Here is a 46,525-nt window from a genome sequence, read left to right as displayed (position 1 = left end):
ACACAAAAAGCAACGCGGCTATTTTGACGATACTTGGCAGCTTCATTTCTAACTTCATATAGTGCGTCTATGAATGGTTTTAGTTGTGAACGACGCAGTCTTGTTGTTTTACGCTTTACATTATTCCAGCTTCGTTTTTCAGAAAGTGCATCTACAGGATTTTCTGGAAATAATGAACGACCTTCTGAAGATTTGTATTCAGCTTTAGCAAAGTTAAATAAAGCACGCATTAGGCGCATGGTATAATTTGCCTGAGCAGGGCTTCTTAAGGTTATTTCTCGTTGGCGCTTTAAAATCATTGTTTGATTAATATCGGCTAGACGTTTGTTATGCCAATCAGGTAGGTAGCAATCTATTTTTTGTTGATACCCCCTTTCAGTTATAGGCTTAAGATCTCTAGATTCGATGTATGAATCAAAAGCTTCTTTCAAGGTAACTGAAGCCGCTCTAAATTGGCGCTTAAGGTCGTTAGGGTTAATACCCTCAGCAATATCTGCCATTACTTTACGAGCCATTCGCCTTGCATCATCGAGTGTAATTGATGGAAAGTACCCAAGGGTGACATTAATAGGAGTGTCTCGCCCTGGTATCTTTTTATAGACTCTAAATGATTTTCTACCAGCTACGCCCACATCTAAAATGAGTCCTGACAATAGACTGTCATAATAGCGAGTGCGTTTACCGTTTGATTCTATCTTTTCAAGCGACAATTCTGTGAAGCGAAATTTTGTGTCTGACATATGGTGCTACCTCTGTGCTACTTTGAACGTAAAATTTAACGTTCTGAAATACATAATGATTTATGCATCAGAGGTAGGTTTTATTCAATAACCCCATGATATGGCTATAAAAATTAGTAAATAGTTATATCAAAAAGTAACTCGTAGTAAGTCTTTGTTTTGCAACTCATAATCGTTAGGTCCCCAGTTCGAGTCTGGGAGGGGCCACCACTTTTTAAAATATCATTTAACTCTAAAACTTATCATATTCTATAAATATTTATTGAACGATTAGTTACGCTTTTTGTTACTTTTTGGGTATAAAAAAGCACGATAAAATATCGTGCCCTTATAAAGTCTTTAGCTATTTAATTTGCTGCTTATTTATACCCATTTGGGTTGTTGCTTTGCCAGCGCCAAGCATCTTGCATCATGGTTTCAAGGCCACGAGTTGCTTGCCAATCAAGCTCTGCCAGTGCTTTTTCAGGGGCGGCGTAACAAGCGGCAATATCGCCTGGACGACGAGGTGATAGTTGATAAGGCACTTCTTTTTCGCAAGCATTACTAAATGCCGTAACCATTTGTAGTACCGAGTAGCCATTGCCGGTGCCAAGGTTATAAATATGGGCGCCGTTGTCTTTAGTTATTTTATTTAGCGCTTTTAAATGACCTAAAGCTAAGTCAACAACATGAATATAATCACGTACGCCTGTGCCATCAATGGTGTCGTAGTCATCACCAAAGACGCCCAGCTTATCTAGCTTACCAACAGCAACTTGTGAAATATAAGGCAGTAGGTTATTTGGAATACCATTTGGATCTTCACCAATTTGGCCTGACTCGTGGGCACCTACAGGGTTAAAGTAGCGAAGTATCGCAAAAGCAAAACGTTCGTCTGATTTAGCAATATCTTCTAGCATCATCTCAACCATTAGCTTTGATGTACCGTATGGATTTGTAGTGCCACCCACTGGGAAGTCTTCACGAATAGGTAAACTTGCAGGGTCGCCATAAACCGTCGCAGATGAGCTAAATACGAGCTTGAAGACACCCGCGTCACGCATGGCGTCGACCAAGGTCAATGTGCCCTGTACATTCGTTTGATAATATTCTATCGGTTTTACTACTGACTCACCAACGGCTTTTAAACCAGCAAAATGAATCACATTATTAATGACGTGCTTATTAAATACAGTGTCTAAAAAGGCTTTATCAAGAATATCGCCTTGGTAAAAAGTAATCTCTTTTCCTGTAATTTTTTTGACCCGAGCGAGTGACTCTTCAGATGAATTGGCGAGGTTGTCGATAACCACCACATCAGTGCCTTGCAGTAACAGTTCTAAAACGGTATGCGAACCTATATAACCCGCACCACCTGTGACTAAAGTGGTCATTCAACCTCCATATAAAATATTGAGTGTAAGCTAAGTTAATTCCACCACAAAAAGGAACATATTACATGTTTTATTTTTGTTTTTTTGCTTCTTACTTTTTGATTACATGTTCAGTATAAATGATAACAACACATAAAAACTGGATTAAGCTATAGTTAATCTGTAAGTGATAAAATTTTACACAGGTTAGGTATGCCTATTATTGGAGAAAGTTATGAACACCTTTAAAAAAGTCGCAATGGCAATTATTATTGCATTACCTTCTTTCGTTCATGCTGGTGAAGCTGTTGTAAAATGGCACGACTTTAACGATTATAGCGATGTGCGCCCATCTAACGAGCCGCGAGGCTCGTATCATAAGCATGTAGCAAAAAGCTTTGAAAAACATTTTACCAAACTTGCTGCAGAATTACCTGAAGGGTATAAATTTAACGTTGAAGTGACCGATTTAGATTTGGCCGGCGATGTACGTTTTGGCGGTATGAACGATTTACGTATTGTTAAACCAATCTATTTTCCACGTATCGATTTTAGCTACTCAGTAACCGATAAAGGCGGCCAATTGGTTAGCGAAAGTGATAGCGTACAGCTTAAAGATATGGGATTTATGGAGCGTATTAAAATGGGTCGTGATGGAGCCTTTTACCACGATAAACGTTTGATAACTGATTGGTTTGAAGAAGAATTACTACCAAAAATTACTAAGTAACAGTTAAACTGATTATGCAAAAGCGCTGTCTACGCAAACAGCGCTTTTTAATGGTTATTTAAAAGAAGCCAGTAAGGTGAGCAATTGCTGCAGTTTAGTTACTGTGGTTTTTAGTTTTTGTTCATTAAAGCCTTTATTATTTAGACTCTCAACGTCTGCGGCTACATCAAGCACATACGGTTTAAAGCGCTTGGCTTCAAAATCAAAACCAGCATCAGCGGGGAATAATGACTTAAACTTGCCATGACCTTGTTGATGAAGTTCATCTAATTTTTTATCTGCATCAAGTGCTTGACGATAAACAATTTTTAAGTTTGCATTGAGCTGCTCAATGATTGATTCCATTTTTTTCCTAAAGCTTTAGACTGCAATGTCGATATAATACGTGGATTGCAACAAAATGTCAGGTATTGGACTATGAATATATCCAGTGGAAATTTAATCGCGTTGCGAGTTGAGTAACCTTGTGGCCTAAGTAAAAACCGAGTGAAGCTACCGGGTCTTGCTAACGCTTAAATTAGTTTTAGGTCAATAGGAGTCTTGCTTGGTTGACCGCCAATTTCACGTGCCAGTTTAGGTACTAAAAATCCTGGCAATGCGCTGAGCATTTCGGCCATGATTTCGCGCGCCTGTTGTTCATCTATATCAAAGTGGCTCGCACCTGCTACTTTATCAAGTAAAAACAGGTAATAAGGCAGTATATCAGCATCAAATAAGGCTTCGCTTAGTGCTATTTGTGCATCACTTGAGTCATTCACATCTTTTAAAATAACCGCTTGATTGAGTAAAGTAACGCCTGCTTGCTTTAGTTTTTGCATGGCGGCCTTAAAGTCGTTATCAATTTCATTAGCGTGGTTGATGTGGTTGGTAAACACAATTTTAAGCGGCGATTTTGCAAAGCGCGCGCACAATTCATCGGTAATACGTGCGGGTATCACTACCGGTAAGCGACTATGAATACGCATACGTTTAATTTGTGGTAACTGTTCTAACTCATCCATAAACCAACTAACGGCATCATCTTTGGCCATTAGTGGATCGCCACCACTTAAAATCACTTCGTTGATGTTGCTATCGGATTTTATATACTCAAGGGCATCGAGAAGGCTGCGCTTATTTAGCTGGTTTTCTTGATACGGGAAGTGCCGGCGAAAACAATAACGACAATTAACCGCACATCCGGTTTTAAACATCACTAAAACCCGAGATTTATACTTGTGTAATAAACCAGGTTGGTTGTTGCTTTGCTCTTCAAGCGGATCTTTATTAAAGCCGTGCTTTTCAATAAATTCTTGATGACGTGGCATAACTTGTAGTAAAAGCGGATCATTAGCATCGCCATAGCGCATTTTTTTTATAAAAGGCACTGGCACGCGAACCGGGAATAAGCTACGAGCTTTTATGTCGTTTTCATGCACTTGGCTCGATAAACCGACCATTTCCAATAAGATTTTTGGGCAAGTGATCACATTAGATAATTCTTTTTGCCAGTTTTTATGCAAATTTGCTTCATTTCTTTGTATCATTGGTACGTAGATTACTCGAAAAATTATTAAACAGAGGAAACGATGGCGAATTATAGCACTAATGAGTTCAAGGGCGGCCTAAAAATTATGATGGACGGCGAACCTTGCAGTATTTTAGAAAATGAAATGGTAAAGCCAGGTAAAGGGCAAGCGTTTAACCGTGTTCGTATCCGTAAGCTTATCTCTGGTAAAGTGCTTGAAAAAACCTTTAAATCAGGTGAGTCAGTAGAGGGTGCAGATGTAATGGATACTGATCTTGCGTATCTTTATACTGACGGTGAATTTTGGCATTTTATGAACAACGAAACATTTGAACAAATTGCAGCGGATGAAAAAGCGCTTGGCGACACTGTTAAATGGTTAGTGGAAAATGACGTTTGTACAATTACCTTGTGGAACGGCAGCCCAATAGCGGTTGCAGCGCCTAACTTTGTTGAGCTTGAGATCACTGAAACTGATCCGGGTTTAAAGGGGGATACAGCGGGTACTGGTGGTAAACCAGCAACATTAAGCACCGGTGCAGTGGTTCGTGTTCCTTTATTCGTACAAGTTGGCGAAATGATTAAAGTAGATACCCGTAGTGGTGAATACGTAAGCCGCGTTAAGTAAGCCTAACGATGATATAGATAAATCCCAGCTTATGGCTGGGATTTTTTTTGGAGAAAATATGTCAGCAGATCTTTGGAAGCCCAGCGCAGAGATAAAGACTTTGCAGCAGCGTGCGGCAATTTTACGCACTATTCGTGAGTTTTTTTGTGATCGCGATGTGATGGAAGTTGAAACCCCAAGCTTAAGTGCAGCAAGCGTGACGGATGTCCATTTAGCTAGTTTTAATACCACCTTTGTAGGCCCAGGACATGCTGGCGGATTGCCGCTTTATTTACAAACATCCCCTGAATTTGCTATGAAGCGTTTATTAGCTGCAGGCTCTGGCGCCATTTTTCAGCTTTGTAAGGCATTTAGAAACGAAGAGGCTGGCAAACACCATAATCCTGAGTTCACTATGCTTGAGTGGTATCGCCCGGGGTTTAATGAATTTACTTTAATGGATGAAGTTGATGAGCTGATGCAGCTTATTTTGGCAGTACAACCGGCAGAACGTTTAACCTATCAGCAAGCTTTTCAGCAAGCTTTAGGTATTGATCCATTAACAGCTTCTTTAGAGAGTCTGCAACAGCTGGCTATTCAGCAAGGTTTTGCTGATATTGCAGAATATGAAACACATCGTGATACGTTATTGCAGTTATTATTTTGCATGAAAGTTGAGCCAAAAATAGGTCAAAACAAACCGTGTTTTGTGTATCACTTTCCGGCATCTCAGGCTGCACTTGCCAGTATTTGTGAACACGATCAACGCGTAGCGGGGCGTTTTGAGCTTTATTATCAAAATATGGAACTGGCGAATGGCTTTAATGAGCTTACCAATGCACAGGAGCAAGCTAAACGCTTTACTGAGGATAACGTATACCGCGATGCTAATAACTTGCCACAAGTGCCTATGGACACGCGTTTAATCGCAGCGCTTGAGCACGGATTACCGCAATGTGCAGGAGTGGCGTTAGGGATTGATAGGTTAGTGATGTTAGCAACCAAAAAACATACGATAAAAGAAGTGATCGCGTTTGATGTAGGTAGGGCTTAATTGAAGAGCCAGGTACTAGGTAATTAGGTGCTAGGAAATCCTAGTACCTAATCACCTAGCACCTATTAATTATAACTCGTAAATAAAGGTGACACCAGCGACCATAGGTTCGCCAAGCTGGGTGTAGGTATGCGTTGCATAACCATCAGCTGGGTTGTTACCAAACTCAAAACCACGAGTGGGTACATCTTCGTCAAACACGTTACGTGCCCAGGCGCGGATTGACCACTGCTCTGCTTCATAGCCCGCACTGAAGTTAACTAGATTAACGCTCGGTGCTTGTGAGTTATGACTATCCGAGAAGTAATAATCGTCTTTGCCTTCAATACCCACTGTAGCATATAGCTCATTAGTGAAGTTGTAACGCGCTGTAAACGCGTATTGGTATTTAGGGGCTTGTGATTGTTCACGACCATCTTGATCTAATGGAGGTGAGTAAAGGCTTGTTCTAGCTACATAATCGTTTATCTTAGTATCTAAGTAACCAGCACTACCGGTAAAAAATAAGTTATCGGTTAATTGGTAGCTACCTTCAATTTCAAGGCCGTAGTTTTCACCTGAGCCTGCATTGTCAAAATAACTAGTAAAGTTTTTACCTTCTATTAACCAAGACTTTAATTGCATGTCTTCACGGTACATATAAAATGCCGCTAAACGCAGCACAAATTTGTCATCCAGTGAGCTGCCTTTCACCCCGAACTCACCATTCCATAAGTATTCAGGTTCAAAGGTTGTGTGTTGTTTGAAAAAGTCTGCATCGAGCGCGAATTCTTGCGCTTTTGCGAGCGCTTCAGAGTTAATACCACCGGCTTTATAACCACGGGTTAAACTAGTATAGATCATGGTACGGTCAATCACTTGGTATTCAAGTGCTAGTTTACCACCGACCATGACATCGTCAGTATCAACAATAAATCCATTGCTATCAGTGTAATCACCTTGGTATTGCTCAACTCGCAAGCCAGTGATCAAAGTGGTTTTCGAGTTGATTGGGGTTGCGAGTTGACCGTACATAGCGACATTGTTCACTTCATACGTTGAGTCAAAGGTTTCTAGTTCAGAAAACTTTCTACGCTCGCGGTCCAGATCTACATCTCTTCCTTGATAATAAATACCTGCAACCCAATCGCGTGACTTACCATTGAATTGTAATTCAGCAGTTTTATCTTCGCGGTCACGATAATAATAATCTTCGTAGCTATAACCATCAGGGTGTAGCCCGGCAGCGCATAACTGTGGCTGGTTAATATCATTACACACCCAATCTTCATCAAAGCTGTAAACTAACTCACTATCAATACCTGATAGGTTAAGATTGACATCAAACCAATCAAAGCCGGTGTATATATTGGCAAGGCCTACGGCAATGCTTTCTTGGTTATCTTGGCCTGGTTCATCTGCTACGCTATTACGACTGTTATCAAGGGTAAAGGCATCATAGCCGTTGTTGATATCAATATAGTGAACGCTTAATTCAGAGCGTAAGTGATCGGTTAGTTGGCTATGTAGTTTAAAGCGGCTGACCATTTCATCTTGCTGCTGAGTGGGTTTGTTTAAATAGAGGTTATCTACGTAGCCATCTGATTTACGTTGATAAATACTGCCTCGGACCGCAGTACTATCGGTAATGCCTATACCAGCGGCAACGCCTGCTTCGTGGCTATTGTAAGTACCAGCGCCAAGTTGGAATTTTAAGCTTGGATCGAGTGTTGGGTCGGCTGATTCCATTTGGATCATGCCAGCTAGGCCATCTGCACCAAATCGCGTGCCTTGTGGGCCTCGGTAGATTTCAATTTGGTTTACATCAAATAATAATGAACTGCCGCCAAGGCCTGAATAGTTAATACCGTCGATAACTAGGCCAACAGATGGATTAATTGGGTCAACAAACTGAGAGCGTAAACCAACACCACGAATTTGCACATAACGACCGCGGGATGCGCCTGAGGTAAAATTAACATTAGCTGCACTGGCAAGCATTTGGTCAAGAAAGTTAGCGCCACGGTCATTAATTTCATGTTCGCTAAATAAGCTTGCGCTGGCACTAAGGGTTTGAATACTTTCTTTTTGAAAGTCCCCAGTGACCACTATTTTTTCAAGATCGGTATCTTCAGCAAACGCTGGGGCGCTTAAAATAGGTAATAGCGCGGCAGTAATTAAGGACAGGCGTAGTTTCATTCGATTACTTAACTCCATTTCAGGGACTTTCATGATAGCAACTATTCTCATTAAAGTCGCCATTCAACTTTTAGCTGTTTATATGCTATAAACGCGAACAGTATACATAATTAGGATTACGAATATGACCTTTAAAGTAGACTTTAAAGTACGCGACTATGAATGCGATTTACAGGGTATTGTAAATAATAGTGTTTACTTTAACTATCTTGAACATGCTCGCCATGAATTTCTACACGCCAATGGCGTTGACTTCGCACAGCTTACACGGGACAAAATAAATCTTGTAGTCATGCGCAGTGAAATGGATTACAAACAATCACTCGTACCAGGTGATGAATTTTACGTGGCGGTAACGCCTGAGCGTATCAGTCGCTTAAAGTTTGGTTTTAGGCAAACTATAATTCGAAAACGTGACGAAAAAGTAATGCTTAAGGCGCTGGTTATTGGTACATCGCTTAACGAACAAGGCCGACCATTTTTACCTCAGCAGGTTGAACGCTTGTTTAAAGAAGAGTAATTACTGATGTGAACGTTTTTTACTACCTTAGAACAATTTTTTACATTAAAAACATGCATTATTAACGGCACGAGCGAATAAATATTGTTATTATTGACGGATTGAATATTAGGTTAATAATTACATGAAACTAGCAGCAATACCGATGATTATAATCGGCTTATGTATCGGCTGCTCATCGACAGGGACAGTCACTAATGAGCAATTGAAATACACCAAGTGGCAATTATCACGTGTGGATGGTCTTGTTATCCCTGCGTCATATTCGGCTTCACTAAGCTTTATTGAAGCACTGCAAGTGAATGGCTTTGCCGGATGTAATAAGTTTTTTGGCGAAGGCTCGCTTGATGAAAGTCATTTAACAGTAAATAAGTTAGGGATGACCCGAAAATCATGTGGTGAATCGCTGGATGAGTTTGAACAGCAGCTACTTGATACTTTAAAGCAAGGCGCGCCTTTACAAATTCAAGGCCAGCAATTAGTTTTAAATGGTAAGCAAACTTTTGAGTTTATTCCAGCTGGTTGATTACAAGTTAAGCTCTTGCAGCAAGTGTATATCTAACGTACACTCATTCAGAAATTAGAACAGAATTTTTACTTGTCGGAGTGCCTTAAGTATTTACTTAATGGCTGAGATCGCGAAAGCGGGATCCGTGAACCTGATCAGGCTAACACCTGCGTAGGGAACAAGCTGCCTTAAAATAGGTTCTTGTGCGCCATTTTGGGCATAAGCATTTTGGCTGCCAAGATTGGTAGTACTTTTTGTAATATCCATCTTCGATCTATAGCATTTGCTACTCTCTATTACGCTGCTTTTTCGCGACGTAATATCTGACAAGACAACCCTTTTTTAGCAATGAGGTAAGTCATGTCAAACACATCAGAAAAACCGTCTCGCCGCGAAATCCGTGCGGCCGCATCAGATTATATTTATAACCTAACGGGGCAGCCATTTCCAAGCTCGCATAAAGTGTATGTACAAGGTACACAAGAAAATGTGCGTGTGGGCATGCGTGAAATCACTCTAAGTGACACCTTTATCGGTGGTACTGATGAAAACCCTATTTATGAGTCAAATACACCACTGCGAGTTTATGATACATCGGGCCCATATACTGACCCTGAACTTAGCATCGATGTGCGTAAAGGCTTGGATAAATACCGCGAACAGTGGATTGAAAGTCGTGGCGATACTGAAATTTTAGAGTCCGTCACCTCGCAGTTTTCACAGCAACGTATGGCTGATGAAGGACTCGATCATATCCGCTTTGAGCATTTACCTAAAATTCGCCGTGGTAAAGCTGGTAAAAACGTTACACAAATGCATTATGCTCGCCAAGGTATTATCACCCCTGAAATGGAATATGTTGCAATGCGTGAAAATATGGGGCGCTCAGAACTACGAAAAGAGCTACTTGCTGAGCAGCATAAAGGTGAATCGTTCGGCGCGAGTATACCTGAATTTATTACTCCTGAATTTGTGCGTGACGAAATTGCCCGTGGTCGCGCTATTTTACCCAATAATATTAACCATCCAGAAACCGAGCCGATGATTGTTGGTCGTAATTTTTTAGTGAAAGTTAATGCCAATATAGGTAATTCATCGGTGAGTTCATCTATTGAAGAAGAAGTTGAAAAAATGGTTTGGTCAACTCGTTGGGGCGCAGACACAGTGATGGATTTATCGACCGGGCGTTATATTCACGAAACTCGCGAGTGGGTAGTACGTAACTCACCAGTCCCTATAGGTACCGTGCCTATTTACCAGGCGCTAGAAAAAGTAAATGGTGTAGCCGAAGATTTAACTTGGGAAATTTTCCGCGATACATTAATAGAGCAAGCCGAGCAGGGGGTCGATTACTTTACTATCCATGCTGGCGTACTGCTTCGATATGTGCCGATGACAGCAAAGCGTGTTACGGGAATTGTGTCGCGCGGCGGTTCAATTATGGCGAAATGGTGTTTAGCTCACCATAAAGAAAGCTTCCTTTACACACACTTTGAGGATATTTGTGAAATATTAAAACAATACGATGTGTGTTTTTCTCTTGGTGATGGTTTGCGTCCTGGCTCTATTGCTGATGCCAACGACGAAGCACAATTTAGTGAGCTACGTACTTTAGGTGAGTTGACTAAAATAGCTTGGAAGCACGACGTTCAAGTGTTTATTGAAGGCCCCGGGCATGTGCCAATGCATATGATCAAAGATAATATGGAGGAGCAGCTTAAGCATTGTGATGAAGCCCCCTTTTATACTCTTGGTCCTCTGACAACCGATATTGCTCCTGGGTACGATCATATCACCTCAGGTATTGGGGCAGCGCAGATTGCGTGGTATGGCTGCGCCATGCTGTGTTACGTAACACCCAAAGAGCATTTAGGTTTGCCAAATAAAGAAGATGTAAAAGAAGGTTTGATCACCTATAAAATTGCCGCGCACGCCGCAGATTTAGCAAAAGGCCACCCAGGTGCACAAGAGCGTGATAATGCGTTGTCTAAAGCGCGCTTTGAGTTTCGCTGGAATGATCAATTTAATATTGGTTTAGACCCTATTCGTGCTCGTGAATATCACGATGAAACTCTGCCACAAGAATCAGGTAAAGTCGCGCATTTTTGCTCTATGTGTGGACCTAAGTTTTGCTCAATGAAAATCACTCAAGAAGTTCGTGAATACGCTAAAGACTTAGAAACACGAGGTATTGACCCGAACAACGTTGGCGATGCTATTGAAGTTAAAATGGTTGATGTAGAAGCTGAGATGAAAACTAAATCAGATGAGTTTAAAAAAACTGGTTCAGAGATTTATCATAAAGCGATATAGAGAATTAGTGAGTTAGAAAGTTGGCGAGTGATGAGCTCGCTAACTAAATTAAGGGTTCTTATGTCTTACAACATTGCGGTGGTGGGATTTGGCTTGGCGGGGCGCTTGGCGGCGCTTGAATTGAGTTTGCATCATAAGGTAACGGTGTTTGAAGCGGGTGATGAGCATGCATTAGATAGCGCAGGACGTGTGGCGGCGGCAATGCTTGCACCACTGGCTGAGTCGGTATTGTGCGAGCAGGACTTGGCGTTAATGGGGCTTGATTCAATTGCCCGTTGGCCGGATATTTTAGCAAGCCTTGATGAAGAGGTGTTTTTTCAACAGCAAGGCACACTGGTGGTTGCACATCAACAAGATAAAGGTGATTTAGAAAGTTTTGAAAATCGCCTGAAGCCATTGGCTGAGCATCAAGTGCAGCAACTTAATAGTTCCCATATTACTGAACTTGAACCTGAATTAGTTGGGCGCTTTAACCAAGGACTTTATTTACCTTGTGAAGGTCAAATAGATAACCAAGCATTTTACAAAGCAAGTTTTAACAGTCTTAAAGCGCGGGGTGTTAAATTTAAATTTGGTCAGCATGTTGATATTGAAAGTTCAAAACTGAAGTCATCGTATGACTACATCATCGATTGTCGCGGCTTAGGTGCTAAAAGTGCAACGTGTAAATTGCGAGGAGTGCGCGGTGAAGTAGCTCGTTTATATGCACCAGAGGTGCTACTTACTCGCCCGATACGTTTAATGCACCCGCGTTACCCGATTTATATTGCCCCTAAACCGAATCATGAATATGTGATTGGCGCGACAGAAATTGAATCGCAAGATAACGGCCCTGCAACAGTACGTTCAACTCTTGAATTACTCTCGGCGGCGTACACGGTACACAGTGGATTTGCTGAAGGAAGAATACTTAATATTCAAACGGGTCTTCGCCCGGCATTTAAAGATAATCGCCCGGCGGTTACTCAGCATGAAAACGTGATCAGCATAAATGGCTTGTATCGGCACGGTTATATGCTTGCGCCGAGTTTAGTTGCAAAGGCGGTTGAATTAATAAAATAACCTTCACTTGGTTAAGAGGTTAAAAATGAAGATAACAATTAATGGTCAGTCATTTGAAACGGCTGAACACACTATATTGGCAGAAATATTATCAGAATTTGGTGCAAAAAAACCTTATGCGGTTGCTTTAAATAAGCAATTTATACCTCATCATTCATGCGCCGAAACAGTAGTTTCACAAGGCGATAGCATAGAATTACTTTCGCCAATCCAAGGGGGGTAAGATGAGCAGTGATACAAATGATAACTTTAGTATTTATGGCGAACAAATAAATAGCCGGCTATTGATTGGCTCTGCACTTTATCCGTCTCCTGCGATTATGACCGACTCTATTGTAGCCTCAGGCGCTGAGGTGGTTACTGTATCGTTGCGCCGCCAGCAAAGTGCTGCAGCGGGAGGGGATTTTTGGCAGCTAATTAAAGACACTGGTTTAAAAATACTTCCCAATACTGCAGGGTGTCATAGCGTAAAAGAGGCGGTCACACTTGCACAAATGTGCAGAGAAGTATTTGCTACAGACTGGATCAAACTAGAGCTAATTGGTGATGAATACAATTTACAGCCAGATCCATTTGCTTTGCTAGAGACGACAAAAATTTTAATTGATGATGGCTTTAAAGTATTACCTTATTGTACTGACGATTTAGTACTGTGTCAGCGATTAGCTGATGTTGGCTGTGAGGTTTTAATGCCATGGGGAGCCCCGATTGGCACAGGAAAGGGGTTGTTGAATCAATACAATTTAAAAACTATTCGTGAGCGGCTTCCAGAAATGACATTAATCGTTGATGCAGGGCTTGGTTTGCCATCTCATGCCTGCCAAGCACTTGAATTGGGTTATGATGGCGTGTTATTAAATTCGGCTATTGCAGGGGCGGGTTGCCCTGTTACCATGAGCCATGCATTTAGAGCCGCAGTTGATGCTGGGCGCTGCGCTTATAAAGCGAAAGCTATGCCTGAAAAAGAAATGGCTGCGCCATCAACGCCTACAATGGGTATGCCTTTTTGGCATCAGACATAAAAAATTAGGGAATAAGTAAATATGAATCACGTTGTTTGGACAATTGCAGGCTCTGATTCTGGCGGTGGTGCAGGTATTCAGGCAGATATTAAAGCCATGCAAAGTTTTGGTGTACATGGTTGTACTGCAATTACTGCACTTACTGCGCAAAATAGCTTAGGCGTAGAAGCGATTAATCCTATTTCAACCGATATAATAGAGTCGCAGTTATTAGCCCTTGAAAGTGATATGAAAGCCGCCGTAATTAAAATTGGCATGTTAGCGAACGTTCAGCAAATTCAACTTGTTAGTGAACATATAAAGCATTATCAAGCAACATGGCCAATACCGCCACGAGTTATATATGATCCCGTAGCGATTGCTAGTAGTGGTGACTTACTTACCGAAGAAGATACCGTTAGTGCAATTAAAGAGTGCTTATTGCCGCTGGTGGATGTGATCACCCCAAACACTCACGAAACGCAATTATTAACTGGGGTGTATTTAATTGGCCCAAGTGCAGTAAAGGAATCAGCTGCAAAGCTGCAAAGTTGGGGGGCAAAAGCGGTGGTGATCAAAGGTGGGCATTGGGATTACCCAGCTGGTTATTGCGTTGATTACTGTACTGATGGTGCAAGCGAGTATTGGCTTGGCAACGAAAAAATAACGACACCGCACAGTCATGGTACAGGTTGCAGTATGGCCTCTGTAATTGCTGCGTGTTTAACAAAAGAATACCCACTTAAAGATGCTTTTATTTTAGCTAAAGCCTATATCAACCAAGGTTTAAAAGCGGCAGTACGTTATGGTGAAGGTCTTGGCCCTGTAGCACAAACATGCTTCCCCGAAAATATTAATGATTATCCACAAGTGATAGAAGCAGGTAGTTGGCTTGCCGATGAACTAGACTTCGACGGTGCTGATGAATTTACTATGGCTGCCAATTTTGCTCCGTGTGAAAGTAAACAACTCGGTTTATATGCAGTAGTTGATACACTTGATTGGCTAGAGAAGTGTTTAGCGCAAGGTATTAAAACCGTACAGCTAAGAATAAAAAATGGCACAGAAAACGAGCTTGATGAGGTGATTGCATCAGCAGTTACACTAGGGAAAAAGTACGATGGTAACGTGTATATTAACGATTACTGGCAATTGGCAATTAAACACGGCGCTTATGGTGTACATTTAGGCCAAGAAGATTTGCTTAAAGCTAACTTAGCCCTGATAAAAGAGTCGGGGCTGCGTTTAGGACTTTCGACTCATGGTTTTTATGAAATGCTTCGCGCGCACAATTATCGTCCTAGTTATATGGCATTTGGAGCTATTTACCCAACCACCACCAAAGATATGACGGGTCAAATCCAAGGGCTTGAAAAGCTAAAACATTTTGTGCCATTAATGCAAAGTTACCCAACAGTCGCTATCGGGGGGATTGATTTAGCGCGTACTTTAGAAGTGGCTGCCACAGGTGTTGGCAGTGTTGCTGTAGTAAGGGCTATTACTGAAGCTGATGATTATCAACAAGCAATTGTAGATTTACAAGGTGCTATTAAAGAGAGTTATAAGGATGGCTTTGAAAAATAATGACAGACTTACCTGAGAAAGAATTATCTGACAAAGAGCAGCTACGTTATAGTCGCCACTTAATGCTTAAAGAAGTTGGCCTTGATGGTCAGCTAAAACTAAAAGCAGCACACGTTGTTGTGATTGGTGCGGGCGGTTTAGGTAGCCCTGCGCTTTTGTATTTAGCGGCTTCGGGTGTTGGTGAGCTTACGTTACTTGATGACGATAAAGTCGAACTTTCTAATTTGCAGCGACAGGTGCTCTATAAAGTGAACCACTTAGGGCAAGCTAAAGCGAGCGCTGCAGGTAAAGTGCTAACGAGCTTAAATAACCAAATTACTGTTAACACTGTTAGTCAGCAATTAACTGAAGAAAATGCTGAGCAAATATTTAAAGCTGCAACACTGGTACTGGATTGCAGTGATAACTTTGCTACACGTTATACAGTTAATCGTTTTTGTTTAAAAGCGGGTATACCACTTATATCAGCCGCGGCTATTGCTAGCGAAGGACAGTTGATGTGCTTTGATTTTCGTGTGCCACAAAGTCCCTGTTATGGCTGTCTGTTTCCAGAGCAGCCAGAGCAACAAGCACTGAATTGTGATAATGCAGGTGTGCTGAGTCCGCTTCTAGGTGTGATGGGATCAATGCAGGCATTACTCGGGATTAATTTAATCCTAGGGCACCACCAAGGTAGCCAGTTTATCTGTTTTGATGGTTTAACTCTCGCACAGCAAAAATTCACTCTTACGAAATCTACCGATTGCTCTGAGTGTTATAGCCCAGTATAAAATACTTACAAATGACCATGAAGTGTTTATCTATTGTTGCAATACTAGGAATAAATTACCGAGTAGCTTGTAAAAAAATTACAACGGTTAAATGTTTTTTTGTATCTTATTGATTATTAATAGTTATAAAGTTGGCGCGATGTTCGCATATTAAATAGCGTAACTAATCAAAAGGAAACAGATTATGAAAACATTTAACAAAACAATGATTGCAGCTTTAGTTCTTGGTACAACAGCAATGGGTGCTCAAGCCAATAGCTGGGAAAGTGAAAGTAAAGATGCATGGGTTGATGGTAAGGCTGAAACCGTACTGTTAATGAATAGCAATCTGAATAATTTTGACATTAATACCGATGTTAAAAATGGTAAGGTAACATTAACTGGTAAAGTGAAAAGTGATCTTGATAAAGAGCTTGCTGAAGAACTTGTGTTAAGCATTGATGATGTCATGGACGTAGATAACCAGTTAACTGTTATTCAAGATAAAAAGTCAGCCATGATGAAAAGTAAAGACATGGACAGCGATGATAGCGCTGATAGTGACTTAACAGATGCTAAAATTACCACTGTTATCACAACGCGTTATTTGTTCAATTCTGAAGTAAGCGGTACTAATATCGACGTTGATACAGATAAAGGTGTAGTCACGTTGAACGGTACAGTTGAATCTGACGCTGAAAAGCAGTTAGCTGTTAAAATTGCCTCAAATGCAGAAGATGTAAGAGATGTTAAAGACAATCTTACTATCGTTAAAAAGTAATATTTGTCACTTTATAAAGCCCAGTCTTTTGGGCTTTAAGTTTGAGATTTAGTTTTTTATAGTAAGGAGCGCAAGATGGATTTAATACGTATTATATTTTCAGTGCTCATTCCACCTTTAGGTGTTTTTTTACAGGTAGGTTTGGGTGCACAATTTTGGATTAACATCTTGTTAACATTGCTGGGTTATATTCCTGGTTTGATCCATGCGATTTATATCATCGCTAGACGTTAATAAGCCGTATTCATTAATACTTACAAGGAAGAACAGGCGCAAGTCTGCAAGGAGGAATGTTATGGAGTATAATCATACAAAAGAAAGTCATTTTAAAGAAACGGATGTACAAAGTGTGTCGCTATGGACGGCGCAGCAATGGAAGAAAATTATGGATACTACTTCACCGAGCAAGTAAGTAATGGATTATAGAAGGCTTGGATAAATAAGGATAATGGAAGTTAAGGTGGAATTACGAGAATGGCTATGGATAGCTGTAAGCACACGAAAAGTAAGGGTGGTTAGCTAGGATGGCAGCAATATTAGAAGTGTTAAGTAGTAAAAACCATAAGTGCATGTTACTAAATGCCGCCCTTAGTGAGTATGTAGAGTTGAGCTAATTCAAGCAACTTTTCTTACACTAACTCAATTAAATCAGTAACCAAGTTGCAGTGCCTAAAAAGGCGAAAATACCTATTATATCAGTCACTGTAGTTAATAACACACTACCTGCAAGGGCTGGATCTATATTCATCTTTTTCAAAATTAGTGGAATACTAGCACCGGCTATACCTGCTGCTACTAAGTTCATAAACATAGCAAAAGCAAGCACGGCTCCCAACTTAAAGTCCCACTGCCAAATAGCGACCACGCCTGCTATTAAAATTGACCATACCACGCCATTAATCGCGCCGATAGCCAGTTCTTTCATCAGCAAAAAGCGTTGGTTGGTTTGATTTATATGGCCAACTGCAATACCGCGGATAACCAGAGTGAGTGTTTGACTACCTGCAACACCCCCCATCGACGGCACAATACCGTTAAGTACGGCTAGAATAGGTAAAACAGCGAGAGTGTTTTCAAAAAAGCTGGCGACAAAAGCAGCTGTTAACGCCGTCAATAAATTCACACCAAGCCAAATAGAGCGCTTTTGGGAGCTTTTTAATACGGGAGCAAAGGTATCCTCTTCGTCATCAAGGCCGGCTAAGCTCAATAAGCTATGTTCAGCATCTTCACGAATAACATCAACGATATCATCGATAGTAATACGACCAAGTAATTGTGCGTTATCATCAACAACAGGGGCTGAAATCCAGTTATGGCGTTCAAACAGCTGCGCAACGTCACTCTCATCCATAGAGATGGCAATTGACTCACAGTCTTCATCCATCAAATCACGAATGACTTTATCCGGAGAGTTAGTTAATAGTACGCTTAGCGGCATTGCGCCCAAAAAACAGTTATGCTTATCAACTACGTATAAATCGTCGGTGCCTTCAGGTAGCTCGCCGCGTAAGCGCAGATAGCGAAGGACTACATCAATAGTAACATCAGGGCGAATAGTCACCGTATCGGTGTTCATTAATGCCCCGGCTGAGCGCTCTTGATAAGAAAGTGCTTGGGTAGCACGTTCTCTATCTTGGCTGTCCATGGCGCCAACCACATTTTGATAAACTGTATCGGGCAGGCTACGTAATACTTCGCCGAAGTCATCATCGCTCATGTCTTCAGTGGCAGCAGCTATATGCTCAGGTTCCATTTGCGCAATAATACCCAAGCGCACATCTTCAGAAAGCTCTTCGAGTACATCACCTTGCACATCAGGGTCGACCAGTTGCCATAGTAAACTACGGATTTTATGCGGAGATGACTCTAGTAATAGCGCGGTATCGCACGGGGCCGTTTTTGCTAACATACGCCTGACTTGAACAAACTGCCCACTATTGAGTGACTGAGTCACCTGTTTTAGTTGTTGTAGTGGATAATCCTGTTCAAAAGTATCGGGCATTGGCGTCCTTATAAAAATAAACTATTACGAAGATAGAAAAATTCAGATAATTAACAATGTTTTGGCTAAAAACTGTATTTAGTTTACCGCAATTTAAAGACAGACACCAAGCGCAAGCTTATTCTTGCTCGTTAAAACGCTCTGCTATTAACTGTCCGATGGCTGCAAGCGCGGATTTTGCATCAGGGCCTTTACAAATAACTTTTACTTCTTTGCCTTTACTGCTTTCTAACAGCATCAGTGCTAAGACACTGTCGCCAGCCGCTTGTTTTTCATCTTGAAATAGCGTTATGGTGGCATCAAATTGCACTGCTAATTGTGCAAGAACGCTAGCAGCACGAGCATGTAGGCCTAACTTGTTTTTAATTAAAAAAGTATCTTCTGCATACATTAATTGTGGCTACCTTGGTATTTATATTTCTTGTTCACGGTGGCGAATTTTCACATTTGAGTGAGACATTGCAAAACTTTCACCAATGGTTTGCGCTAAATAGACTGAACGATGCTGGCCACCTGTGCAACCAATAGCAATAGTTAAATAGCTACGATTATTACGCTCTAAATGAGGCAGCCATGTTTGTACAAAGGTTTGAATTTGCCAGGTGAACTTTTGCACTATACTGTGACTTGCTAAATAATCCTTTACTGGTTGATCAAGTCCTGTCAGTGGCTTTAACTCAAGTTCCCAATGTGGGTTTGGTAAAAATCGTGCGTCAAATACGTAATCAGCTTGTTTAGGAATTCCATGTTTAAAGCCAAATGATTCAAAAGTTATGATTAATTTTTTGTCTTTTTTGCCGAGAATTTTTTCACGAATTGATTCAGCCAGCTGGTGGACACTTAAATCGGTGGTATCAATAATAAAATCAGCATGAGTGATCAGTACATCCAGCAATATTTTTTCTTGTTTTATCGCTAAATCAAGCGGTAAAGAGTCAATCGATAATGGATGCAGGCGACGAGTCTCAGAAAAACGTTTTATCAGTGTTTGCTCGTCGCTGTCTAAATAAAATAAAGTTGGTTTTGCAAATCCAGGTAGGTATTCGAGTATATCGTTAAATTCTTTTTGTTCTTTAGGCAGGTTTCTAACGTCGATGCTAACAGCTATTTTGTCGTAATTGTCTGATACACTTCGTACTAGAGACGGTAATAGGTTAACTGGAATATTATCTACGCAGTAATAGCCTAAGTCTTCTAATACTCGTAGCGCAACGGACTTCCCTGAGCCTGAGCGGCCGCTGACGATAATTAACTCCATTACTAGTCTCCTTTATTGTGCATCAATTACATTAAATAAATCTTGGTCCGTTTTTGCGCTACGTAATTGTTTGCAAAACTCTTTATTGTTTAGTTTATCAGCAATGGCGGCTAGCGTCTTTAAGTGCAGCTCACTATCACCGTCAGGGACGATGAGTGCGACAAATATATCAACAGGGCGATTATCGATAGCATCAAAATTAATGGGTGATTTACTCACTAGCACAAGCGCTAAAGGACTATCAATACCATTCATTCGGCCATGAGGAATAGCAATACCTTTACCTATACCTGTACTCCCCAACTTTTCGCGAGTCAACAGCGCATTAAGTATATCTTGCTGGACTAAATGCGGTAACTGCTCGTGGGCTAGCTGGCTTATGAATTCAATAATGCGTTTTTTGCTATTAAAAAGGACCGCAGCTTTACTGCAGTCCTGACAAGTAAGTGAGCTTAATTTCATAGGATTAATGTCGAGCAATCTTCTCTTTGTGTTTGATTACTTGGCGGTCTAGTTTATTTATAAGTCCGTCAATCGCGGCGTACATGTCTTGGTGCTGTGTCGAAGCGAACAACTCCGCGCCACTGACATGTAAAGTGGCTTCTGCTTTTTGCTTTAGTTTTACTACATCAAGAATGACATGCACATTGTTTATATGATCAAAGTGCCTTTCTAGCTTCGCAAATTTACTATTTACATAGTCTCTTAATGAATCAGTAATATCTACATGGCGACCCGTTAAATTTAATTGCATAAGCATTTTCCTTCTGTGTGTTAACGCCTTAAATCAAACTTTTTCTTTGGTTCGATGGTGGAATAGCAAGCGACTCGCGGTATTTTGCAATGGTGCGTCTAGCCACTTTTATTCCTTGCTCTGCCAATATATCTGCTATTTTGCTATCACTCAACGGTTTCGCTGAGTTTTCTGCGCTGACTAGCTTTTTGATCAGAGCACGAATAGCTGTTGATGAGCATTCCCCCCCATTTTCGGTGCTTACATGACTTGAAAAAAAGTATTTCAACTCAAAAATACCGCGTGGAGTATGCATATATTTTTGCGTAGTTACTCGCGAAATTGTTGACTCATGCATTTCCACCATTTCAGCTACATCATTTAAAACCATTGGGCGCATAGCTTCGGGTCCATGTTCAAAAAAACCTTGTTGTTGCTGCACAATGCAGTTAGTTACTTTTAATAAAGTATCGTTACGGCTTTCTAAGCTTTTAATAAACCATTTGGCTTCTTGCAGATGAGAGCGAATGAACTGGCTGTCACTGCTTGATTTAACAGAGCGAGACATTGCCGCATACTGGCTGTTTACACGAATTTTTGGCATGCTGTCGGGGTTAAGCTCAACTATCCAGCGGCCTTTTATTTTCTTCACTGACACATCAGGAATAACGTACTCAGATTCTTCACGCACAATGGTATCAGCCGGCTTGGGATTGAGACTGTGAATGAGCGTCATAACCTCTTTAAGCTCGTCTTCTTTAAGCTTAGTCTTTTTCATTAAAGTACGGTAATCACGACTGGCTAATAAATCGATATGATCAGTTAGAACCTTTTTTGTCTCGCTAATCCAAGGGGTTGCGGGATCAAATTGATTTAGTTGAATACATAGGCATTCAGGTAAGCTGCGTGCGCCGATGCCGATTGGGTCAAAAAGTTGAATTCTCTTTAACACAGCTTGTATTTCATCAAGTTCTATTTCTTCTTCGCCGCCTTGATTCAAGCTTTCTAATAAGTCTTCACAACTAACGGTTAAAATACCTGATTCATCGATGCCTTCAACAATAGCTAAAGCGATCGCCTCATCAGTGGGACTAAATGGCGTTAACTGTAGTTGCCACATTAAATATTCGTGCAGTGTTTCTGTTGATGCACCTTGATAAATAGATTCATCTTCAGGCATTGGCCCTGATGACGTATTAGGGGCTGCACTCATGTACTCATCCCACGTAACGTCCATTGCCATTTCGTCACTCACGGTTTCTTTAGTTAATGCTTCTGAGCTTTCTTGTTCGTATTCGCTTGAGGTTTCGTCTGGCGAAGCGCTAACCGTGACATCATCTGTATCTTGCTTTTGTTCATTTTTACCAGCATCTTCGTCACTAAAATTTTGTTCTTCAACCTCAAGTAATGGGTTGCTATCTAACGCTTCTTGTATTTCTTGCTGGAGATCCAATGTACTAAGTTGCAGCAGGCGTATCGCTTGTTGCAGCTGTGGTGTCATTGTAAGTTGCTGGCCCATGCGCAGCTGTAATGATTGCCTCATGTATCTCTAACAATCCTTTTTAAAATGTTGTCATAATTAATACTAGCAGATGCTAGTCGATTTAGAGTCTAAACTGTTCACCTAGGTAAACATCGCGCACTGTTTTATTATTTAATACGTTTTCAGGAGTGCCAGATGCAATTAGCTCCCCATGAGAAACAATGTAGGCTTTTTCACAAACATCAAGGGTTTCTCGTACATTGTGATCAGTAATAAGTACGCCTATACCTCGGTTTTTAAGGTGTTCAATAATCTTCTTTATATCTAACACTGAAATAGGGTCAACACCAGCAAAAGGCTCATCTAAAAGAATAAATTTAGGATTGGCTGCTAATGCGCGAGCTATTTCTACCCGGCGGCGTTCACCACCAGACAATGCCATGCCTTGGCTATCACGAATGTGTTGAATACTTAGTTCGTCAAGTAATTCATTTAGTACCTCTTCGCGTTCAGTCTTTTTTAGTTCTTTACGAGTTTCTAAAATTGCCATTAAATTTTGGTAAACGGTGAGTTTACGAAAAATTGATGATTCTTGTGGTAAATAGCCAATTCCTAAGCGTGCGCGGCTGTGCATTGGTAGTAGCGTTATGTCTTGCTCATCAATAGTAATACGCCCTTTATCACTTGGAACTAAACCAACAATCATATAAAAAGTGGTGGTTTTACCCGCACCATTTGGGCCAAGTAAGCCAACAATACTACCTGCACTGACTTCAAGACCGACATTTTTTACGACTTCGCGGCCTTTATAGCTTTTTGCTAAAAATTCTGCTTTTAAAGTGCTCATGGTTGGCCTTTTTCGTTATCTTTTTTGCTGTTTATAGGCACTAAAATGGTGTGTACTCGGTCGTCAGAGTTTTCATCTTTTTCGGCGCTAATAAGCTGTTGCTGCATATCGTAGGTGATGCTTTTAGCATTAATTTCTTGTCCTGCCTGAGTCACTTTAGCATCACCAACTAGGGTCAAAAAGCGTTTTGCTACGTCGTAACGTACTTCATTGGCGCTGGCGCTCATTACAGTGCCATCGGTTTGCTTTTCTTCAAAGTAGGCAGGCTTGCCTGTTGCGATTAACAATTGTTTATTTTCGCCTAAATCGCCGCGTTTATGAACCTCAAGGCGATCGGCTGTAATATGACGATTACCATGAATTACTTCGACATTTTTTTCAAAAATCCCCACATTTTCTTTAAGTTGTGCTTGCTGCTTATCGGCACTAATTGATACTTGATCTGCAGGCGGCGTGGCTGCGATTGTTGAAAAAGCGATGAATAGGCTTGGTAATAGTATTTTAGTTAGTTTATTGGTCATAATATATGGTTCGCGTATGGTTGATAAGTTCTATCACTTCGGCTTTTAAATCGGCTTCGAGGCCGCGGCCAGTGATCTTTAAATTCGGACCGATTAATTCTACCGGCTGCGCTGAACGCATGGTTTGTGCTTCGATATTTACTTCAATGTTGTCGGCGTTAATATTTTCAATCATAGCATTACTAGTTAAATTTTTAGCCACAACATCACCGTCTAAAATAAGGGTGTTGTTTTCGTATAACGTGGCTTCTTTAGCGTTTATTCGCCAAGTCTGTTGTTCGTTATATATTGTAAATATAGGCTGTTCAAAGTAAGTAAAGCCAAGCTTTCGGTAAAGCTCCATTTTTGTCGCTGTGACTTTATGGCTTATTTTGCCTTGTTCATCATAAGCTGTTTGCTTAAGGGCAACTGCTACATAATCAGGCTTAGCGATGATTTTTTCTTGTTTATTTTGATTGTCTAGAGGTTGATTAAAGTACGGATACCATAACCAAACCATAGTCGCTACAAATAAAATAGATAGAATTATACGCGCGCTATTCATGAGCTTGTGCCTGTGTTTGTTAACTGTTTATTATTAACTAACATCAGTAAGTCGGTTAATTCACGCACTGCACCAAACCCACCCGGTAGCATAGTTGTATAATGAGCAAGGCGCTTTATAAGTGGGTGCGCATCATTTACCGCTACCGCAAAGCCAACTTGTTCCATTACAGGCAAGTCAGGGCCATCGTCGCCGATATAAGCGATTTGGTCATCGTTGAGCTTTAATTTATTTTTAAGCTCTTGATAGCTTAGTAACTTATCCTCTTGGCCTTGGTAAATATGTTGTACGGTTAGGCTAGTCATGCGCTGCTGAACTATCTGTGAATGACGCCCGGTGATCACCGCAACTTCAAAGCCACTATTAATAAGCGCTTTAATGCCAAAACCATCTTTGGTGTTAAATGCTTTTAACTCTTCGCCTTGGTTACCTAAATAGATGCGACCATCTGAAAATACGCCATCAATATCACAAATCAGCATTTTGATTTTTTTTGCGCGTTGCTCTACGTCGTGGCTTAGAGGCTGGTATAAATCAGAAAATTGCATTATAAAACTCCAGCTTTAAGTAAATCTTGCATGTTTAACGCGCCAATAGGGCGGTTGTTATCATCAACCACAATTAAACCGTTGATGCGTTGACGTTCCATTATATTTAGTGCTTCAGCAGCTAGCAATTGTGCTTTGGCGGTTGTACACGAACGGGTCATTACTTCAATGATTGGGGTGCCATGAATATCAATACGTTGCTCTAAAATACGGCGTAAATCACCATCAGTAAATAACCCTGCTAATAAGCCTTGGTTATCGACAATGGCTGTCATGCCAAGGCCTTTTGCCGACATTTCAATTAATGCGTCTTTAATGGTTTGCTTATCAGTGATAATAGGCACTAGCTCATTGGCATGCATCACATCGTTTAAGCACAGTAGTAAGCGCTTACCTAGGCTTCCGCCAGGGTGTGAAAGTGCAAAATCATCAGCGGTAAAACCACGAGCTTCAAGCAGTGCAACTGCCATGGCATCGCCCATGGCAAGTGTGGCGGTGGTGCTGGCAGTTGGGGCTAACCCCAGTGGACAGGCTTCCTCAGTGACTTTAATGCACACATGTGCATTAGCGAGGGTAGCCATAGTTGACTGCGGGTTTCCTGTCATGCTTATTACTTTTGCGCCAATACGTTTTAGTACCGGTATAATATTAAGTACTTCGCTGGTTTCACCTGAATTTGAAATGAGCATAACAACATCATTTGGGGTGATCATGCCTAAATCGCCATGACTGGCTTCACCAGGATGAACAAAAAAAGCTGGGGTCCCGGTACTGGCGAGTGTTGCAGCAATTTTATTGCCAATATGACCAGATTTACCCATGCCAATTACAATAACGCGGCCATCACATTGATACATTAACTGGCAAGCCTGATTGAAGTTATCATTCAAATATTGGCTTATATCTACAAGCGCTTGGCGTTCTATTTCAAGTACTCGCTTACCTTGCTCTATAAAATTTAGCTGCGTCATTGTGCTACTCGTATGATGAATGGCTGTTAGCCAACTTGGCTGAAAATATAGCCTTGATAGGCAATAAATGCGACTAGTAATAAACCGCCTTCTACTCTATTAATGCGGTGTGTGCCTCTAAAACTCAAGGACATGACGATAAGTGCAATTGTTGCGCCTATCATTATCAGTACATCTCGGTTGGCTGCTGATGGGTCGATAATTGACGGATTAATAATACCTGCCAATGGTAAAACAGCTAGAATATTAAAAATATTAGAGCCGACAATATTACCTAGAGCTAAATCGTCCTCTTTTTTTAATACCCCAGCAACGCTAGCAGCAAGTTCGGGTAAGCTGGTGCCAATGGCAATGATGGTTAAACCAATAACTAAATCGCTTAAGCCAAAATATTTTGCAATATCGACCGCAGAGCCGACTAAAAAGTGCGAGCTAATAGGGAGTAATATTATACCCACTGCTAACCAAAATACGGCTGACTTAGTTGGTACATTATTAGGCACGTCTTCGCAGGCCTCGCTGACAAATGGGTCATCAGCTTGAGTTTGTTTTTTGGCTTTAATTGATATAGTAATAAGGCCAGCAATAAATACGATAAACGCAACCAGTAGCGCAATACCTTCAGTGAATGAAAAGTAGTTATCTGAAAATACGTACCAAGTAGCCACTGAAATCAGTAATACTAATGGCATTTCACGTTTTAATGTTGATGAAGAAACTGATAAGGGCCGTAATAGTGCTGTGATACCCAACACTAGAAAAATATTAGTGATATTTGAACCTATCGCATTACCTACCGCAGTGTCTGTTTTACCAGCAAGCGCTGCTGATGCTGAAACCATCATTTCGGGAGCTGAAGAGCCCATTGCAACCACCGTTAATCCGATGATTAAAGTAGGTATCCCCATGTTTTTTGCCAGAGCTGCAGCGCCATAAACAAAGCGGTCTGCACTCCAAACTAGTGCCGCAAAACCTAAAATTAAAATGACAAATGATGTCAGCATGCCTGTACGCCAATTTTTTTAAACGAGATGACTATAAATAGTATCAAAAGCCAACATGAAAGTATAAATAAAAGAATCCGGTCAATTTGCTAGGATTGTGTACTAAGTCTCTTTAAAATGCGGGGCTGTATATACGTACGTAAATAAAATATTTAAGGGTAGGTTAAGCCAATAAAGGTGAGGATTAGATGGTTATGTAATAGAATATTACAAAATTTTACGATTTGTTTTTTCCATCTTGCTGCAAAAAGCCTTAAAATAGGGGAACTAGTGAAAATAGTTATGGAGAGCGACTTGTCGCAACCAATAGTAGAGATCAAGGATGTAACCTTTTTGCGAGGTGAACGCATCATATATAAAAATATGAGCTTCAATGTCCCAAAAGGAAAAATCACCGCGATTATGGGGCCCAGTGGTATTGGTAAAACCACCTTGTTACGTCTAGTGGGTGGGCAATTAAAACCCGACTGTGGTGAAATTCTGTTTGAAGGCAGCAATATTCCGAGTATGTCGCGTAAAGCACTATATGCTGCGCGTACTAAAATGAGTATGCTATTTCAAAGCGGCGCCTTATTTACCGATATGTCAGTGTTTGACAACATTGCGTTTCCTCTACGCGAACATACTAGCCTAAGTGAAGATTTAATTCGTCTAGTAGTCATTTTAAAGCTGCAAGCCGTAGGGCTTCGTGGCGCGCAAGATTTAATGCCATCAGAGTTATCAGGTGGTATGGCAAGGCGTGCAGCCCTTGCACGCGCTATTGCTTTAGACCCTGAATTAATCATGTACGATGAACCTTTTGCAGGACAAGACCCTATTTCCATGGGAGTACTAGTTAAGCTGATTAAGTCCCTTAATGAAGTGTTGGGATTATCATCGTTAATTGTTACTCATGATGTTACAGAGGTAATGAGCATTGCCGATCATGTTATTATCATTGCAGAACAAGGTGTTATTGGTGAAGGTTCTCCTGAACAAATGCGTAATCATGAATCGCCTTTAGTACAACAGTTTTTAAAAGGTCTATCAGACGGCCCTGTGCCATTTCACTTCCCAGCAACGCCTTATCAAGACGAATTACTTGGAGGGCAACAATAATGCTCGATTTACTACAACGCTTAGGGCATAAAACCTTGGGCCGTTTTGCGGCGCTGGGTCGTTCATCACAAATGTTGGTGGGTGCACTAGCTAATGTGCCGAATATTAAAAAAGGTACACCGTTACTGATCCGCCAATTATATATGGTTGGCTCTCAGTCGTTATTAATTATCATGGTGTCGGGTCTATTTATTGGTATGGTGTTGGCTTTACAAGGCTATACTGTCCTTGTTGGTTATGGCGCTGAAGATAGTTTAGGCCCTCTGGTTGCCTTGAGCTTACTAAGAGAGCTTGGACCTGTGGTTACTGCATTACTGTTTGCTGGGCGTGCAGGCAGTGCGTTAACGGCCGAAATTGGCTTGATGAAAGCAACAGAGCAGTTGTCGAGCTTGGAAATGATGGCAATTGATCCGCTTAAGCGTATTATTGCACCGCGTTTTTGGGCCGGCTTTATAAGTATGCCATTGTTGGCACTGATTTTTTCAGCAGTCGCTATTATTGGAGCACACCTTGTTGGGGTTGACTGGTTGGGGGTTGATTCGGGGAGTTTTTGGTCAATCATGCAATCGCAAGTATCTTTTCAACAAGATATTTTGAACGGTATGATCAAAAGCTTCGTATTTGCTTTAGTAGTGACATGGATTGCACTTTATAAAGGTTATGATTGTGTACCAACCTCAGAAGGGATCAGCAGAGCAACTACCGAAACGGTAGTGCATTCTTCTCTTGCTGTATTAGGTTTTGACTTTATTTTGACAGCGGTAATGTTTACCAGCTAATAGGGTATTAATAATGAATTCACGGAAATTAGAAATTTTAGTTGGTTTTTTTGTGGCTCTCGGTATTGCCGCACTTGCTATGTTAGCGCTTAAAGTGGCTAATGCAGGTATTGGCGGTGGAGTTGAAACTTATCAATTAAAAGCCAAGTTTGACAATATTGGGTCCTTAAAAACCCGCGCACCGATTAAGGTGGGTGGTGTGGTTATTGGTCGAGTAGAATCAATTAAGGTTCATCCACAAGAGTTTGTCCCTGTGGTTGATATGACTATTGACGCGCAGTATCAGTGCCGGTTTTCTAACACTAGCTCAATTTCGATTTTGACTTCAGGTATTTTAGGTGAGCAATACTTAGGAATTAACCCTGTTATTGCGCCAAAATCAGCTGAACAACGTTGTATGGGTGTTGAGGTAACGAGCAACGATGGAGATGTTGGCTTAGATGAGCTGTTTGGTGTGCAAAGTAAAGCGCTAAATGATGGTGACTTTATTACTGATACTAAATCAGCGATAGTGCTTGAAGAATTAATCGGGCAGTTTTTATTCAACCAAGGTAGCGAGTAATTATTATGTTTAAGAAAATTTTATGTGTTGTTGGGCTCGTTTTTATGAGCGGTGCTACTCAGGCACAAGATGTTGATTTAAAAGACCCTTATAAAATGGTTCGCCAAGTAGCTGATAATACTTTTCAGCGTATTACTAAAGAACAGTCAATCATTAAAAAAGATAAAGAGCGTTTACGCGTTATTGTTAGTGAAGAGTTAATGCCTTATGTGGATTATAAGTATGCGGCTTTGCGTGTATTGGGTAGTCATGTTTCAAAAGTCAGAGCGATTAAAGATCCCGCTGAGCAAAAAAAGGCTATTGATGAAATTAAGCGCTTTATTGATGTATTTCAAGAGTATTTAGTCGCTACATACGCTGGTGTATTTACCCAATATAGCAATCAGAGCGTAGAGTTTTCTCCAGCAAAAGCGTTTGCAGGACAAGATGTAGTGCTAGTAAAAACAAAAATTGTTGAGTCAGGCAAACCTGATATTAAAATTGACTTCAAAGTACGTGAAAACCGCAGTGGTGAGTGGCGCGCTTATGATATGGTTGCTGAAGGTATTAGTTTACTTGATGCTAAACAAAGCGAACTACAAGGCATTTTACGCCAGCAAGGGCTTACCCATGTTAGTGACTTATTAGAACAAAAGAGCAAATTGCCAGTGCAATTTAGGGGTAACACAGGTGAGTAATCTCACGGTCAATAATTCGAGTGATGGACAATTTAAAATAAGTGGCGAGTTGACCCGACATTCAATCGCCACTGAACGACTTATTAACAAGCAGCCACAAAGTGGCCATAAAACATGGTATTTTGACCTTTCTGAGGTTACAAGGGTTGACACAGCGGGCTTAGCTTGGTTAATTCACTCTTTCAGAGAATTAAAGCAGCAAGGCGTTCGCCTTGAGTTGCAAAATATACCTGAACAGCTGCAAAAACTAATGCAGTTGGGTCAGGTTACAACCCTATTTGAGTGAGAGTTATGGAAACAAGTCAGGTCGAAGTCTTATTACGCGATGAGTTACAATTAGCTGAAGTACATGTTAAAGCCAATGGTAGTCATTACGAAGTGATAGCTGTAGGTGAGTGTTTTGACGGTTTAAACCGCGTCAAAAAGCAGCAATTGGTATATGCACCTTTAATGAATACTATTTCAGATGGCACAATTCACGCAGTATCTATTCGTGCTTTTACTCCTACCGAGTGGAAACGCGAGAAAAAACTCATTTTACCTCAATAATAAGGCTTGCTCATGGATCAATTCGTAATTCAGGGCGGCACAGGGCTGGCTGGTGAAGTCACGATCTCTGGCGCTAAGAACGCAGCATTACCCATTTTATTTGCAGCGTTACTTGCCGATGGTAAAAGCCATTTCTCAAATGTGCCACGTTTACGCGATATTGGCACCACAGAGGCATTATTAAAAACTCTTGGTGCCGACGTACAGTGGCAACAAGATACACTCGTTATCGATGGCAGTGTGGTCGATAAAACGTTAGCTCCTTATGATTTAGTAAAGCAAATGCGAGCGTCTGTATTAGCGCTTGGGCCTTTAGTTGCTCGCTTTGGTCAGGCGCAAGTGTCACTGCCTGGTGGTTGTGCTATCGGTGCTCGCCCGGTTGATATTCATATCAAAGGCCTTGAACGTATGGGCGCGATTATTGAAGTTGAAAATGGCTATATCAATGCCAAAGTAGATGGCCGCTTAAAAGGCGCTGAAGTTTATATGGAAATGGTCAGTGTTGGTGCTACTGAAAACTTACTTATGGCAGCCACATTAGCTGAAGGTAAAACGATACTTGAAAATGCCGCCCGCGAACCTGAAATTACCGACCTTGCCAATTGCTTAATTGCCATGGGTGCTAAAATTAGTGGCGCTGGCAGTAGCCGTATCGAAGTGGAAGGTGTTGAAAAACTAAATGGTTGTGAGCATCGTATTTTACCCGATCGTATCGAAACTGGTACGTTTTTAGTGGCTGCAGCTATGGCAGGTGGTGAAGTATTATGTAAAGCCACAGATTTTCATAACCTTGAACCCGTTATTGAAAAGCTACGTGCAACTAATGCATTAGTTGAAGTAAACGATGATAGTATTTATTTGGACATGCGTAACCGTGAGCTCAAAGCGGTTAACATTAAAACCATGCCACACCCTGGTTTTCCAACCGACATGCAAGCCCAATTTACCGCTTTAAATGTGGTTGCTAATGGCAATGCAACGATCACTGAAACTATTTTTGAAAACCGCTTTATGCATGTACCAGAACTACAACGCATGGGTGCTAATATTCGTTTGGAAGGCACGACTGCTATTTGTGGTGAAACAACGGTACTAACTGGCGCACAAGTAATGGCTACCGACTTACGTGCCTCAGCAAGCCTTATACTGACTGGTATTGTTGCAGAGGGCGAAACTATAGTTGACCGTATTTATCATGTTGACCGTGGTTACCAGCATATTGAAGACAAGCTAAGTGCACTCGGTGCTAATATTAAACGTAGAAGTAATTAAATAACCTAAAACCTAGGTCCTAATAAATAGGCCCTAGGTTTAATTAGTTCTTATAGCTTCGTCTCTAACTCTGCCACTTTCACCATCACTTTTTTGATCTCACCGTTACGGTATAACTCAAACTCAATTTCTTTACCTGGCTCTGAATTACCAATCATATGTAAGGTTTTTTGTGGATTACTTACATCCGTACCGGCAATTTTAATGACAATATCTTGCTCTTTAATGCCTGCTTGCCACGCAGGGCCTAATGGGTCTAGATTGGTGATCCGCATGCCTGTGACAGGGGTAAAGTTATCACTGATTTCTTTGCCGGTGCTATCTACAGCGGTTCCCGTAAAACCTAAGTAGCCGCGTACTACACGGCCATGCTTTATCAGTTTTTTCATAACTTCTTTAGCGAGTGAATAGGGCACCGCAAAAAAGATCCCTTGAATATCGAGGTTTTCACGGGTTTTAAATTGTGCCGAGGTAATGCCAACTAAATCACCATTTGAGTTAATTAGCGCCCCTCCTGAATTACCCACATTAATTGCGGCATCCATTTGCAATAGGTTGTTATAAGGACTGTCGGTAATTTTTTGTTTGCCGGTTGCGCTAATAATTCCTTGGGTGATGGTTTGCCCTAAGTTAAGTGGATTACCAATTGCCAGCACAACATCGCCCACTTGTGGATTAAACCCGTTGTTGATAGGGATCATGGGTAAATGTTCGGCATTTATTTTTAGCAGTGCTAAGTCTGTTACGGTATCAAAACCGATTAATTGCACATCAAAAAAACGTCGTCCATCAGTTAAAACGACTAAAATTTGGTCCGCATTATTGATCACATGATAGTTAGTTAAAATATAACCATCGTTTGACATGATCACCCCAGAGCCAAGTTCTTGTACGGTGTTTTGGCCCTTATAACGAGGTTGACTAGAAATACTTTCTGAAAAAATAGTAACTACAGAGGGGCCAGCGCGCTTTACTGCATCAGAGAAGCTAAGGTGGCTGGTACTCATTGGGTTGGGGATTTCTACATTCGGTAATAAGTTATCACGTAATGTCGGGCTAAAAAAAACCACAAGAAAGGCAATACCCAGCCCTGCAAAAAGTGGCGGCAGGGTAAATTTAATAAGTTTTAGCACGGTGTTCTTATTGTTAGTTAGCAATTCTCTAATGATGGCATAAAAAAAATCACAGCGGCAAGTATTGCTGTGATTTTTATTGTTTTATAGTGAATTAAATTACTGGATCAGTACAAATACAGATTCACGACCACGTTGCACACCTAATACGATGTTACCTTGGGTTGCTTCGATGATTTGATTCATATCACGAATCGTCTCAACTCGTTGGCGATTTACTTGCATGATCACATCACCTTTCTCTAGACCTACCCTAGCAGCCGGTGAACGAGGATCAACCGATTGAACTTCGATTCCTTCATGGCTGTTCTTTTGGGTATTTTCTAATACCGAACCTTGAAAAGCAGGATGCAGTTCTTCGCCAGGTGATGAAATACCTGATGCGCCATCAAGTGTTACGTTAACGGTTTTAACTTCACCGTCGCGATAGATACCTAATTTAACTTCTTTACCTTCACCTAAAGTTGCTATTTTACTGCGTAGCTCATGGAAACCACCGATATCACTGCCATGGATACTGACGATCACATCGCCGGCTTTAATACCCGCCTCACTGGCTGCAGAATCATCCATAACCTGCATAACATAGGCGCCTTGCTTCACATCAAGCTTTTGGGCTTTAGCAAGCCCAGCATCAAGTGGACGACCTGAAATACCGAGCGAGCCACGGCGAACTTCTCCGTGCTCAATAATTTGATCTACTAAGTTTTTCATCATATTTGATGGAATGGCAAAGCCAATCCCAACATTACCGCCTGATGCACCTAAAATTGCGGTATTAATACCTATTAGCTCACCGTTTAAATTAACTAAAGCACCGCCTGAGTTACCTTGGTTGATGGCTGCATCTGTTTGAATAAAGTCTTCATAGCCCTCAATATTTAAGCCGCTGCGACCAAGGGCACTGACAATCCCTGAGGTCACGGTATGGCTTAAACCAAATGGATTTCCGATAGCGACTGCAAAATCACCAACTCGTAGTTCATCAGAGTTAGCAAGTTTAACGGCTATTAAATCATCAGCATCGATTTGTAGAAGTGCAATATCGGATTCTTTATCACTACCAATCTTAGTGGCTTCATATTCACGACCATCTTCAAGCGTGACCAGCATTTTTTGCGCATCTTGTACTACATGGTTATTGGTAACAACGTAGCCTTCATCAGCATCAATTATAACGCCAGAGCCCAAACCACTAAATTCACGCTTTTGGCTGCGTGGCTGCGGGTTGCCAAAAAAGAAATCAAGTGGTGCTGCGCGACTACGTACTTCTTTAGAACCTGAAACTTGAATGCTAACTACACCAGGGCTTATTTGCTCTAGCATTGGGGCGAGTGTTGGTAATTGCTGGCCATTAACAGCAATGGGCATTTTTGCGAACGAAACGCCAGGGGTTACTAATAAGCTCGCTGATAAAACGGCTGCACTGATCAAAGATAATTTCATTTTCATAGTCAGGGTTTACTCCACATCACAAGAAAAGCAAAAACTAAAAAAGGCTGGTAAGAAGCAGCCTTTTATTTATAAGTTTAATTAAATAAAACGTAAAGCTGTTCTATTTATTGACTATGGGGTCGAAAAAAAGTTCATCAAGAGGCTTTAGAATGTTCTGAAACTTTATTTTCACCAGCAAATAAGCCAGATTCACCTGATACATAATCCGTTGGTTGAGCTTGTGCTGATGAGCGGTCGCTTTGACGTTCTTGCAGCGATGATTGCAATTGCTCTGTGGTCTCTTTTGAGAAGAATGGCTCTGTAGGATGCTGCTTTTTATCTTGTACAAGTAAGCGATTAGTATCATCAACATGGCTTAATAACTGGTCGTAGTTATCTTTCATTTTGTTAACTAACTTACCGGTGCTAGCTAAGTGATCAGCCACATCTTGACGATATTGCGCTAATGCATTTTTAGCTTGCTCGGCTTGTTGTTCAAGTTCGTCTTGTTTGAACTGTTTTTTAGTTACAAATGCACCAAGAATAAAGGCGACCACGGCAACAATAATGATTATGCCAACCCAAGTAACTGTACCCATAAATTTACCCCTTTGGGAAAGTGTGCGTGTAAATACGCATTCATTAATAAAACTTTGCTGGGGTTAATATACCCCGAGTTACGATGCGTGTTAATATATTACGTAAATTAAACCCAGTTTTATTGTAACCCGCTATGACGCCTTGGCAAAAATATCAACAAGATTTACAACGTGAAGACTTTGTTCATGACGAAGCACAAGAAAATGCTGTTCGCCATTTGCAGCGTTTATATGATGATTTAACTGCACCGCAACCAACAGTGAAAGGTTGGTTTGCAAAGCTCTTTACTAAAGATAGCACGCCAGTAATTAAGGGGCTGTATTTTTGGGGCGGTGTGGGTCGTGGTAAAACTTATTTAGTTGATACTTTTTATGAAGCGCTCCCCTTTGAGCGAAAGATGCGTGTGCATTTTCATCGCTTCATGCACCGAGTACACGATGAGTTAAAAAAGTTAAAAAATACTAGTGACCCACTTAATACTATCGCTGATATTTTTAAAGCTGAAACCGACATTATCTGTTTTGATGAGTTCTTTGTTCAGGATATTACCGATGCGATGTTGTTAGGTGGCTTAATGGAAGCTCTATTCGAGCGCGGTATTGTGCTGGTCGCCACATCAAATATTATTCCTGATGAGCTTTATCGCAATGGTTTGCAGCGAGCTCGTTTTATACCCGCAATCGAATTAGTAAAGGCCAATACTGAAATAGTTAATGTTGACTCAGGCATTGATTACCGCTTACGGACCCTTGAGCAAGCTGAAATATTTCATAGTCCTCTTGATGAACAAGCAGACAAAGACTTGTTTGAGTATTTTGATAAGCTATCGCCAGAGCCCGGTAAACTTGATACCTCCATTGAGATAGAGGGACGTGTTATAAAAACTCGCAAAGTGTCAGATTCCATTGTGATGTTTGAATTTAAAGAGCTTTGTGAAACAGCGCGTAGCCAAGTTGATTACATGGAAATAAGCCGTTTATATAACACTGTGATACTGGCAAACGTTAAACAGCTTGGCCAAGCAAACGATGATGCGGCAAGGCGATTTATTGCTTTAGTTGATGAATTTTACGAGCGCCATGTCACATTAATTATTTCAGCAGAAAAACCGATCACCGAATTATATACCCATGGTAATTTAAATTTTGAGTTTAAGCGCTGCATCAGTCGGTTACAAGAAATGCAGTCGGTAGAATATTTAGCAAAAGAGCATTTAGCTTAAATAAGCTGAGGATGGAAGGTTAAAGCGGCTTTGACTTGTCACTTTTTACTTTCGAGTATTTTCTTGTGGAAAAAAACAACCGTCCGGTAGCAATGTGTTTTAAGTGCTGGTATACTCCCGCGTCTGCCACGTTGCGTTCTATTGCCCTCAATTAGTTTAGCCTCTAGTGAGTGGCCTAAAGTCTTAAACTCGAAGGGGTTGAAGCATATACTTAGAGCGGTAATTAATAATAATTACCTGTGGTTTTAATTGAAAAACATTGGATTTTTATAAATGAAAACGTTTGTTGCTAAACCAGAAACAGTAAAACGTGACTGGTATGTAGTTGACGCTGAAGGTAAAACTTTAGGTCGTATCGCTACTGAAATCGCTAATCGCTTACGCGGTAAGCATAAAGCTGAGTACACTCCACACGTAGATACTGGTGATTACATCATCGTTATCAACGCGGAGAAAGTTACTGTAACTGGTAATAAGTTCAAAGAGAAAGTGTACTATGCTCATACTGGTTTCCCAGGTGGTCTTAAGTCTACTACTTTTGATAAACTTCAAGCTGCAAAGCCTGAAATGATCATCGAAAAAGCTGTTAAAGGCATGTTGCCACGTGGTCCTTTAGGACGCGATATGTACCGTAAACTTAAAGTTTACACAGGTACTGAGCACAACCATGCTGCACAACAGCCTCAGGTTCTAGACATTTAAGGAGCACTATCATGGCAAATCAATACTACGGTACAGGCCGTCGTAAAAGTTCAAGTGCTCGCGTATTCTTACGCCCAGGCACTGGTAACATCGTAATTAATAAGCTCTCTCTTGAAGAGTACTTTGGTCGTGAAACGGCTCGCATGGTTGTTCGTCAAGCATTAGAGCAAGTTGATATGACTGAAAAGTTTGACTTACACATCACTGTTTCAGGTGGTGGTACAACTGGTCAAGCTGGCGCAATCCGTCACGGTATCACTCGTGCACTTATGGAGTTTGACGAGTCACTTCGTCCTGAGCTTCGTAAAGCAGGCTTTGTTACTCGTGATGCACGTAAAGTTGAACGTAAGAAAGTGGGTCTTAAGAAAGCACGTAAGCGTCCACAGTTCTCAAAACGTTAATATTTACGTTTGTCAGAATTTCAAAAACCCAGCTTTGGCTGGGTTTTTTGTTGACGGAAAGCTTTAAGGTATATGTTGTAAGCTCGACACTAAACTTCTAAAATTTAAAGCCTTATTCACCAATGAGATAACCTAAGTGCGATACAAAGTCGTGAAGATGCGAGCTTAAAAAAAGGTTGAAGACTAGAAATTAGGTTAACCCTGATATCTGTAATCTGATATTTTCCATAGTTTGCGCGACTTTACGCGACATAGTGCCCCCCTCACACACCTGTCCAAATTATAAATAAGAATGTTAACAAGTCCTGTAGGCAGGGTTTACCTAGCACATGGTTTTAAAGCCCCGAGTCTACTTTATCGTAGTCGCATCACACTCTAGCCCCCTAATATCTGATAGTTGAAATCTCTTTTTTTTGCTTGATTATTGCTCAGATTTGGCGTTTGCTGTGTATAACTTTAAAAAAAGTTCATTAAATATAGCAATTAGTGTAAATCCGTCAGTTAATTGGTGAATTTTTTTGCTACAATTGTCAGGCAAGTAATGTGAGCAAGTTTGATATCGCTATGTGCAGTTTATACTGCTTCCTCTTAGTGTGATTGATCTTGGTCAGTAATTATTTTTATAAAGTCGCTATTATAAGCGGCTCTATGCTCGAGCTAACTTAGTCATTTAGTTGATAAAGTCGGGATTATTCGAGCATGGGGCTGTTAATAACCTTGTTTTAATCAAGGGTTTTATTTATGATCGCGTCTAACTTAAAATTCGAAAAATTAACCTGCTGTAACTGATGTTCTCAATATAGCAAGTGTTGAGAATCATAGTGGAGATAAGTGGATGAGCAATGCGCCTGTAGACAATGGCCGACGTCGCTTTTTAACCATAGCTACCTCTGTTGTAGGTGGTGTTGGTGCGGCTGGGGCTGCTGTTCCTTTTATTGCGTCTTGGAATCCAAGTGAGCGAGCTAAATCTGCAGGTGCGCCTGTAGAAGTAGATATCAGCAAACTTGGGTCAGGACAATTAATACGTGTCGAGTGGCGTGGTAAACCTGTATGGGTTATATCACGGACCCAAAAAATGCTTGAGCAGATGAAAGGTCATGAAGAACAGCTTCGTGATCCTGCGTCTGAAGAACCTCAGCAATTAGAATCTGCAACTAACGAGTTTCGGTCACAACGACCGGATATATTTGTTGCTGTAGGTATTTGTACGCACTTAGGGTGCTCACCTAGCTTCCTTCAAGGTAGTTTTGGTGAGAAAGTACAAGGTACAGATGATGGTTTCTTCTGTCCGTGTCATGGCTCTAGGTTTGATATGGCTGGACGTGTTTTCCAAGGAGTACCAGCTCCTTTGAATTTGGAAGTTCCGCCTTATACCTTTGTTGATGACACCACTATTATCGTTGGTGAAGAAGAAGGGGCTGCGTAATGCTTGGTAAAATTATTGGTTGGATTGACGACCGAATTCCATTGACACGTACGTGGAACATGCATGTTGCACAATATCCAGCGCCAAAAAACTTTAACTTCTGGTACTTTTTTGGCTCACTAGCCATGTTAGTACTTGTTAATCAAATCCTTACCGGTATTTGGTTAACAATGAATTTTGTACCTTCAGCTGAAGGTGCGTTTGCGTCTGTTGAATATATCATGCGTGATGTTGAATACGGATGGTTACTACGTTATTTGCACTCAACAGGTGCATCAGCATTTTTCGTAGTTATATATCTACATATGTTCCGTGGCATGATCTACGGCTCCTATCAAAAGCCACGTGAATTATTGTGGTTATTTGGTATGTTTATCTTCCTTGCTTTAATGGCTGAAGCATTCATGGGTTATTTACTTCCTTGGGGGCAAATGTCGTTCTGGGGGGCGCAGGTAATTATTTCACTGTTCGGGGCTATTCCGGTTATTGGTGATGATTTAACGCTTTGGATCCGTGGCGACTATGTAATATCAGGGGCAACGCTTAACCGTTTCTTTGCATTACATGTTATTGCCTTACCATTGGTTATCGTAATCTTGGTATTCTTACATATTGTTGCTCTTCACGAAGTGGGTTCAAATAACCCCGACGGCGTTGAAATAAAACGTAAGAAAGGTTCTGTAGCTGAAGAAGATAAGCCTAAATTTAAATTCCATGAGTACTACACTGATAGGAAAGATATTGTTGACGCGATACCGTTCCATCCTTACTACACTGTAAAAGATATTGTGGGCGTGGTTGGTTTCTTAATTCTGTTTTGTTGGGTGGTATTTTTTATGCCTGCTATGGGTGGATTCTTTTTAGAAGCGCCAAACTTTGAAGCAGCAAATCCACTTAAAACACCAGAGCATATTTTCCCTGTTTGGTATTTTACGCCGTTCTATGCAATCTTGCGTGCAATTCCTGATAAGTTAATTGGTGTTGCAGCAATGGGGGCATCTATTGTGGTGTTGGCACTAATGCCTTGGATAGACCGTGGTACTGTTAAGTCGGTTCGTTATCGTTGTGGTTTCCACAAGTGGAATATTGCAGGTTTTGTGGTTACGTTCATTATCCTTGGTTGGGTAGGTGCAACACCACAAACAGACTTTAAGACGATTTTATCGCAAGTTTGTACTGTGACTTACTTTATGTTCTTCGTACTGTTGTTTGTTTACAGTAAGAATGAAAAAACTAAGCCATTGCCTGAGAGGTTAACGAAATGATGAAAAAGCTACTTATCGGTTTATTTGCTTTATCAATAAACGTATTGCCGGCAATGGCGGCGGGTCCTACGGCTTCTTTGATGGAAGCGGGCAATGACCTAACGGATCAGCCTTCGTTGCAACGTGGTGCTAAGTTGTTCATGAACTACTGCCTTGGTTGTCACCAAATGCAGTATCAGCGTTATAAACGTACTTTTCAAGATATTGGTATTCCAGATGAAGTCGGCGAAGAGCAACTTATTTTTGATGGCTCAAAAGTAGGTGGTCACATCACTAATGCAATGTCGAAAGAAGATGCTGAAAAATGGTTTGGTGCGGCTCCGCCGGATCTAACAAATGTTGCGCGTGTACGTGGCAGTGATTGGATTTACACCTATTTAAAATCGTTTTACAAAGATGAATCTCGTCCGTTCGGTGTAAACAATACGTTATTCCCATCAGTAGGTATGCCACATGTTCTGCAAGAGTTGCAAGGTGTTCCTACCGCAATTACTGAAGAAGTAACAGTAGATGGTAAAACAACCACTCATATCACTGGTACAGAAACTGATGGCACGGGTGAAATGAGTGTCGATGAATACGACCGAGCAGCTCGTGACATAACTAACTTCCTTGAGTATGTGGGTGAACCTTCACGTCTTGAGTCAGAAGCATTAGGTCTTAAGGTAATTGGATTTTTAGTCATCTTATTTATCTTGGCATTTATGCTTAAGAAAGAATACTGGAGAGATGTTCATTAAGTTTGAACATATTTAAAGGTAATTTTGCAATAGGGGCTTAAGCCCCTATTGCTGTTTTTGTTATTTAATGGAGGTAGGCATGGCCGTAGCTGCCAATAAGCGCCCTGTAATGACTCTTTTTTCTGGTGCTAACTGTATGTATAGCCACCAAGTACGTATTGTACTTGCTGAAAAAGGCGTAAGTGTTGATATTCACCTGGCTGAAAAGGATAACTTACCAGAAGCACTTCATGAAATTAACCCTTATGGTACAGTACCAACACTGATTGACCGTGAATTGGGTTTATATCAGGCAAACATCATCATGGAATATCTTGATGAACGTTTTCCTCATCCTCCACTAATGCCTGTTTATCCGGTAATGCGTGGCCGTAGTCGCTTAATGATGCATCGAATTGATACTGACTGGTACAGCTTAGCTGAAAAAATCAATACAGGTGCAGCTGATGCTAGTCAAGCCCGTAAAGAGCTTACCGAAGCGTTACTAGCGATCGCACCAATCTTTTCTGAAGCACCTTACTTTATGAGTGAAGAATTCAGCTTAGTTGATTGCTATTTAGCACCGTTACTATGGCGTTTGCCTGAGCTTGGTATTGAGCTTACTGGCGCAGGCGCTAAAGAGCTTAAAGAGTATATGATCCGCTTATTTGAGCGTGAATCATTTCAAGCCTCTTTAACTGAAACTGAGCGCGAGATCCGTTTATAATGACGCCTAATCGTCCTTATTTACTGCGCGCATTCTTTGATTGGATTGTTGATAATCAATGTACACCGCACCTTGTGGTTAATGCTGATTTTGAGCAAGTGCAGATACCAACCCAGTTTGTCCAGGATGGTCAAATTGTATTGAATATCAGCCCATCAGCTGTGACCCAATTTTCGATGGACAAACAGCAGCTCAGCTTTAATGCTCGTTTTGGTGGTCAGCCGATGCAAGTATACGTACCTTTAGGTGCTGTACTCGCAATTTACGCACGCGAAAATGGTGAAGGTACTGTATTTACCGCAGATGAGTTTTTAGAGGACGAAGACGATTTTGCGCCGGAACTTGAAAGTGTTGATTTGGATAGTGGTGATATACCGCCTGATGACGAACCAGCACCGGCTAAGCCGGATAAGAAAAAAGGTGCTCACTTACGAGTGATTAAGTAGCTTTTAACTTATTAAAAAACCCGCTGAGAAGCGGGTTTTTTGTGTCTGGGATACTTGAAAAAGGAAAAGTTAAGTTAACAATGAAACTTTTTGACCTGATCTATAAGTAATATTCAAATACTTTAATTACCCGCTCTACACCAGACACATTACGTGATACTTCAACAGCTGTCTTTGCTTCGTTGCCTGAGACTAAGCCCATTAAGAATACTTCACCGTTTTCAGTCACTACTTTAATATTATTACTGCTGAGATTTTCCGTTGTGAATAGCTGGGTTTTAACCTTAGAGGTCAGCCATGAGTCATGGGTTTTGGTAGTCATACCCACATTAGAACCAATACGAATTTGATTATGAATTTTACGAATACCATCTACATTTTCAACTGCTTTATAGGCTTCGTCTTTCATTTCTTGATTAGCAACTTGGCCGATTAAAAGCACAATACCATTGACGCTGATAACATCTAAATTTGCATGCTGCTCTAATCGTGAAACTTCGCTGATAGCTAGGTTACTTTTAATTTCAATATTATTATCATCAATTTGTGAACCTAGTGTGCGACGGTCGTTAGCTGCGGTTACCGCACCTGCAGTACCCGCAACAACGGCTGCGGCACAGCCTTGAAGTAATACAACGGCGCCTAAGACAAGTAGAGAGCGTTTAAACATTAATTTTCTTCCTGTGGAAATAGGGTCAAATCAATTAATTCACTTAAACAATGTAAATTAACTAAATGAGATTCAATAATACGGCTAGGGCGCTTTGATGGAACACGAATCTCAACGTCATTTGCACCTAGCAAACCGACTAGTTCACCACCATCACCACCCACTAATACTATGACCTTCATATCGCGGGTAAGTGCCGCTTCGACGGCAGAAATTATATTTTTCTCGTTACCGTTTATCGCCAGTACTAATAATAAGTCGCCTTTTTGTGCAAAAGCACGTATCTGTCTAGCAAAGGTATCGCGTTCATCAATTTGGCTTTGCTGTGACAGATTTATTTGTTCTTGAGAAAGTGCCACAGCAGGCAAACAAGGGCGTTCGGTTTCATAAAAGTTAATTAGTACACCCGCCATATGCTGTGCCAGCATATGGCAGCTGGAGGCGCCGCAACAAATTAATTTATTACCATTAATAAGGCTTTGTGCGATAGTGAAAGCAGCAGCTTCTAGGGCGCTAGGCAGTACTTCCCCTGCGGCAATTTGTACTTGAATACTTTCTGTGAATATTTCTTTAATAGTATCTTGCATATTAAAATACGTTTTTTATCCAATTAATTTGTGGTGCGCTTTCGCCGGTAATTGCCACATAATCAATGCGCATTGATTGTGTCGGCAGATGCTTAGCTGCTAAGTAGTGATATATGGTGCGGCGTAAGCGCGATTGCTTTTGTTTACTTAAAGCATAATTCGCGCCTCCGCGAGCGTTATTTTTACGAAATTTAACTTCTACAAAAACCAATTTATCGCCGTCACGCATGATTAGGTCAAGTTCACCAAACTGGCAATTGTAGTTACGCTCTATTGCAGTTAACCCTTGGCTAATTAAGTACTTTTGCGCTTGTAGCTCATAATACTGTCCTTTTTCACGGCTATTGTGCCACAGTTGTTTAAACCACGACATGTTACATTCCTTGTCATAGGTAAATATAATTACTCAGCGCGTTGCTCTGTGCTCGCTGACTGCATAAATAGTGGTAATGGTTGTCTGGTTTCAAGTGAGACCGCTTTAATTTGTTTATTTTTATACTGAGCCCAATTTAATTGACGTGTTACTTGGCCATCGCTTGCAATACTAAGTTGGCCTGTTAACCCTGAGTATTGTTTACCTGAGATCATACTTAATTGCGTTATATCACTAAGCATTGAGATAGAGTCATAAGCCATAGCAAATAGGCGCTGGATTATGTCGGCTTGGTCAGGCCAAAGAGATTCATACTGGTGACGCAATGTGTGGTTGTTATTTAGTTGTTCATCCAACATCCACGGTAACTCAGTAAAATAAAGGCCTTCTAAGTCGCCTTTATCGGTTTTGTCTATTTGCTTACTGTGACTTTTTGAGCTGGCGTATAAGGGAATGCGCTCTGAAAATGTACTGACGTTTACATCTAAATATGGCTTTATCAAGCGAGTTTCGATAGCGTCACCCAAAATATAAATCACGTCAATATCACCACGTGAGCGCGTCTCACTTTCAACTTCAGGTTTGAAAAGTGATTTAACAACATCTATACGTTGTTTAGAACTATCCACTTCAAGTAAGTCAACAATAGTTTTGGGCATATCTTGTCTATCGTTATATAAACCGACTTCCGCTTTTGTCTCGCTATAACGGTGCCACTGTAAATCAAAATAATCAACCAAGCGTTGGCCTGCAGCGGTATTTGGCGCTAGCAACATTGGTTTTTGGTAGCCAATAGCTAAAAAGTGTTCGAGTGCTTGTTGGACTTCATGTTCAGGACTTAAGGCAAAATAGTAATGTTGTAATGAAGCTCGCTCACCATCAGAGTTATTTAGGTGAAGCGTAGGAATATTTTGTAAGGTTTTAGCTGCAGCTAATTTTTCTATATTGTTTTTAAGAAGCGGCCCCACAACAAAGTCTGGTTTATGCTCGCTAAGTGCAAGGGCTATTTCATCGCTACTGAGAGTTTCATCAATGAAAATTGTTTCGTTAATATCTTGGTTATCAAGCGCCGCCAATACACCGGCCTTTAAGGCATCGCCTAATCGGGTATTTGCACCTGTTTGAGGTAACAAAACCACAATACGATCAATGTTAAGAGGCTTTACCTGCATTAATTCAGTGACCTTTTTGGGTAGAACTGCGGCTGCAGGGTGCCCAGGATAACGACGTTGCCAGTTATTCATTGCTTGATGAAGTTCAACTGGTTCACCCAAATAAACTTGATTATAAAGAGCTAGATTAACCCAGCCTTGTTGGATAACTGAACCTCGATTAAAGCGCTCTAGTGCATAAGATGAAAGCTGTTGAATGTTGGTCCATAAAGCTTTGTTTAAATTCGGGATCTCAATATCATTATTGGTAGCAAGTTCAGACGCATTAAAATAATAAGGCATGGCTTGTTTTGGCATATTTTGTGAAGCGTAAATACTGGCGGTTAAATATTGATGCCAAGCACTATGTTCAGGCAAACTTAACTTACCGTCTACGCTATTAAGTAGCTCTAACGCTTGATTGTTTTTATTTTGTTGAATTTGGGCGTAGGCAATATAAAGTGAGTTTTGTATTTTATCGACACTGGGGGTACGTTCAAGTTCAGAGCAAATTTGTTCAAGTAACGGCCAGCTCTGCTGTGTGATAGCCGCATCTCGCGCACTATAAAGTAGTTGTATTTTATCAGCACCTTGTCGATTTAAGGCATTTTGGTACATCGAAAGTGCATCAATATTTTGATTTTGTACCGTGTTAGTGGCTGAACTGAGGTTTTCAGTGTTTTTAGTCGGTTTTTCGGTTGTACTACAAGCCGATAACCCTGACAATATAATAATTAGACTAACAAGTTTAAGTCGCACAATGATTTCCCAATACGTTATCGCGATTTGCTTATATTACTGACTGACGCAGGAGACCTCAATGTTAAATGAGGAGAATTCAGATAAAATTGGCACTCTTTACATTGTCGCCACCCCAATTGGTAATTTCGACGACTTGAGCCAGCGTGCAATTGCGACACTATCGCAAGTTGACTTAATCGCGGCTGAAGATACTCGCCATACCGGAAAGCTACTAAGTCATTTTGGTATTAAGGCTAAAACCTTTGCATTACATGATCATAATGAAAAGCAAAAAGCTCAGCAGATCATCGTTCAGCTGAACCAAGGTTTAAATATAGCACTAGTTTCAGATGCCGGAACACCGCTTATTAGCGACCCAGGTTATGCGGTGGTTAATTTATGTCGTGAGCAAGGTGCTCATGTTACGCCAATCCCCGGGGCGTGCGCTGCAATAACTGCCGTGTGTTGCTCAGGACTCCCTACAGATCGCTTTCAGTTTATAGGTTTCACTCCAGCTAAGAGTAAAGCCAGACAAGACTTTTTTATCGAAGCGGTTAGTTCAAATATCACCAGTATTATGTACGAAAGTACTCATCGGATTATGGCGAGCTTAGACGACCTTGAAGCGGCACTTGGTAAAGAGCAGCAAGTGGTATTCGCCAAAGAGCTGACCAAAACCTTTGAAACATTTTTTGATGGCACCGTCGTTGAATTAAAACAGTTTTTAACTAACGACCCAGCCAAGCAGCGTGGCGAAATAGTATTAATGTTGCCGGGGAAACCAAAGCTTGTTGATGAAATCTCTCCAGAAGCGCGTAAAATGTTGACTTTACTCGAAAGTGAAATGCCAATGAAAAAAGCCTGTGGCATTGTTGCTGAATATTTTGGTATGAAGAAAAACGCCCTATATAAAACAATTATTGATGAAAAAGGTTAAATCTTTACTGCACCCAGCGTTAAGCTCAGGTATAATGCGCGCCGAGTCAGCCAAGATAATCGCTGCCTGTGACGAAAATGAGCAGGGGGAGGAAAGTCCGGGCTCTATAGGGCAGGGTGCCAGCTAACGGCTGGGGGGCGTGAGCCCACGACAAGTGCAGCAGAGAGGAGACCGCCAACCTTCGGGTTAGTAAGGGTGAAAGGGTGCGGTAAGAGCGCACCGGGCCACTGGTAACAGTTGGTTGCAAGGTAAACTCCACCCGGAGCAAGACCAAATAGGGTTCTATCATTTTAAATAATGAACGCGTGGCCCACGTGAGAACCGGGTAGGTTGCTTGAGCCATAGAGCGATTTATGGCCTAGACGAATGATTATCACTTTCTTAGGAAAGGACAAAACCCGGCTTATCGGCTGACTCACTCATTCAAGAAAAAGCCCGCAGTGCAAGCTGCGGGCTT

General features: G+C 41.1%; 53 protein-coding genes, 1 other RNA gene and 1 riboswitch. Of the genes, 30 read left to right on the top strand and 24 right to left on the bottom strand.

Annotated elements, in window-relative coordinates:
* Nucleotides 1-740, bottom strand: a 740-nt coding sequence (locus tag ACT3RM_RS03680; RefSeq protein WP_444511337.1) for an integrase arm-type DNA-binding domain-containing protein, incomplete at its 3' end; no start/stop codon positions are given.
* Nucleotides 741-1,099: 359 nt separating this feature from the next.
* Entirely contained in the window at nt 1,100-2,113 is a 1,014-nt protein-coding gene (gene galE, locus ACT3RM_RS03675; RefSeq protein ID WP_441836455.1) for a UDP-glucose 4-epimerase GalE, read from the bottom strand.
* A gap of 214 nt (nt 2,114-2,327) precedes the next feature.
* On the opposite strand from galE, the gene ACT3RM_RS03670 reads away from it, so the two are divergent.
* Nucleotides 2,328-2,822, top strand: a complete 495-nt coding sequence (locus ACT3RM_RS03670) for a DUF3016 domain-containing protein (RefSeq protein WP_441836454.1) — start codon at nt 2,328-2,330, stop codon at nt 2,820-2,822.
* Between the two features lie 54 nt (nt 2,823-2,876).
* On the opposite strand, the gene ACT3RM_RS03665 is transcribed toward ACT3RM_RS03670, so the two are convergent.
* Both ACT3RM_RS03665 and epmB read right to left on the bottom strand, forming a co-directional pair.
* Nucleotides 2,877-3,167, bottom strand: a complete 291-nt coding sequence (locus tag ACT3RM_RS03665) for a prephenate dehydrogenase (protein WP_441836453.1) — start codon at nt 3,165-3,167, stop codon at nt 2,877-2,879.
* A gap of 167 nt (nt 3,168-3,334) precedes the next feature.
* Entirely contained in the window at nt 3,335-4,348 is a 1,014-nt protein-coding gene (epmB, locus tag ACT3RM_RS03660) for an EF-P beta-lysylation protein EpmB (protein WP_441836452.1), read from the bottom strand.
* Between the two features lie 42 nt (nt 4,349-4,390).
* Here epmB and efp point away from each other — a divergent pair, with 42 nt between their 5' ends.
* Together efp and epmA are read left to right on the top strand one after the other, a co-directional pair.
* Complete coding sequence (gene efp, locus ACT3RM_RS03655) at nt 4,391-4,957, top strand: elongation factor P (RefSeq protein ID WP_441836451.1); 567 nt, start codon at nt 4,391-4,393, stop codon at nt 4,955-4,957.
* Nucleotides 4,958-5,015: 58 nt separating this feature from the next.
* A complete protein-coding gene (gene epmA / locus ACT3RM_RS03650) occupies nt 5,016-5,990 on the top strand; it encodes an elongation factor P--(R)-beta-lysine ligase (RefSeq protein ID WP_441994548.1) in 975 nt (324 codons plus the stop codon).
* 69 nt (nt 5,991-6,059) lie between these two features.
* Here the strand turns inward: epmA and ACT3RM_RS03645 are convergent, their stop codons facing one another.
* On the bottom strand, nt 6,060-8,168 hold the full coding sequence (locus ACT3RM_RS03645; RefSeq protein ID WP_441994554.1) for a TonB-dependent receptor: 2,109 nt from the start codon (nt 8,166-8,168) through the stop codon (nt 6,060-6,062).
* Between the two features lie 124 nt (nt 8,169-8,292).
* On the opposite strand from ACT3RM_RS03645, the gene ACT3RM_RS03640 reads away from it, so the two are divergent.
* The 10 genes from ACT3RM_RS03640 (at nt 8,293) to ACT3RM_RS03595 (ending at nt 16,920) form a co-directional block, all read left to right on the top strand.
* A complete protein-coding gene (locus ACT3RM_RS03640) occupies nt 8,293-8,688 on the top strand; it encodes an acyl-CoA thioesterase (protein WP_441834718.1) in 396 nt (131 codons plus the stop codon).
* Nucleotides 8,689-8,812: 124 nt separating this feature from the next.
* Nucleotides 8,813-9,214 (top strand): META domain-containing protein, encoded by a 402-nt coding sequence (locus ACT3RM_RS03635; RefSeq protein WP_441834719.1) that lies wholly within the window; start codon nt 8,813-8,815, stop codon nt 9,212-9,214.
* A 66-nt stretch (nt 9,215-9,280) separates the two neighbouring features.
* Nucleotides 9,281-9,391, top strand: a riboswitch (TPP riboswitch).
* A 165-nt stretch (nt 9,392-9,556) separates the two neighbouring features.
* A complete protein-coding gene (gene thiC / locus ACT3RM_RS03630; protein WP_441834720.1) occupies nt 9,557-11,509 on the top strand; it encodes a phosphomethylpyrimidine synthase ThiC in 1,953 nt (650 codons plus the stop codon).
* A gap of 60 nt (nt 11,510-11,569) precedes the next feature.
* The gene (locus ACT3RM_RS03625; protein ID WP_441834721.1) at nt 11,570-12,571 is read left to right on the top strand and encodes an FAD-dependent oxidoreductase; all 1,002 of its coding nucleotides are present in this window, start codon (nt 11,570-11,572) and stop codon (nt 12,569-12,571) included.
* A gap of 25 nt (nt 12,572-12,596) precedes the next feature.
* Complete coding sequence (gene thiS, locus ACT3RM_RS03620) at nt 12,597-12,794, top strand: sulfur carrier protein ThiS (protein WP_441834722.1); 198 nt, start codon at nt 12,597-12,599, stop codon at nt 12,792-12,794.
* Between the two features lies 1 nt (nt 12,795).
* Nucleotides 12,796-13,593 (top strand): thiazole synthase, encoded by a 798-nt coding sequence (locus ACT3RM_RS03615; RefSeq protein ID WP_441834723.1) that lies wholly within the window; start codon nt 12,796-12,798, stop codon nt 13,591-13,593.
* A gap of 21 nt (nt 13,594-13,614) precedes the next feature.
* Complete coding sequence (gene thiE / locus ACT3RM_RS03610) at nt 13,615-15,156, top strand: thiamine phosphate synthase (RefSeq protein ID WP_441834724.1); 1,542 nt, start codon at nt 13,615-13,617, stop codon at nt 15,154-15,156.
* Nucleotides 15,156-15,926, top strand: coding sequence for a HesA/MoeB/ThiF family protein (locus tag ACT3RM_RS03605; protein ID WP_441994549.1), 771 nt, complete (start codon nt 15,156-15,158; stop codon nt 15,924-15,926). The genes thiE and ACT3RM_RS03605 overlap by 1 nt, the downstream gene beginning before the upstream one ends.
* 184 nt (nt 15,927-16,110) lie before the next feature.
* Nucleotides 16,111-16,686, top strand: coding sequence for a BON domain-containing protein (locus ACT3RM_RS03600; RefSeq protein WP_441834726.1), 576 nt, complete (start codon nt 16,111-16,113; stop codon nt 16,684-16,686).
* Between the two features lie 75 nt (nt 16,687-16,761).
* A complete protein-coding gene (locus ACT3RM_RS03595) occupies nt 16,762-16,920 on the top strand; it encodes a YqaE/Pmp3 family membrane protein (RefSeq protein WP_064667813.1) in 159 nt (52 codons plus the stop codon).
* 409 nt (nt 16,921-17,329) lie between these two features.
* On the opposite strand, the gene mgtE is transcribed toward ACT3RM_RS03595, so the two are convergent.
* From mgtE to ACT3RM_RS03535, 12 genes are all read right to left on the bottom strand, one after another.
* The gene (gene mgtE / locus ACT3RM_RS03590; RefSeq protein WP_441834727.1) at nt 17,330-18,688 is read right to left on the bottom strand and encodes a magnesium transporter; all 1,359 of its coding nucleotides are present in this window, start codon (nt 18,686-18,688) and stop codon (nt 17,330-17,332) included.
* A gap of 118 nt (nt 18,689-18,806) precedes the next feature.
* Nucleotides 18,807-19,079 (bottom strand): HPr family phosphocarrier protein, encoded by a 273-nt coding sequence (locus ACT3RM_RS03585; RefSeq protein WP_441834728.1) that lies wholly within the window; start codon nt 19,077-19,079, stop codon nt 18,807-18,809.
* A 21-nt stretch (nt 19,080-19,100) separates the two neighbouring features.
* Nucleotides 19,101-19,946 (bottom strand): RNase adapter RapZ, encoded by an 846-nt coding sequence (gene rapZ / locus ACT3RM_RS03580; protein WP_441992740.1) that lies wholly within the window; start codon nt 19,944-19,946, stop codon nt 19,101-19,103.
* Nucleotides 19,947-19,958: 12 nt separating this feature from the next.
* Nucleotides 19,959-20,408, bottom strand: coding sequence for a PTS sugar transporter subunit IIA (locus tag ACT3RM_RS03575; RefSeq protein WP_441834750.1), 450 nt, complete (start codon nt 20,406-20,408; stop codon nt 19,959-19,961).
* A 4-nt stretch (nt 20,409-20,412) separates the two neighbouring features.
* Nucleotides 20,413-20,700 (bottom strand): ribosome hibernation promoting factor, encoded by a 288-nt coding sequence (hpf, locus tag ACT3RM_RS03570; protein ID WP_441834730.1) that lies wholly within the window; start codon nt 20,698-20,700, stop codon nt 20,413-20,415.
* A gap of 28 nt (nt 20,701-20,728) precedes the next feature.
* Nucleotides 20,729-22,222, bottom strand: a complete 1,494-nt coding sequence (locus tag ACT3RM_RS03565) for an RNA polymerase factor sigma-54 (RefSeq protein ID WP_441994550.1) — start codon at nt 22,220-22,222, stop codon at nt 20,729-20,731.
* A 61-nt stretch (nt 22,223-22,283) separates the two neighbouring features.
* Complete coding sequence (gene lptB / locus ACT3RM_RS03560) at nt 22,284-23,009, bottom strand: LPS export ABC transporter ATP-binding protein (RefSeq protein ID WP_441834732.1); 726 nt, start codon at nt 23,007-23,009, stop codon at nt 22,284-22,286.
* Entirely contained in the window at nt 23,006-23,530 is a 525-nt protein-coding gene (gene lptA, locus ACT3RM_RS03555) for a lipopolysaccharide transport periplasmic protein LptA (RefSeq protein ID WP_441834733.1), read from the bottom strand. Before lptA ends, lptB begins: the two co-directional genes overlap by 4 nt.
* Nucleotides 23,520-24,074, bottom strand: coding sequence for an LPS export ABC transporter periplasmic protein LptC (lptC, locus tag ACT3RM_RS03550; protein ID WP_441994551.1), 555 nt, complete (start codon nt 24,072-24,074; stop codon nt 23,520-23,522). Before lptC ends, lptA begins: the two co-directional genes overlap by 11 nt.
* Nucleotides 24,071-24,622 (bottom strand): 3-deoxy-manno-octulosonate-8-phosphatase KdsC, encoded by a 552-nt coding sequence (gene kdsC / locus ACT3RM_RS03545; RefSeq protein WP_441994552.1) that lies wholly within the window; start codon nt 24,620-24,622, stop codon nt 24,071-24,073. Before kdsC ends, lptC begins: the two co-directional genes overlap by 4 nt.
* A complete protein-coding gene (locus ACT3RM_RS03540) occupies nt 24,622-25,593 on the bottom strand; it encodes a KpsF/GutQ family sugar-phosphate isomerase (RefSeq protein ID WP_441994553.1) in 972 nt (323 codons plus the stop codon). The genes kdsC and ACT3RM_RS03540 overlap by 1 nt, the downstream gene beginning before the upstream one ends.
* Before the next feature lie 26 nt (nt 25,594-25,619).
* Nucleotides 25,620-26,597: a calcium/sodium antiporter gene (locus tag ACT3RM_RS03535; RefSeq protein WP_441834737.1), complete on the bottom strand. Its 978-nt coding sequence runs from the start codon at nt 26,595-26,597 to the stop codon at nt 25,620-25,622.
* Between the two features lie 282 nt (nt 26,598-26,879).
* Here ACT3RM_RS03535 and ACT3RM_RS03530 point away from each other — a divergent pair, with 282 nt between their 5' ends.
* The 7 genes from ACT3RM_RS03530 to murA are packed head-to-tail and all read left to right on the top strand — an operon-like array spanning nt 26,880 to nt 31,534.
* A complete protein-coding gene (locus tag ACT3RM_RS03530) occupies nt 26,880-27,695 on the top strand; it encodes an ATP-binding cassette domain-containing protein (protein ID WP_441834751.1) in 816 nt (271 codons plus the stop codon).
* Entirely contained in the window at nt 27,695-28,474 is a 780-nt protein-coding gene (mlaE, locus tag ACT3RM_RS03525) for a lipid asymmetry maintenance ABC transporter permease subunit MlaE (RefSeq protein WP_441834738.1), read from the top strand. The genes ACT3RM_RS03530 and mlaE overlap by 1 nt, the downstream gene beginning before the upstream one ends.
* Nucleotides 28,475-28,487: 13 nt before the next feature.
* The gene (gene mlaD, locus ACT3RM_RS03520; protein WP_441834739.1) at nt 28,488-29,036 is read left to right on the top strand and encodes an outer membrane lipid asymmetry maintenance protein MlaD; all 549 of its coding nucleotides are present in this window, start codon (nt 28,488-28,490) and stop codon (nt 29,034-29,036) included.
* A gap of 5 nt (nt 29,037-29,041) precedes the next feature.
* Nucleotides 29,042-29,713 (top strand): MlaC/ttg2D family ABC transporter substrate-binding protein, encoded by a 672-nt coding sequence (locus tag ACT3RM_RS03515; RefSeq protein WP_441834740.1) that lies wholly within the window; start codon nt 29,042-29,044, stop codon nt 29,711-29,713.
* Nucleotides 29,706-29,999, top strand: coding sequence for an STAS domain-containing protein (locus tag ACT3RM_RS03510; protein ID WP_441834741.1), 294 nt, complete (start codon nt 29,706-29,708; stop codon nt 29,997-29,999). Before ACT3RM_RS03515 ends, ACT3RM_RS03510 begins: the two co-directional genes overlap by 8 nt.
* A 5-nt stretch (nt 30,000-30,004) precedes the next feature.
* Complete coding sequence (locus ACT3RM_RS03505; protein ID WP_441834742.1) at nt 30,005-30,262, top strand: BolA family protein; 258 nt, start codon at nt 30,005-30,007, stop codon at nt 30,260-30,262.
* 12 nt (nt 30,263-30,274) lie between these two features.
* The gene (gene murA, locus ACT3RM_RS03500) at nt 30,275-31,534 is read left to right on the top strand and encodes a UDP-N-acetylglucosamine 1-carboxyvinyltransferase (RefSeq protein WP_441834743.1); all 1,260 of its coding nucleotides are present in this window, start codon (nt 30,275-30,277) and stop codon (nt 31,532-31,534) included.
* 50 nt (nt 31,535-31,584) lie between these two features.
* Here murA and ACT3RM_RS03495 read toward each other — a convergent pair whose 3' ends face one another.
* From ACT3RM_RS03495 to ACT3RM_RS03485, 3 genes are all read right to left on the bottom strand, one after another.
* The gene (locus ACT3RM_RS03495) at nt 31,585-32,667 is read right to left on the bottom strand and encodes a trypsin-like peptidase domain-containing protein (protein WP_441834744.1); all 1,083 of its coding nucleotides are present in this window, start codon (nt 32,665-32,667) and stop codon (nt 31,585-31,587) included.
* 99 nt (nt 32,668-32,766) lie between these two features.
* Nucleotides 32,767-34,119 carry a Do family serine endopeptidase gene (locus ACT3RM_RS03490; RefSeq protein WP_441834745.1) on the bottom strand — a complete coding sequence of 451 codons (1,353 nt, stop codon included), beginning with the start codon at nt 34,117-34,119 and terminating at the stop codon, nt 32,767-32,769.
* Nucleotides 34,120-34,256: 137 nt separating this feature from the next.
* Complete coding sequence (locus ACT3RM_RS03485) at nt 34,257-34,700, bottom strand: YhcB family protein (protein ID WP_441834746.1); 444 nt, start codon at nt 34,698-34,700, stop codon at nt 34,257-34,259.
* Between the two features lie 134 nt (nt 34,701-34,834).
* Between ACT3RM_RS03485 and zapE the strand changes: the two genes are divergently transcribed.
* From zapE to ACT3RM_RS03445, 8 genes are all read left to right on the top strand, one after another.
* Complete coding sequence (zapE, locus tag ACT3RM_RS03480) at nt 34,835-35,923, top strand: cell division protein ZapE (RefSeq protein WP_441834747.1); 1,089 nt, start codon at nt 34,835-34,837, stop codon at nt 35,921-35,923.
* A 273-nt stretch (nt 35,924-36,196) separates the two neighbouring features.
* Complete coding sequence (rplM, locus tag ACT3RM_RS03475) at nt 36,197-36,625, top strand: 50S ribosomal protein L13 (protein WP_441834748.1); 429 nt, start codon at nt 36,197-36,199, stop codon at nt 36,623-36,625.
* 8 nt (nt 36,626-36,633) lie between these two features.
* Complete coding sequence (rpsI, locus tag ACT3RM_RS03470; protein WP_441834752.1) at nt 36,634-37,026, top strand: 30S ribosomal protein S9; 393 nt, start codon at nt 36,634-36,636, stop codon at nt 37,024-37,026.
* An 835-nt stretch (nt 37,027-37,861) separates the two neighbouring features.
* Complete coding sequence (gene petA / locus ACT3RM_RS03465; protein ID WP_441836136.1) at nt 37,862-38,452, top strand: ubiquinol-cytochrome c reductase iron-sulfur subunit; 591 nt, start codon at nt 37,862-37,864, stop codon at nt 38,450-38,452.
* Nucleotides 38,452-39,717: a cytochrome b gene (locus tag ACT3RM_RS03460; protein ID WP_441836135.1), complete on the top strand. Its 1,266-nt coding sequence runs from the start codon at nt 38,452-38,454 to the stop codon at nt 39,715-39,717. Before petA ends, ACT3RM_RS03460 begins: the two co-directional genes overlap by 1 nt.
* Nucleotides 39,714-40,457, top strand: coding sequence for a cytochrome c1 (locus tag ACT3RM_RS03455; protein ID WP_441836134.1), 744 nt, complete (start codon nt 39,714-39,716; stop codon nt 40,455-40,457). Before ACT3RM_RS03460 ends, ACT3RM_RS03455 begins: the two co-directional genes overlap by 4 nt.
* Nucleotides 40,458-40,536: 79 nt before the next feature.
* Nucleotides 40,537-41,163 (top strand): stringent starvation protein SspA, encoded by a 627-nt coding sequence (sspA, locus tag ACT3RM_RS03450; RefSeq protein WP_441836133.1) that lies wholly within the window; start codon nt 40,537-40,539, stop codon nt 41,161-41,163.
* Entirely contained in the window at nt 41,163-41,609 is a 447-nt protein-coding gene (locus ACT3RM_RS03445; protein WP_441836132.1) for a ClpXP protease specificity-enhancing factor, read from the top strand. The genes sspA and ACT3RM_RS03445 overlap by 1 nt, the downstream gene beginning before the upstream one ends.
* 100 nt (nt 41,610-41,709) lie before the next feature.
* Here the strand turns inward: ACT3RM_RS03445 and dolP are convergent, their stop codons facing one another.
* Genes dolP through ACT3RM_RS03425 form a run of 4 tightly spaced genes read right to left on the bottom strand, consistent with a single transcriptional unit; the run spans nt 41,710 to nt 45,149 of the window.
* Nucleotides 41,710-42,279, bottom strand: a complete 570-nt coding sequence (dolP, locus tag ACT3RM_RS03440) for a division/outer membrane stress-associated lipid-binding lipoprotein (RefSeq protein WP_441836131.1) — start codon at nt 42,277-42,279, stop codon at nt 41,710-41,712.
* Nucleotides 42,279-42,866 (bottom strand): SIS domain-containing protein, encoded by a 588-nt coding sequence (locus ACT3RM_RS03435; protein ID WP_441836130.1) that lies wholly within the window; start codon nt 42,864-42,866, stop codon nt 42,279-42,281. Before ACT3RM_RS03435 ends, dolP begins: the two co-directional genes overlap by 1 nt.
* A 1-nt stretch (nt 42,867) precedes the next feature.
* Complete coding sequence (locus ACT3RM_RS03430) at nt 42,868-43,239, bottom strand: YraN family protein (RefSeq protein ID WP_441836129.1); 372 nt, start codon at nt 43,237-43,239, stop codon at nt 42,868-42,870.
* Between the two features lie 29 nt (nt 43,240-43,268).
* Complete coding sequence (locus ACT3RM_RS03425; RefSeq protein ID WP_441836128.1) at nt 43,269-45,149, bottom strand: penicillin-binding protein activator; 1,881 nt, start codon at nt 45,147-45,149, stop codon at nt 43,269-43,271.
* A gap of 61 nt (nt 45,150-45,210) precedes the next feature.
* Between ACT3RM_RS03425 and rsmI the strand changes: the two genes are divergently transcribed.
* Both rsmI and rnpB read left to right on the top strand, forming a co-directional pair.
* Nucleotides 45,211-46,068, top strand: coding sequence for a 16S rRNA (cytidine(1402)-2'-O)-methyltransferase (gene rsmI / locus ACT3RM_RS03420; RefSeq protein ID WP_441833659.1), 858 nt, complete (start codon nt 45,211-45,213; stop codon nt 46,066-46,068).
* A 42-nt stretch (nt 46,069-46,110) separates the two neighbouring features.
* Nucleotides 46,111-46,490, top strand: an RNA gene (rnpB, locus tag ACT3RM_RS03415) — RNase P RNA component class A.
* Nucleotides 46,491-46,525 lie beyond the last annotated feature (35 nt).

Origin of the sequence: Pseudoalteromonas sp. AOP7-A1-14 (assembly GCF_052376275.1) — a bacterium.
Taxonomy (GTDB): domain Bacteria; phylum Pseudomonadota; class Gammaproteobacteria; order Enterobacterales; family Alteromonadaceae; genus Pseudoalteromonas.
The sequence above is the reverse complement of the archived record's forward strand: the minus strand, read 5'-3'. Positions and strand labels throughout refer to the sequence as shown.

Excerpts from the sequence above, each read along its gene's own strand:
- galE (WP_441836455.1), bottom strand. The coding sequence starts at position 2,113 with ATGACCACTTTAGTCACAGGTGGTGCGGGTTATATAGGTTCGCATACC.
- ACT3RM_RS03670 (WP_441836454.1), top strand. The coding sequence starts at position 2,328 with ATGAACACCTTTAAAAAAGTCGCAATGGCAATTATTATTGCATTACCT.
- ACT3RM_RS03665 (WP_441836453.1), bottom strand. The coding sequence starts at position 3,167 with ATGGAATCAATCATTGAGCAGCTCAATGCAAACTTAAAAATTGTTTAT.
- epmB (WP_441836452.1), bottom strand. The coding sequence starts at position 4,348 with ATGATACAAAGAAATGAAGCAAATTTGCATAAAAACTGGCAAAAAGAA.
- efp (WP_441836451.1), top strand. The coding sequence starts at position 4,391 with ATGGCGAATTATAGCACTAATGAGTTCAAGGGCGGCCTAAAAATTATG.
- epmA (WP_441994548.1), top strand. The coding sequence starts at position 5,016 with ATGTCAGCAGATCTTTGGAAGCCCAGCGCAGAGATAAAGACTTTGCAG.
- ACT3RM_RS03645 (WP_441994554.1), bottom strand. The coding sequence starts at position 8,168 with ATGAAACTACGCCTGTCCTTAATTACTGCCGCGCTATTACCTATTTTA.
- ACT3RM_RS03640 (WP_441834718.1), top strand. The coding sequence starts at position 8,293 with ATGACCTTTAAAGTAGACTTTAAAGTACGCGACTATGAATGCGATTTA.
- ACT3RM_RS03635 (WP_441834719.1), top strand. The coding sequence starts at position 8,813 with ATGAAACTAGCAGCAATACCGATGATTATAATCGGCTTATGTATCGGC.
- thiC (WP_441834720.1), top strand. The coding sequence starts at position 9,557 with ATGTCAAACACATCAGAAAAACCGTCTCGCCGCGAAATCCGTGCGGCC.
- ACT3RM_RS03625 (WP_441834721.1), top strand. The coding sequence starts at position 11,570 with ATGTCTTACAACATTGCGGTGGTGGGATTTGGCTTGGCGGGGCGCTTG.
- thiS (WP_441834722.1), top strand. The coding sequence starts at position 12,597 with ATGAAGATAACAATTAATGGTCAGTCATTTGAAACGGCTGAACACACT.
- ACT3RM_RS03615 (WP_441834723.1), top strand. The coding sequence starts at position 12,796 with ATGAGCAGTGATACAAATGATAACTTTAGTATTTATGGCGAACAAATA.
- thiE (WP_441834724.1), top strand. The coding sequence starts at position 13,615 with ATGAATCACGTTGTTTGGACAATTGCAGGCTCTGATTCTGGCGGTGGT.
- ACT3RM_RS03605 (WP_441994549.1), top strand. The coding sequence starts at position 15,156 with ATGACAGACTTACCTGAGAAAGAATTATCTGACAAAGAGCAGCTACGT.
- ACT3RM_RS03600 (WP_441834726.1), top strand. The coding sequence starts at position 16,111 with ATGAAAACATTTAACAAAACAATGATTGCAGCTTTAGTTCTTGGTACA.
- ACT3RM_RS03595 (WP_064667813.1), top strand. The coding sequence starts at position 16,762 with ATGGATTTAATACGTATTATATTTTCAGTGCTCATTCCACCTTTAGGT.
- mgtE (WP_441834727.1), bottom strand. The coding sequence starts at position 18,688 with ATGCCCGATACTTTTGAACAGGATTATCCACTACAACAACTAAAACAG.
- ACT3RM_RS03585 (WP_441834728.1), bottom strand. The coding sequence starts at position 19,079 with ATGTATGCAGAAGATACTTTTTTAATTAAAAACAAGTTAGGCCTACAT.
- rapZ (WP_441992740.1), bottom strand. The coding sequence starts at position 19,946 with ATGGAGTTAATTATCGTCAGCGGCCGCTCAGGCTCAGGGAAGTCCGTT.
- ACT3RM_RS03575 (WP_441834750.1), bottom strand. The coding sequence starts at position 20,408 with ATGAAATTAAGCTCACTTACTTGTCAGGACTGCAGTAAAGCTGCGGTC.
- hpf (WP_441834730.1), bottom strand. The coding sequence starts at position 20,700 with ATGCAATTAAATTTAACGGGTCGCCATGTAGATATTACTGATTCATTA.
- ACT3RM_RS03565 (WP_441994550.1), bottom strand. The coding sequence starts at position 22,222 with ATGAGGCAATCATTACAGCTGCGCATGGGCCAGCAACTTACAATGACA.
- lptB (WP_441834732.1), bottom strand. The coding sequence starts at position 23,009 with ATGAGCACTTTAAAAGCAGAATTTTTAGCAAAAAGCTATAAAGGCCGC.
- lptA (WP_441834733.1), bottom strand. The coding sequence starts at position 23,530 with ATGACCAATAAACTAACTAAAATACTATTACCAAGCCTATTCATCGCT.
- lptC (WP_441994551.1), bottom strand. The coding sequence starts at position 24,074 with ATGAATAGCGCGCGTATAATTCTATCTATTTTATTTGTAGCGACTATG.
- kdsC (WP_441994552.1), bottom strand. The coding sequence starts at position 24,622 with ATGCAATTTTCTGATTTATACCAGCCTCTAAGCCACGACGTAGAGCAA.
- ACT3RM_RS03540 (WP_441994553.1), bottom strand. The coding sequence starts at position 25,593 with ATGACGCAGCTAAATTTTATAGAGCAAGGTAAGCGAGTACTTGAAATA.
- ACT3RM_RS03535 (WP_441834737.1), bottom strand. The coding sequence starts at position 26,597 with ATGCTGACATCATTTGTCATTTTAATTTTAGGTTTTGCGGCACTAGTT.
- ACT3RM_RS03530 (WP_441834751.1), top strand. The coding sequence starts at position 26,880 with ATGGAGAGCGACTTGTCGCAACCAATAGTAGAGATCAAGGATGTAACC.
- mlaE (WP_441834738.1), top strand. The coding sequence starts at position 27,695 with ATGCTCGATTTACTACAACGCTTAGGGCATAAAACCTTGGGCCGTTTT.
- mlaD (WP_441834739.1), top strand. The coding sequence starts at position 28,488 with ATGAATTCACGGAAATTAGAAATTTTAGTTGGTTTTTTTGTGGCTCTC.
- ACT3RM_RS03515 (WP_441834740.1), top strand. The coding sequence starts at position 29,042 with ATGTTTAAGAAAATTTTATGTGTTGTTGGGCTCGTTTTTATGAGCGGT.
- ACT3RM_RS03505 (WP_441834742.1), top strand. The coding sequence starts at position 30,005 with ATGGAAACAAGTCAGGTCGAAGTCTTATTACGCGATGAGTTACAATTA.
- murA (WP_441834743.1), top strand. The coding sequence starts at position 30,275 with ATGGATCAATTCGTAATTCAGGGCGGCACAGGGCTGGCTGGTGAAGTC.
- ACT3RM_RS03490 (WP_441834745.1), bottom strand. The coding sequence starts at position 34,119 with ATGAAAATGAAATTATCTTTGATCAGTGCAGCCGTTTTATCAGCGAGC.
- ACT3RM_RS03485 (WP_441834746.1), bottom strand. The coding sequence starts at position 34,700 with ATGGGTACAGTTACTTGGGTTGGCATAATCATTATTGTTGCCGTGGTC.
- zapE (WP_441834747.1), top strand. The coding sequence starts at position 34,835 with ATGACGCCTTGGCAAAAATATCAACAAGATTTACAACGTGAAGACTTT.
- rplM (WP_441834748.1), top strand. The coding sequence starts at position 36,197 with ATGAAAACGTTTGTTGCTAAACCAGAAACAGTAAAACGTGACTGGTAT.
- petA (WP_441836136.1), top strand. The coding sequence starts at position 37,862 with ATGAGCAATGCGCCTGTAGACAATGGCCGACGTCGCTTTTTAACCATA.
- ACT3RM_RS03460 (WP_441836135.1), top strand. The coding sequence starts at position 38,452 with ATGCTTGGTAAAATTATTGGTTGGATTGACGACCGAATTCCATTGACA.
- ACT3RM_RS03455 (WP_441836134.1), top strand. The coding sequence starts at position 39,714 with ATGATGAAAAAGCTACTTATCGGTTTATTTGCTTTATCAATAAACGTA.
- sspA (WP_441836133.1), top strand. The coding sequence starts at position 40,537 with ATGGCCGTAGCTGCCAATAAGCGCCCTGTAATGACTCTTTTTTCTGGT.
- ACT3RM_RS03445 (WP_441836132.1), top strand. The coding sequence starts at position 41,163 with ATGACGCCTAATCGTCCTTATTTACTGCGCGCATTCTTTGATTGGATT.
- dolP (WP_441836131.1), bottom strand. The coding sequence starts at position 42,279 with ATGTTTAAACGCTCTCTACTTGTCTTAGGCGCCGTTGTATTACTTCAA.
- ACT3RM_RS03435 (WP_441836130.1), bottom strand. The coding sequence starts at position 42,866 with ATGCAAGATACTATTAAAGAAATATTCACAGAAAGTATTCAAGTACAA.
- ACT3RM_RS03430 (WP_441836129.1), bottom strand. The coding sequence starts at position 43,239 with ATGTCGTGGTTTAAACAACTGTGGCACAATAGCCGTGAAAAAGGACAG.
- rsmI (WP_441833659.1), top strand. The coding sequence starts at position 45,211 with ATGTTAAATGAGGAGAATTCAGATAAAATTGGCACTCTTTACATTGTC.